Annotated in this window: 49 protein-coding genes (2 of these 49 cut by a window edge); 31 read left to right on the forward strand and 18 right to left on the reverse strand. The window is 68.4% G+C overall.

Going from position 1 to position 57671, the window contains the following annotated elements; all coding sequences use genetic code 11:
• Positions 1-727, forward strand: the 3' portion of a protein-coding gene (locus ACQPYS_RS24180; RefSeq protein WP_433490904.1) for a tyrosine-protein phosphatase. Its footprint begins 32 nt before the window's first position; the window shows 727 of its 759 coding nt (coding positions 33-759); its start codon lies off the left edge, out of view; it ends in the stop codon at positions 725-727.
• 3 nt (positions 728-730) lie between these two features.
• On the opposite strand, the gene ACQPYS_RS24185 is transcribed toward ACQPYS_RS24180, so the two are convergent.
• Positions 731-2080: a class I adenylate-forming enzyme family protein gene (locus tag ACQPYS_RS24185; protein ID WP_433490905.1), complete on the reverse strand. Its 1350-nt coding sequence runs from the start codon at positions 2078-2080 to the stop codon at positions 731-733.
• Between the two features lie 117 nt (positions 2081-2197).
• Complete coding sequence (locus tag ACQPYS_RS24190; protein WP_063039350.1) at positions 2198-2992, reverse strand: enoyl-CoA hydratase/isomerase family protein; 795 nt, start codon at positions 2990-2992, stop codon at positions 2198-2200.
• 112 nt (positions 2993-3104) lie between these two features.
• On the opposite strand from ACQPYS_RS24190, the gene ACQPYS_RS24195 reads away from it, so the two are divergent.
• From ACQPYS_RS24195 to ACQPYS_RS24230, 8 genes are all read left to right on the forward strand, one after another.
• Positions 3105-4145, forward strand: a complete 1041-nt coding sequence (locus ACQPYS_RS24195) for a glutathione S-transferase family protein (protein WP_433490906.1) — start codon at positions 3105-3107, stop codon at positions 4143-4145.
• Positions 4146-4451: 306 nt separating this feature from the next.
• Positions 4452-5228 (forward strand): hypothetical protein, encoded by a 777-nt coding sequence (locus tag ACQPYS_RS24200; RefSeq protein ID WP_245664696.1) that lies wholly within the window; start codon positions 4452-4454, stop codon positions 5226-5228.
• Positions 5225-6178 carry an ATP-binding cassette domain-containing protein gene (locus tag ACQPYS_RS24205; protein ID WP_063039355.1) on the forward strand — a complete coding sequence of 318 codons (954 nt, stop codon included), beginning with the start codon at positions 5225-5227 and terminating at the stop codon, positions 6176-6178. Before ACQPYS_RS24200 ends, ACQPYS_RS24205 begins: the two co-directional genes overlap by 4 nt.
• Complete coding sequence (locus tag ACQPYS_RS24210; RefSeq protein WP_063039357.1) at positions 6175-6957, forward strand: ABC transporter permease; 783 nt, start codon at positions 6175-6177, stop codon at positions 6955-6957. Before ACQPYS_RS24205 ends, ACQPYS_RS24210 begins: the two co-directional genes overlap by 4 nt.
• Before the next feature lie 93 nt (positions 6958-7050).
• A complete protein-coding gene (locus ACQPYS_RS24215) occupies positions 7051-10695 on the forward strand; it encodes an ABC transporter ATP-binding protein (RefSeq protein WP_433490907.1) in 3645 nt (1214 codons plus the stop codon).
• Between the two features lie 176 nt (positions 10696-10871).
• Positions 10872-14621, forward strand: coding sequence for a multifunctional oxoglutarate decarboxylase/oxoglutarate dehydrogenase thiamine pyrophosphate-binding subunit/dihydrolipoyllysine-residue succinyltransferase subunit (locus ACQPYS_RS24220; RefSeq protein ID WP_431941361.1), 3750 nt, complete (start codon positions 10872-10874; stop codon positions 14619-14621).
• Positions 14622-14959: 338 nt separating this feature from the next.
• The gene (locus ACQPYS_RS24225) at positions 14960-16237 is read left to right on the forward strand and encodes a wax ester/triacylglycerol synthase domain-containing protein (RefSeq protein WP_433490908.1); all 1278 of its coding nucleotides are present in this window, start codon (positions 14960-14962) and stop codon (positions 16235-16237) included.
• 405 nt (positions 16238-16642) lie between these two features.
• Positions 16643-17110, forward strand: coding sequence for a YybH family protein (locus ACQPYS_RS24230; protein ID WP_433490909.1), 468 nt, complete (start codon positions 16643-16645; stop codon positions 17108-17110).
• A gap of 161 nt (positions 17111-17271) precedes the next feature.
• Here ACQPYS_RS24230 and ACQPYS_RS24235 read toward each other — a convergent pair whose 3' ends face one another.
• From ACQPYS_RS24235 to ACQPYS_RS24245, 3 genes are all read right to left on the reverse strand, one after another.
• Complete coding sequence (locus ACQPYS_RS24235) at positions 17272-18243, reverse strand: EamA family transporter (protein ID WP_433490910.1); 972 nt, start codon at positions 18241-18243, stop codon at positions 17272-17274.
• A 203-nt stretch (positions 18244-18446) separates the two neighbouring features.
• Entirely contained in the window at positions 18447-19091 is a 645-nt protein-coding gene (locus tag ACQPYS_RS24240) for a formylglycine-generating enzyme family protein (RefSeq protein ID WP_433493120.1), read from the reverse strand.
• Positions 19092-19305: 214 nt separating this feature from the next.
• The gene (locus ACQPYS_RS24245; RefSeq protein ID WP_433490911.1) at positions 19306-19917 is read right to left on the reverse strand and encodes a TetR/AcrR family transcriptional regulator; all 612 of its coding nucleotides are present in this window, start codon (positions 19915-19917) and stop codon (positions 19306-19308) included.
• A 378-nt stretch (positions 19918-20295) separates the two neighbouring features.
• Between ACQPYS_RS24245 and ACQPYS_RS24250 the strand changes: the two genes are divergently transcribed.
• The 5 genes from ACQPYS_RS24250 (at position 20296) to ACQPYS_RS24270 (ending at position 23581) form a co-directional block, all read left to right on the forward strand.
• Entirely contained in the window at positions 20296-21297 is a 1002-nt protein-coding gene (locus ACQPYS_RS24250) for a TIGR03617 family F420-dependent LLM class oxidoreductase (RefSeq protein ID WP_433490912.1), read from the forward strand.
• A gap of 97 nt (positions 21298-21394) precedes the next feature.
• Entirely contained in the window at positions 21395-21742 is a 348-nt protein-coding gene (locus ACQPYS_RS24255) for a DUF1330 domain-containing protein (protein WP_063039371.1), read from the forward strand.
• Between the two features lie 143 nt (positions 21743-21885).
• A complete protein-coding gene (locus tag ACQPYS_RS24260; protein ID WP_433490913.1) occupies positions 21886-22767 on the forward strand; it encodes a helix-turn-helix domain-containing protein in 882 nt (293 codons plus the stop codon).
• A complete protein-coding gene (locus tag ACQPYS_RS24265) occupies positions 22764-22970 on the forward strand; it encodes a DUF397 domain-containing protein (protein ID WP_063039375.1) in 207 nt (68 codons plus the stop codon). The genes ACQPYS_RS24260 and ACQPYS_RS24265 overlap by 4 nt, the downstream gene beginning before the upstream one ends.
• 89 nt (positions 22971-23059) lie before the next feature.
• The gene (locus tag ACQPYS_RS24270; protein WP_433490914.1) at positions 23060-23581 is read left to right on the forward strand and encodes an AAA family ATPase; all 522 of its coding nucleotides are present in this window, start codon (positions 23060-23062) and stop codon (positions 23579-23581) included.
• A gap of 144 nt (positions 23582-23725) precedes the next feature.
• Here ACQPYS_RS24270 and ACQPYS_RS24275 read toward each other — a convergent pair whose 3' ends face one another.
• Positions 23726-27244, reverse strand: a complete 3519-nt coding sequence (locus ACQPYS_RS24275) for a DNA-directed RNA polymerase subunit beta (RefSeq protein ID WP_433493121.1) — start codon at positions 27242-27244, stop codon at positions 23726-23728.
• A 771-nt stretch (positions 27245-28015) separates the two neighbouring features.
• Here ACQPYS_RS24275 and ACQPYS_RS24280 point away from each other — a divergent pair.
• Positions 28016-29269 carry an MFS transporter gene (locus ACQPYS_RS24280; protein WP_433490915.1) on the forward strand — a complete coding sequence of 418 codons (1254 nt, stop codon included), beginning with the start codon at positions 28016-28018 and terminating at the stop codon, positions 29267-29269.
• A 3-nt stretch (positions 29270-29272) separates the two neighbouring features.
• Here ACQPYS_RS24280 and ACQPYS_RS24285 read toward each other — a convergent pair whose 3' ends face one another.
• Positions 29273-29905 (reverse strand): TetR/AcrR family transcriptional regulator, encoded by a 633-nt coding sequence (locus ACQPYS_RS24285; protein ID WP_063037465.1) that lies wholly within the window; start codon positions 29903-29905, stop codon positions 29273-29275.
• Between the two features lie 67 nt (positions 29906-29972).
• Here ACQPYS_RS24285 and ACQPYS_RS24290 point away from each other — a divergent pair, with 67 nt between their 5' ends.
• The 4 genes from ACQPYS_RS24290 to ACQPYS_RS24305 all read left to right on the forward strand — a co-directional run bounded on the left by ACQPYS_RS24290 (position 29973) and on the right by ACQPYS_RS24305 (position 35265).
• Positions 29973-31517 (forward strand): flavin-containing monooxygenase, encoded by a 1545-nt coding sequence (locus ACQPYS_RS24290; RefSeq protein WP_433490916.1) that lies wholly within the window; start codon positions 29973-29975, stop codon positions 31515-31517.
• On the forward strand, positions 31514-32398 hold the full coding sequence (locus ACQPYS_RS24295) for an SDR family NAD(P)-dependent oxidoreductase (RefSeq protein ID WP_431941029.1): 885 nt from the start codon (positions 31514-31516) through the stop codon (positions 32396-32398). The genes ACQPYS_RS24290 and ACQPYS_RS24295 overlap by 4 nt, the downstream gene beginning before the upstream one ends.
• A 22-nt stretch (positions 32399-32420) precedes the next feature.
• Positions 32421-33344, forward strand: coding sequence for an alpha/beta hydrolase (locus tag ACQPYS_RS24300; RefSeq protein ID WP_063037459.1), 924 nt, complete (start codon positions 32421-32423; stop codon positions 33342-33344).
• A gap of 127 nt (positions 33345-33471) precedes the next feature.
• Positions 33472-35265, forward strand: a complete 1794-nt coding sequence (locus ACQPYS_RS24305; RefSeq protein WP_063037576.1) for an AMP-dependent synthetase/ligase — start codon at positions 33472-33474, stop codon at positions 35263-35265.
• 69 nt (positions 35266-35334) lie between these two features.
• Here the strand turns inward: ACQPYS_RS24305 and ACQPYS_RS24310 are convergent, their stop codons facing one another.
• The 5 genes from ACQPYS_RS24310 to ACQPYS_RS24330 form a co-directional block, all read right to left on the reverse strand.
• On the reverse strand, positions 35335-36819 hold the full coding sequence (locus ACQPYS_RS24310; RefSeq protein ID WP_063037457.1) for a DHA2 family efflux MFS transporter permease subunit: 1485 nt from the start codon (positions 36817-36819) through the stop codon (positions 35335-35337).
• A gap of 211 nt (positions 36820-37030) precedes the next feature.
• Complete coding sequence (locus ACQPYS_RS24315; protein WP_245664613.1) at positions 37031-37903, reverse strand: glycine betaine ABC transporter substrate-binding protein; 873 nt, start codon at positions 37901-37903, stop codon at positions 37031-37033.
• A 331-nt stretch (positions 37904-38234) separates the two neighbouring features.
• A complete protein-coding gene (locus ACQPYS_RS24320; RefSeq protein WP_063037453.1) occupies positions 38235-39440 on the reverse strand; it encodes an NAD(P)-dependent malic enzyme in 1206 nt (401 codons plus the stop codon).
• Between the two features lie 526 nt (positions 39441-39966).
• On the reverse strand, positions 39967-40233 hold the full coding sequence (locus ACQPYS_RS24325; protein ID WP_063037451.1) for a hypothetical protein: 267 nt from the start codon (positions 40231-40233) through the stop codon (positions 39967-39969).
• Entirely contained in the window at positions 40230-41084 is an 855-nt protein-coding gene (locus ACQPYS_RS24330; protein WP_063037449.1) for a PHP domain-containing protein, read from the reverse strand. Before ACQPYS_RS24330 ends, ACQPYS_RS24325 begins: the two co-directional genes overlap by 4 nt.
• A 142-nt stretch (positions 41085-41226) precedes the next feature.
• Between ACQPYS_RS24330 and ACQPYS_RS24335 the strand changes: the two genes are divergently transcribed.
• Complete coding sequence (locus ACQPYS_RS24335) at positions 41227-42300, forward strand: magnesium and cobalt transport protein CorA (protein WP_433490917.1); 1074 nt, start codon at positions 41227-41229, stop codon at positions 42298-42300.
• A 24-nt stretch (positions 42301-42324) separates the two neighbouring features.
• On the opposite strand, the gene ACQPYS_RS24340 is transcribed toward ACQPYS_RS24335, so the two are convergent.
• From ACQPYS_RS24340 to ACQPYS_RS24350, 3 genes are all read right to left on the reverse strand, one after another.
• Positions 42325-42906: a suppressor of fused domain protein gene (locus tag ACQPYS_RS24340; protein ID WP_433490918.1), complete on the reverse strand. Its 582-nt coding sequence runs from the start codon at positions 42904-42906 to the stop codon at positions 42325-42327.
• A gap of 3 nt (positions 42907-42909) precedes the next feature.
• Positions 42910-43401 carry a general stress protein gene (locus ACQPYS_RS24345; protein WP_063037445.1) on the reverse strand — a complete coding sequence of 164 codons (492 nt, stop codon included), beginning with the start codon at positions 43399-43401 and terminating at the stop codon, positions 42910-42912.
• Between the two features lie 368 nt (positions 43402-43769).
• Positions 43770-44714 carry an HpcH/HpaI aldolase/citrate lyase family protein gene (locus tag ACQPYS_RS24350; RefSeq protein WP_433490919.1) on the reverse strand — a complete coding sequence of 315 codons (945 nt, stop codon included), beginning with the start codon at positions 44712-44714 and terminating at the stop codon, positions 43770-43772.
• A 53-nt stretch (positions 44715-44767) separates the two neighbouring features.
• Here ACQPYS_RS24350 and ACQPYS_RS24355 point away from each other — a divergent pair, with 53 nt between their 5' ends.
• The 10 genes from ACQPYS_RS24355 (at position 44768) to ACQPYS_RS24400 (ending at position 53077) form a co-directional block, all read left to right on the forward strand.
• Positions 44768-46048 (forward strand): magnesium transporter MgtE N-terminal domain-containing protein, encoded by a 1281-nt coding sequence (locus ACQPYS_RS24355; protein WP_063037441.1) that lies wholly within the window; start codon positions 44768-44770, stop codon positions 46046-46048.
• The gene (locus ACQPYS_RS24360) at positions 46045-46653 is read left to right on the forward strand and encodes a DUF1003 domain-containing protein (RefSeq protein ID WP_433490920.1); all 609 of its coding nucleotides are present in this window, start codon (positions 46045-46047) and stop codon (positions 46651-46653) included. Before ACQPYS_RS24355 ends, ACQPYS_RS24360 begins: the two co-directional genes overlap by 4 nt.
• Before the next feature lie 144 nt (positions 46654-46797).
• The gene (locus ACQPYS_RS24365; protein ID WP_433490921.1) at positions 46798-48174 is read left to right on the forward strand and encodes a lytic transglycosylase domain-containing protein; all 1377 of its coding nucleotides are present in this window, start codon (positions 46798-46800) and stop codon (positions 48172-48174) included.
• A gap of 277 nt (positions 48175-48451) precedes the next feature.
• Positions 48452-49306, forward strand: coding sequence for a lytic transglycosylase domain-containing protein (locus tag ACQPYS_RS24370; RefSeq protein WP_433490922.1), 855 nt, complete (start codon positions 48452-48454; stop codon positions 49304-49306).
• 19 nt (positions 49307-49325) lie between these two features.
• A complete protein-coding gene (locus ACQPYS_RS24375) occupies positions 49326-50462 on the forward strand; it encodes an Mrp/NBP35 family ATP-binding protein (protein ID WP_063037433.1) in 1137 nt (378 codons plus the stop codon).
• Between the two features lie 19 nt (positions 50463-50481).
• The gene (locus ACQPYS_RS24380; RefSeq protein WP_063037431.1) at positions 50482-50802 is read left to right on the forward strand and encodes a DivIVA domain-containing protein; all 321 of its coding nucleotides are present in this window, start codon (positions 50482-50484) and stop codon (positions 50800-50802) included.
• The gene (locus tag ACQPYS_RS24385; RefSeq protein WP_063037429.1) at positions 50799-51380 is read left to right on the forward strand and encodes a DNA-3-methyladenine glycosylase I; all 582 of its coding nucleotides are present in this window, start codon (positions 50799-50801) and stop codon (positions 51378-51380) included. The genes ACQPYS_RS24380 and ACQPYS_RS24385 overlap by 4 nt, the downstream gene beginning before the upstream one ends.
• Before the next feature lie 158 nt (positions 51381-51538).
• On the forward strand, positions 51539-51706 hold the full coding sequence (locus ACQPYS_RS24390) for a DUF3117 domain-containing protein (protein WP_064484472.1): 168 nt from the start codon (positions 51539-51541) through the stop codon (positions 51704-51706).
• On the forward strand, positions 51693-52553 hold the full coding sequence (locus tag ACQPYS_RS24395; protein WP_433490923.1) for a putative RNA methyltransferase: 861 nt from the start codon (positions 51693-51695) through the stop codon (positions 52551-52553). Before ACQPYS_RS24390 ends, ACQPYS_RS24395 begins: the two co-directional genes overlap by 14 nt.
• A 116-nt stretch (positions 52554-52669) precedes the next feature.
• On the forward strand, positions 52670-53077 hold the full coding sequence (locus ACQPYS_RS24400; RefSeq protein WP_063037425.1) for a group I truncated hemoglobin: 408 nt from the start codon (positions 52670-52672) through the stop codon (positions 53075-53077).
• Between the two features lie 15 nt (positions 53078-53092).
• On the opposite strand, the gene glgA is transcribed toward ACQPYS_RS24400, so the two are convergent.
• Entirely contained in the window at positions 53093-54250 is a 1158-nt protein-coding gene (glgA, locus tag ACQPYS_RS24405; protein ID WP_063037572.1) for a glycogen synthase, read from the reverse strand.
• A 123-nt stretch (positions 54251-54373) separates the two neighbouring features.
• On the opposite strand from glgA, the gene glgC reads away from it, so the two are divergent.
• Positions 54374-55588, forward strand: coding sequence for a glucose-1-phosphate adenylyltransferase (gene glgC, locus ACQPYS_RS24410; protein ID WP_431941017.1), 1215 nt, complete (start codon positions 54374-54376; stop codon positions 55586-55588).
• Positions 55589-55642: 54 nt separating this feature from the next.
• Here glgC and ACQPYS_RS24415 read toward each other — a convergent pair whose 3' ends face one another.
• Together ACQPYS_RS24415 and ACQPYS_RS24420 are read right to left on the reverse strand one after the other, a co-directional pair.
• Positions 55643-57298, reverse strand: coding sequence for an ABC transporter permease (locus ACQPYS_RS24415; RefSeq protein ID WP_433490924.1), 1656 nt, complete (start codon positions 57296-57298; stop codon positions 55643-55645).
• Positions 57295-57671 carry the end of an ABC transporter ATP-binding protein gene (locus tag ACQPYS_RS24420; protein WP_063037419.1) on the reverse strand. The gene runs 544 nt beyond the window's last position, so the window shows 377 of its 921 coding nt (coding positions 545-921); the start codon falls outside the window, past its right edge — the gene reads right to left on this strand; the stop codon is at positions 57295-57297. The genes ACQPYS_RS24415 and ACQPYS_RS24420 overlap by 4 nt, the downstream gene beginning before the upstream one ends.

Genomic DNA, 57671 nt, shown 5'->3' on the forward strand with positions numbered 1-57671 from the left:
GATCAGCGGCACCTTCAACTTTCGAGATCTCGGCGGATTGCGCCTGCGCGACGGCGGGACGACACGCCCCGGAGTCCTGCTCCGGTCGGCTCAGCTCAGCCGGCTCGACGACGCCGGCCACACCACCCTCCGGGAACTGGGCGTCGCGGCGGTCCACGATCTGCGCGGTCATCTCGAGATCGAACGTGCCGGCGCCGACCACCTGCCCCCGGAGATCCGGCTGAACATCACCCCCTTCGACGACGGTACGGTCACCGCGCCCCCGCACGAGGCGGGCGCGGGCCGGGAAGACGCGCCCGGCGCCGCCCTCGCCTACATGATGGACGTGTACCGCAATTTCCCGGCCCGGCCCGAGGCGCACGCCGCCATCACGGCCCTGGCCGAGGCGATCGTCGCCGACCGCGGGGCCGTCCTGGTGCATTGCGCCGCCGGTAAGGATCGCACCGGCTGGACCATCGCCACGCTGCTGCGCGCCGTCGGGGTCGCCGAGTCCGAGATCTTCGCCGACTACCTGCTGAGCAATCAGGCGGTCGCCGAACTGCGCACCTCGCTGAAGGACGAGTTCGGCGCGGAGCTGCCGCAGGCCGTGCTCGAGGTGCGGGAGGAATACCTGCGCGCGGGTCTGGAATCCGGTCTCGAACTGCACGGTGATTTCGATGCGTATCTGAGCGCCGCCGGACTCACCCCCGACCTGCGGGAGCGGCTGCGGGAACGCCTCGTCGCCTGACGCTCAGGCGCTGCGCCGGACCAGTCCGTCGGTGCCGATGCGCACATGATCGCCGGTATGGAACCAGCTACCGGTGAAACGGTCGGCCGTGCGCTGCGGGTCGTTCCAGTAGCGCCTGGTCACATTGGGGCCGCGGCACAGCAGCTCGCCGCGCCCCGACGCGGCCTCCGGTCCGCACAGCGCCAGCTCGGTACCGCCGAACGGGAACCCGAGCACCGTACCGTCGGCGTCGGAGGCCAGACCGGCGGTCGGCCCCAGCGCAAGGCCGATACCGCTGGTCTCGGTCGCACCCCAAACCGCCCACTGCCGGGCCGCGGGGAAGACCGCACCCAGATCACCGGCGGGCGTCGACCCGGGCTCCCCGGTTTCGGCGCGACGACCGGCCGTGCTGATCCGGATCACCCGTTCGGTGCACAATCCACCGGCCCGCCCCGCGGCCAGCTCGGGCAGCAGGCCGCCGAGAACACGGGCACTGGCGGCGAGCGTATCCACACCTTCCTCGGCGATCGCCGCCGCCACCGCGCCGGTGCCCTGGGCCAGGACCACGGTGCCGCCCACCGCGAAGGTGGGCAGCAACTGGTCGACACAGCCGCTGGCGTGGGCCAGCGGCTGTAGCACGAGGTTGCGCATCCCGTCGGTGGGCAGATCGAGGGCGGCGACCATCGAGCGGATCGCGGAGAGCAGATTCTCGTTGGTCAGTTCCACCCCCGTCGACACTCCGCCGGCCCCGGCACCGCTGGTGTAACAGAGCAGCGCCAGATCGCCGAGCGACGCACCGTCATCGATGAACGCGGCGCCGGCGGGCAGATCGGCGGCCCACCGGCTGTCGCTGCGAGTGGCGCCACAACCCCGGTCGGGCGGGCCCAGGACGAAATCGGCATCGCTGTCGGCGATGACCTCGTCGGCCGCCTCCTGCGGCAGCCCGTGATAGACCAGAACCGGTACCGCCCCGCTGAGCAGCGCTCCGAGGAACGCCTGCACCCAGCGCACCCCGGGGGGCATATGCACCGCGACCCGGTCCCCGTAGCCGATCCCGTGCTCCTGCAGCCCACCGGCCACCCGGGAGGCCGAATGCCACAGCTCCCGGTAGGTCAGCCGGCCGCCGCCGACCTCGACCACGGCCTCCCGGTTGGAGAACGCGTGCACCTGGAGATCGAGGAGCTCGGTGAGGGCGGGACCGAGATTGCCGTAGCGCAGGACACCGTCCGCGCCGCGCGACAGCGGCGCGGCGGCGCCGGCGTCGACGATATGGAACTCCACCGGCTCCGGCCGGCGGCCGGAGCCGGTGGACTGCCGTGCCGAGCCCGACGGACCGGCCGCGGGCCCGATGGTCGTGGTCGTACTGCCTTGCATCGGACCTCCGCACAGTCGAACAGCCTGACACTTGTGACTATATGATGCAGATCACAAATTCGGGTGCGGAGTCGGCGAATCGCCCGGGCCGATGACGAAATCGTCACCCGGTGTGTGTCAGCGCCCCCGGTAGGTGGCCTTCCCGGGTCCCAGTTCCAAGAAGCTGCGCACCGCCCGCGGCAGGTCCTCGGTGGCGAACAGGTCACCGGACACCTGCGGGGTCACCGAATCCGCGTGCGCCACCCCACCCGACCGCCACGCCTCGATGATCCGTTTGGTGGCGGCATGCGCACGGGTGGGCCCCTCGGCCAGCCGGTGGGTCAGCGCGACCGCCGCAGTGTCGAGATCCTCGTGGATCTGGTTCACCACACCCCATTCGCGCATGGTCTCCGCGTCGTACAGGTCACCGGTCATCACCAATTCGCGGGCCCGGCCCGACCCGGCCCGTTCGGCCAGCCGCTGCGGCCCGCCCATCGACGGCGTCAACCCGACCACGATCTCCACCAGCCCGAACTTCGCCTTCGGCGCGGCCAGGATCAGATCGCAGGCCAGCGCGATCTCGAACGCCGCGGTGAGGGTGAGCCCGTGCGCGGCGAACAGCACCGGGCAGGGCAGTGCCTCGATCGGATGGCCGATCCGGGCGAAGAGGTCCTGCCACAGCTGGGCCCCCTGCGCGGCGGTGAGACCGTCGAAGGTGTGCACATCCACCCCACCCGAGACCACTTTGCCCTCGGCCCGGATCAGCAACGCGCGCGGCGGCCGTGCCGACAGCTCGGCGAGATCCGCGACCAGGGCGTCGAACATGGCCTGATCGAACAGGTTCAGCGGGGGGCTCGCCAGCGTCAATGTGGCGACTTCGGCACCGCCGGCGGTGACCGTGCGTTCCAGCCGGGTGGGTTCGGTAGCGCTCATACCGTGATTATCAAGTATGAGCGGGGCCCTCCGTGGCTACGCTCCGCTACCGCCTCCGGGCCTGACCCGCTCATACCGTCGGCTCATGGGCCCACCCTGCGAGACTGGTCCCATGACCGACTCGGAAACCGAACAGGGCGCCTACGTCGAACCGGGCGAATTCACACGCGACACCAACTACATCACCACCCGGATCACCGCCGACGGCCGCGACGGCTACCCGGTCGAACCGGACCGGTACCGGCTGATCGCCGCTCGCGCCTGCCCGTGGGCCAACCGCACGCTGATCGCGCGCCGCCTGCTGGGCCTGGAATCGGTGATCTCGCTGGGCCTGTGCGGACCGACCCACGACAAGCTCAGCTGGACCTTCGATCTGGACCCGGGCGGGGTGGACCCGGTGCTGAAGATCCCGCGCCTGCGCGACGCCTACCTGGCCCGCTTCCCCGGCTATCCGCGCGGCATCACGGTGCCGGCGATCGTCGATATACCGACCGGCCAGGTCGTCACCAACGACTACGCGCAGATCACCCTCGACTTCTCCCTCGAATGGACCGAGTACCACCGCGACGGCGCGCCGCAGCTCTATCCGGAAGCGTCGCGCGCCGAGATCGACGAGGTGAACGCCCGGGTGTTCCGCGAGGTGAACAACGGCGTGTACCGCTGTGGTTTCGCCGGCGCCCAGGATGCCTACGACGCCGCCTACGACCGGCTCTTCACCGCCCTGGACTGGCTGTCGGACCGACTGACCGGGCAGCGCTATCTGGTCGGCGACACCATCACCGAAGCCGATATCCGACTGTTCACCACCCTGGCCCGGTTCGACCCCGTCTACCACGGCCATTTCAAATGCAACCGCAGCAAACTCAGCGAGATGCCGGTCCTGTGGGCCTACGCCCGAGACCTGTTCCAAACCCCCGGTTTCGGCGACACCATCGATTTCACCCAGATCAAGGACCACTACTACAAGGTCCACACCGACATCAACCCGACCCGGATCGTCCCCAAGGGACCGAACCTCGCCAACTGGCTCACCCCCCACGGCCGCGAATCACTCGGCGGCCGCCCCTTCGGCGACGGCACACCCCCACCACCCCCGGTCCCGGCCGAAGTGGTCCCGGCGGACCACGGGGCCCGGGAGACGGGAACGCCGTAGGTGCGACGGGGCGCGAACTGTGGACAGTCCGGCGGGTCAGTGGACCAGGAATCGATGCGTATGGCCGCCGAGCAGTGGGCTAGTGGGCTCGCTCCCTGAAGAGTGGACCTGCTCGCAAAGGTGAGCGGGCGGGCTTGCACGCGAAGGTGCTGTGTTTTTTGGCGCCGCCTGCGGCGCCGCCAATAAACACAGCGTCGGAACCCGGGAAAGGGGTAGTCCGTTACCAGTCAGAGCGAACGTCCGGCCGCCGTGCCCTACAGTGCACAGAGGCCGTAGAGGAGGGATGACGCCGTGCGTAACGGGGCATTGGAAAAGGCCGTGGTCGAGGCGCTGGATCACGGTTCCCGGCTACAAGCACCCGCCGTCGCCAAGTATGTCGCGCGTTTGCGGCGCGCACATCCCGACGAGTCGCCCGCGCAGCTCGTCGAGCGGCTGGAACGCCAGTATCTGTTGGCGGTGACCGGTAGCGGTAGCGCGGTCGGGGCGTCGGCCGCGATTCCCGGAGTGGGGACCATCGCCGCGTTGGCGGCGGTGAGCGCGGAGACCACGTTCTTCATGGAGGCGTCGGCGTTGTTCACGCTGGCGGTGGCCTCGGTGCACGGGGTGCGGCCGGAGAACACCGAGCAGCGGCGGGCGCTGGTGCTCGCGGTGGTGCTCGGTGACACCGGGATGGAGATCGTGCAGAAGAGTGTCGGGACCTCGGCCAAGAACTGGGGCACCGTATTCGCGAACAAGATCCCAGGTCTGTCCGGGATGAACGATTCGCTGCTCAAGCGGTTCATCGTCCGCTTCATCACCAAGCGTGCCGCGCTGATGGCGGGCAAGGTGGTGCCCGCCGGGATCGGCGCGGTGATCGGCGGGGTCGGTAACCGGGCGCTGGGCAAGGCGACCGTCAACAACGCGCGCAAGGCGTTCGGCCCGGCACCGGCGTATTTCCCGGACGAGATGGTGATCGACGCCCAGGTGCCGACCGTGCTGGAGCAGCCGAAGAAGTCGCTGCCGCAGGGCGCGCCGAGCGAGCCGGCGCGCGATGAGGTCGGTGTGCGTGAGCGACGGACCCAGCCACCGGCCGGGCCGCGGTGACGCCCTCGGCGCGCCCGGCGATCACGGTCCGGGGTCTGACCAAGCGGTACGAGGATTTCAGCATCGGCGCCCAGGACATCTCCTTCGATGTCGCGGCGGGTACCTGCGCGGCGCTGGTGGGTCCGCCCGGTTCCGGGAAGTCGACGGTGGCCGGGATCCTGCTGGGGCTGCTCCCACCGACGGCCGGGTCGGCCACGGTGACCGGCGGCGGCCGCAGTTCGGTGGTGGGTGCCGTCCTCGCGCCGCGTGGTCTGCATCCACGCCGGACGGTCCGCGATCATCTGCGGGTCTACGCCGCCGCGGCCGGCTGCCCGGACCGGCGGGTGCGCACCGTTCTGGAGATCACCGGTCTCACCGAGCGCGCCCGCGCCGTCCCCGACGATCTGTCCCCCGGCGAGGAGACCCGCGCGGCGCTGGCGACGGCCCTGCTGCCCGACCCGCGACTGCTGGTGCTCGATGATCCCGCCGCCGGTATGCAGCTGGGCGAACTGTCCTGGTTGCAGGGCTTCCTGCGGAGTCACACGCGACGCGGCGGTACCGTGCTGTTCACCACGCCCAGCCTGGTGACGGCCCTGCCGATCGCGGACCATCTGGTGGTGCTGAGCGGCGGGTCGGTGGTCTATCAGGGCAGCCCGGCCCGGCTGCGGCGCCGTAACCCGGATCGTCTGGTGGTGGCGTCGTCCTCGTCCATCGCCGTCGCCACCGCCCTGGCCGCCCGGGGTTTCACCGACGCGGTGATCCGGCCCGACGATCAATTGGCCGTGGCGGACGCGACCGAGGACGATATCGTGGCCGCCGCCCGCGCCGCCGATGTCCGGCTGGACCACATAGTCGCCGATCGGATCCATCCCGACCGGGTGCTCGCCTCCCTGACCCATGCGGCCGCGCCGCAGCCGGTCGGGCCCGGTATGCCGCCGCCCACCTCTCTGCCGTACGGGGTTGCCCGATGATCGATATCGTCCCCGCGGAACTGATTCCGCCGGTCCTGTCCGAGTACCGCAAAGCGGTGACCCTGCGCTACACCCGGGTGCTGGCCGGAGCACTGGTCGCGATATCGATCGTGACCGCTTCGGTGACCGCGATCATGGCCGGGCCGCGTGACCCGGACAGCGATCCGGTGACCGGTACCGCGACCATCGGGCTGTATCTGGCGCTGTTCGCGGTCGTGCTGGCGGCGGGTGTTTTCGGGGCCGCGGGCGCGGCGGGCGAGCACCAGCACAACACGCTGGTGACCACCGCGCTGTTCACGATGGACCGGGATCGGCTGGCCGGGTCGAAATATCTGGTGACCGCCGCCGCCGCGGTCGTGGCCGCGCTGGCGGTCGAGGTCGCGGCGATGGTGTGCCTGCTGCTGTTCGGCCGCGGCAAATTCGAGATCACGGCCGCCTTGTTCGGGGTGCTCGGTGGCGGTCTGCTGGCCGCGGCGTGCTGGGCGGTGATCGGCACCGGGCTCGGGCTGCTGCTGCGCTCGCCGGCCCTGGCGGGCGGCGCGGTGCTGGGGTGGCTCCTGCTCGCCGAACCACTGCTGTGGGTGGTGACCGCCGGGATCGGGCTGCCGGGCGCGGCGACGCTGCTGCCGGGCGCGGCGACGCTGAGTACCGTCCTGGTCGGCTCGTTCGCCGACAGCGATCTGCTGGCCCCCACACCGGCCGCCATCGTGGTGCTGCTGTTGTGGTCCGTCGGAGTCGGCGCGGCCGGCTGGTGGGCGCTGCGCCGGGCCGAACTGTGATCCGCTGAGCCTGTCCCGGCGGGAGCGCCGGGAACAAGACCTTGTCGCCGGGTGTCGTTATGGTCGATGACTGGTCCAGGCGAAGGGGGGCTCATGGGTAGCGGTGCACGGCCGGGATGGCTTCGCAGGCTGTGGTCGGAGTGCCGGCGCTACGGGAGCACGCTGGCCGGTATCGCCGTGGCCCTGGTGGCCGGCGCGGCGGCCGAGATCGTCGCACCGCTGCTCACCAAATGGGCCGTGGATTCGGCCACCAGCGGCGCCACCCGGGTGATCGGGATCGTCGCGGCACTGCTGGCCCTGCTGGCGGCGGGCCGGTTCGCCGCGTCCTTCGGGCGGCGGATGCTGGCCGGCAAATTGTCATTGGACGTCCAGCACGGGCTACGGGTGCAGTTGCTCGGTTCGTTGCAGCGGCTGGACGGCGCCGGTCAGGACGCGCTGCGCACCGGCCAGGTGGTTTCCCGCTCGATCACCGATCTTCAGCTGGTGCAGTCGCTGCTGGCGATGGCCCCGCTCTCGGGCATGTCTTTTCTGCAGTTCGTGCTCGCCGCGGCGGTGATGCTGTGGCTGTCGCCGCCGCTGGCGGCGGTCGCGCTGCTCATGGTGCCGCTGGTGATCGTGGTGGTGTACCGGATGCGGCCCCGGCTGCACGCCGCGACCTGGTCGGCCCAGCAGCGGGCGGCCGAACTCGCCCAGCATGTGGAGGAGACGGTCACCGGGGTACGGGTGGTGAAGGGGTTCGGCCAGGAAGCCCGCATGGTCGATGTGCTCGAACAGCACGGCCGCAGGTTGTTCGCCGAGCGGATGCGCGCGGCCCGGATCAACGCCCGCTTCTCCCCCACCCTGGCGGCGATCCCGCAGGCGGGCCTGGTGGTGGTGATCGCCGTCGGCGGCTGGCTCGCGCTGCACGGCCAGATCGGTCTCGGCACCTTTCTCGCGTTCAGCGCCTATGTCACCACCATGACCACCACCGCCCGCACCATGGCGTCGGTGCTCATCCTGGCCCAGCTCACCCGGGCCGCGGCCGAACGGGTGTATCAGGTGATCGACGCGGGTCCGGCGGTGGCCGACCCGCCGCGGCCGGTCGCCGTGCCGGAGGGCCCTCTGGGGATCGAACTCGACGGGGTGAGCTTCGGCTTCGACACCGCCCAACCGGTGTTGCGCGACCTGGACCTGCGGGTCCGGCCGGGCGAGACGGTGGCGATCATCGGACCGGCGGGGTCTGGCAAGACCACGCTGTCGCTACTGCTGCCCCGGTTCTACGCGCCCGATGCCGGCCGGATCCGGCTGCTGGGCACCGGTACCGCGGAACCGGTGGATATCGCCGAGGTGTCCGCCGCGCAGTTGCGGGCCGCAGTGGGCGTGGTCTTCGACGATCCGTTCCTGTTCAGTTCCAGCGTGGCCGCCAATATCGCTCTCGGCAGGCCCGACGCCACACCGGAGGAGATCCGGGCGGCCGCACGACAGGCCGCCGCCGACGAGTTCATCGAACAGCTGCCGGACGGCTACGACACCGTCGTCGGGGAACGCGGGCTCACCCTCTCCGGTGGGCAGCGGCAGCGCATCGCCCTGGCCCGGGCATTGCTGGCCCGGCCGCGCATCCTGGTCCTCGACGACGCCACCTCCGCGGTGGACGCGGTGACCGAGGCCGCCATTTTCGGTGCACTGCCCGATCAGGGCGCCCGCACCACCATCATCCTGGCCCATCGCGAGTCGACCCTCGCCCATGCCGACCGGGTGATCCGCCTGCCCGAACCGGACACGGTGCCGGTCGCCGGCCCGGTCTACCAGCCCGACCGGCTGCCCGCGCCCGCGTCCGCCGACCGCTTCGGCCCCACCCCCGACCTCAGCGCGACCCCCGAACTGCGCCGCGCCATCGACGCGCTCCCCGCCGCCACCGAACGGCCGGGTCTGGACGAATCCCGCCTGCGTGAACCGGATCCGGGGTTCCGGCTGGGCCGGCTGCTGTGGCCGGTGCGGACCCTGGTGCTGGCCTCGGTGGCCCTGCTGGCACTGGACGCGCTGATCGGGGTCGGCTTCCCGCCGCTGGTCCGTCATGCGATCGATGCCGGGGTCACCGAGGGGCAGCCGGGCGCCCTCACCTGGTCGGCCGCACTCGGTACCGGGCTGGTGCTGGCGGGCTGGGTGGTGGCCGCCGCGACCACCCTGCTCACCTCCCGCACCGGCGAACGGGTGCTCTACGGACTACGCGTCCGCAGTTACGCCCACCTGCAACGGCTCGGTCTGGACTACTACGAACGCGAACTGTCCGGCCGGATCATGACCCGGATGACCACCGATGTGGACGCCCTGTCCACCTTCCTACAGACCGGGGTGTCCACCGCGCTGGTGAGCGTGCTGTCGCTGGGCGGTATCGCGGTCGCCCTGGTGGTGATCGATCTACGGCTCGCGCTGGTGGTCCTGCTCGGGGTGCTGCCGCCGCTGATCATCGCCACGGCGGTCTTCCGCCGGGTCGCCTCGGTGGCCTACACGGTCTCCCGGGAACGGGTCTCCACGGTCAACGCGGATTTCCAGGAGAACATCGCGGGGCTGCGAGCGGTACAGGCCAATCGGCACGAACGACTCGCGGCGCACCGGTTCGCCGAGTACTCCACGAAGTACCGGCGCAGCCGGATGCGGGCCCAGCGCGCCATCGCGTTGTACTTCGCGTTCGTGGCGGCGTGGACCGATCTGGCGCTGGCCCTGGTGGTTTTCAGCGGGGCGCACGCGGTGGCCGCCGGCACCACCAGCACCGGCACCCTGGTCGCCTTCGTGCTGTATCTGGAACTGCTGTTCGGTCCGGTCCAGCAGCTGTCGCAGGTGTTCGACGGATACCAGCAGGCGCGCGTGGGCCTGCGCCGCATCGGCGACCTGTTGCGGACCCCGTCCTCCATCCGTGCCGATCCGCCCGGTGCCGATCCCATCACCGCGGGCTTGCGGGGTGATCTTGCTCTCGACGCGGTACGGTTCCGCTATCCGGGCACCGAGCGTTTCGCTCTCGACGATGTGGATCTGGCGGTCGCGCCCGGACAGTCGCTGGCGCTGGTGGGCGCGACCGGCGCCGGGAAATCCACCATCGTCAAACTGCTCGCCCGCCTCTACGATCTCTCCGGCACCGATACCGGGGCCATCCGGGTGGACGGCGTCGATATCCGCGAATACCGGCTGGACCGCTACCGTGCCCGGCTCGGGATGGTCCCGCAGGAAGCTCACCTGTTCACCGGCGATATCGCGAGCAATATCGCCTTCGGGAAACCTTCCGCGACCGAGGCGGAGATCGAGGCGGCCGCCCGCGCGGTCGGTGCGCGGGAGATGATCGCGGGCCTGCCGGGCGGATTCCGGCGGCCGGTGGGCGAGCGCGGGCGCGGGCTCTCGGCGGGGCAGCGTCAGCTCATCGCGCTGGCCCGGGCCCAGCTGGTGGACCCCGATTTGTTGCTGCTCGACGAGGCGACCGCCACCCTCGACCCCGATACCGAGGAGAAAGTGCTGGCCGCGACCGGATCGCTGGCTCGTCACCGCACCACTGTGGTGGTCGCGCACCGGCTGGCCACGGCCGCGCGGGCCGATCGGATCGCTGTGGTGGAGCACGGCCGGATCGTCGAAGTGGGCACTCATACCGAGCTCGTGGCGGCCGGTGGGCACTATGCCCGCCTCTGGACAGCGGCCGGAAGCGGCGAAGGAATATTCTCGGTCGAGGACGAGTCGTCAACAATGAGGTCGGGATTGTCCGGTGGTCGGTGACCGAGTGGATGTGCGCGGGGGCATATCCTCGTCTGCAGGGCGTATCGGTACCCATCCACCGAGGCCCGTGCCGGGCACGTCACAAACGTCGCAGCGCGAAGAACGAAATGAGGCGAACACCTGCTGTGAGCAGCTCAAAATCCCAGTTCGGTCAGAACCAGTGGCTGGTCGACGAGATGTATCAGAAGTTCAAACAGGATCCATCCTCGGTCGACGCCAGCTGGCACGAGTTCCTCGCCGACTACACCCCCGAGACCTCCGGTGATTCCGGTAACACCCAGTCCGCTCCGGCACCCGCGGCTCCGACCTCGGCGGTGAAATCCGCCCCTGCCGCCGTGCCCGCCGAAAATTCTTCGGTCCAGTCCCGGGCCACCGCCCCGACCGCGCCGGCCACCACGTCCGCTCCGGCGGCCGCGCCGAAGTCCGCCCCGGCCGCCACGACCGCCGCCCGGACCACCGCGGCCGCCCAGCAGCGGGCCCCGCAGACGACCCCGGCCCCGACGTCGAACGCCGCCGCCACCTCGGGTGCGCCCAAGCCGGCGCCGGCCGCGGACGAGAAGAAGGTGCTGCGTGGTGCCGCCGCCGCGGTCGCCAAGAACATGTCGGCGTCGCTGAGCATCCCGACCGCCACCAGCGTGCGGGCCGTGCCGGCCAAGCTGATGATCGACAACCGGCTGGTCATCAACAACCATCTCGCCCGCACCCGGGGCGGCAAGATCTCCTTCACCCATCTGCTCGGCTACGCGATCGTGCAGGCGGTGAAGGCGTTCCCGAACATGAACCGGCATTTCGCCGAGGTCGACGGTAAGCCGAACGCGGTCACCCCCGCGCACACCAACCTCGGTCTGGCCATCGACCTGCCCGGTAAGGACGGCAGCCGGTCGCTGGTCGTCGCCGCCATCAAGGGCACCGAGGACATGACCTTCGGTCAGTTCCACACCGCCTACGAGGACATCGTCCGCCGCGCCCGCGACGGCAAACTCACTGCCGAGGACTTCAGCGGGGTCACCATCTCGCTGACCAACCCGGGCACCATCGGCACCGTGCATTCCGTCCCGCGGCTGATGCAGGGCCAGGGCGCGATCATCGGCGCGGGTGCCATGGAGTACCCGGCGGAGTTCCAGGGCATGAGCGACGAGCGGATCGCCGAAATCGGTATCGGCAAGCTCATGACGTTGACCTCCACCTACGATCACCGCATCATCCAGGGCGCGGAATCCGGTGATTTCCTGCGCACCATCCACAAGCTGCTCATCGCGGACGAGTTCTACGACGAGATCTTCCACGGTCTGGGCGTGCCGTACGAGCCGATCCGCTGGCGCAAGGACGTCAAGGAGCGCGGCGTCGACAAGAGCACCCGGGTGCTCGAGATGATCGCCGCCTACCGCAACCGCGGTCACCTGATGGCCGACACCGATCCGCTGCGGCTGGTCAAGGACAAGTTCCGCAGCCACCCCGACCTCGACGTCACCCAGCACGGCCTCACCCTGTGGGACCTGGACCGCGAGTTCAATGTCGGCGGCTTCCACGGCGAAGAGCGGATGAAGCTGCGCGATGTGCTGTCGGTGCTGCGCGATTCCTACTGCCGCCACGTCGGTGTGGAGTACACCCACATCCTCGAGGAAGACCAGCTGGCGTGGATGCAGGACCGGGTCGAGCAGAGGCATGTCAAGCCGACCGTCGCCCAGCAGAAGTACATCCTGAACCGGCTCAACGCGGCCGAGGCGTTCGAAACCTTCCTGCAGACCAAGTACGTCGGCCAGAAGCGTTTCTCGCTGGAGGGCGCCGAAGCCGTTATCCCCATGATGGACGCGGTGATCGACCAGTGCGCCGAGTACGCGCTCGACGAGGTCGTCATCGGTATGCCGCACCGCGGCCGCCTCAATGTGCTGGCCAATATCGTGGGCAAGCCGTACTCGAAGATCTTCACCGAGTTCGAGGGCAATATGAACCCGGCCGCCACCCACGGCTCGGGCGATGTGAAGTACCACCTCGGTGCGCGCGGCAACTACCTGCAGATGTTCGGTGACAACGAGATCGAGGTCTCGCTGACCGCCAACCCGTCGCATCTGGAAGCGGTCGATCCGGTGCTCGAGGGTCTGGTCCGCGCCAAGCAGGATCTGCTGGACAAGGGCGACGGCCCCGAGGGCTTCTCGGTCGTGCCGCTGATGCTGCACGGCGACGCCGCGTTCGCGGGTCAGGGCGTGGTCGCCGAGACCTTGAACCTGTCAGGTCTGCGCGGCTACCGCGTGGGCGGCACCATCCACATCGTGGTGAACAACCAGATCGGTTTCACCACGGCACCGGAGAACAGCCGTTCCACCGAGTACTCCACCGATATCGCCAAGTTCATCGGCGCCCCGATCTTCCACGTCAACGGCGATGACCCGGAGGCCTGCGACTGGGTGGCCCGCCTGGCGGTCGATTTCCGGCAGAAGTTCCGCAAGGACGTGGTCATCGACCTGATCTGCTATCGCCGTCGCGGCCACAACGAGGGCGACGACCCCTCGATGACCCAGCCGTACATGTACGACGTCATCGACACCAAACGCAGCGTCCGCAAGAGTTACACCGAGAGCCTGATCGGCCGTGGCGATATCTCGCTGAAGGAAGCCGAAGACGCTCTGCGTGACTACCAGGGTCAGTTGGAGCGGGTCTTCAACGAGGTCCGGGAGCTGGAGAAATACCCGCCGGGACCGAGCGAATCGGTGGAGGACGATCAGCAGGTCCCGTCCACCGTGCTCACCGCGGTCGACAAATCGGTGCTGCAGCGGATCGGCGACGCGTTCCTGAACGTGCCCGACGGTTTCAGCGTGCACCCGCGCGTGCAGCCGGTGCTGGAGAAGCGCCGCGAGATGGCCTACGAGGGCAAGGTCGACTGGGCGTTCGCCGAGTTGCTCGCCTTCGGCACCCTGATCGACGAGGGCCGGGCGGTCCGCCTGACCGGTCAGGATTCCCGGCGCGGCACCTTCACCCAGCGGCATTCGGTGATCATCGACCGGAAGACCGCGGCCGAGTACACCCCGCTGCACAACCTCAACAGCGCCAACCCGGGCTGGTTCGCGGTGCACGATTCGGCGCTGAGCGAATTCGCCGCTGTCGGCTTCGAGTACGGCTATTCGCTGGGTAACCCGGACGCGCTGGTGCTGTGGGAGGCCCAGTTCGGTGATTTCGTCAACGGCGCCCAGTCGATCATCGACGAGTTCATCTCCTCCGGTGAGGCCAAATGGGGCCAGCTGTCGGAGGTCGTGCTGCTGCTGCCGCACGGCCACGAGGGTCAAGGCCCGGACCACACCTCCGGGCGTATCGAACGCTTCCTGCAGTTGTGCGCGGAGGGTTCGATGACGGTGGCGGTGCCGTCCACCCCGGCGAACTACTTCCACCTGCTGCGCCGGCACGCGCTGGACGGTATCCGGCGTCCGCTGATCGTCTTCACCCCGAAGTCGATGCTGCGCAACAAGGCCGTGGTCAGCGATCTCAAGGATTTCACCGAGTCCAAGTTCCGCTCGGTGTTCGACGAGCCCACCTACGAGCAGGGCATCGGCGACCGCGCCGCGGTCAAGCGCATCCTGCTGACCAGCGGCAAGCTCTACTACGAGCTGGCCGCCGCGAAGGCCAAGCGCAAGCGTGACGATGTCGCCATCGTGCGGGTCGAGCAGCTCTACCCGCTGCCCAAGTTCCGGTTGAACGAGGCGCTGGAGCGGTACTCGAACGCCACCGAGATCGCCTGGGTCCAGGAGGAGCCGGCGAACCAGGGCGCGTGGCCGTTCTTCGGCCTGAACCTGCCGGAGCTGCTGCCGCAGCGGCTGGGCCGTCTGCGCCGTATCTCGCGTCGTGCCATGTCGGCCCCGTCCTCGGGTTCGAGCAAGGTGCACGCGGTGGAGCAGGCCGAGATCATCGAGGAGGCGTTCGCGCCGACCGACTGATCACCGATACACCGATACGGCCGACGCCGGGTGCGATCCACTCTCGATGTGGTGCACACCCGGCGTCGGCCGTTTCCGGACATCGGCGGGCACGCCGGCGCCACCTGATCCGTCCCGGCGACCGCACTGATGCCGGTGCCGCAGCAGATGCACTGGAACTCGCGCGGCCGGCCGACGGGCGAATCGGTTCCGGGCTGGGAATGCTCGACCGGCAACCGCACGGCATTCGTGCAATCCTCTGGGCACTCCATACCGAGACGGTGGGAGACAACTGAACCGGCGTGTGCCGAACCCTCAGCACACCGGTGGCGACCGGCCGGTGCAAACGAGGGAAACGGATGACCCAGGAACTCCAGCAGAGCGGCAGCGCGGACCCGGCGATTACCGGCCTCCAACAGCGGCCATCCCCCCTGGACGCGCTCATTTACGAACAGGCCGGCCTGGTCGTCGGTGCGGTTCTGCACCTGACCGGTGCACCCGCGCGGCGAGACGAACTGTGTGCGCACATAACAGGGCGATTGGCTGCGCTGCCTTCCCTGTCAGCGGTCATGGCCGGCGAAGGTCTTGCCGCATGCTGGGTTCAGCGGCGACCGGACGTAGAACAGCACATCCGCGAGCACAAGGTGGTCGAGGGTGGCTCGGTGGAGGAGGCGACGCGTGAGTTGAGCCGGGCAGCGTTCCCCGCTGACGGTCCCCGGTGGGATCTCACCGTCATCCACGGATACGCCGCCGACCGTTATGCCATCTTCTACCGGGTCCATCACGGGTTGCAGGACGGAGGCGCCGTGGCGCACACCGTCGAGACCCTTTTCAGCGTCGATCCGATCCCGAAGGAGCAGTCCTCCGGTGTGGCTCAGTCACTGATAGATCCGCCCGCGCCTTCATTGCGGGACAAGCTGGGGGCCTTGCAGTTTTTGGCTCGCACGACGGCCACAACCGATTTGTGGCCTCATCCCACCTACGCCTATTCGCAGGAGCGCGCCCTGAACTGGTCCGCGGTGCCGACGGAAGTGCTGCGTTCGGCAGCTCGCCGGTACGGAGGCACTGCGAACGACGCATACGTAACGTCAGTGGCCCGCACCTTCGCGAGCTGGACAGCAGTGCATGCCACACACGCCTCCCGGTCGTTGCCGTTGAGCATCGCTCTCAATATCCGGCGACCGGTCGATATCGATACGCCCGGTAACCAGACGCTCGCGGGGCGCATCATCGTTGCCGACCCAGGCAGGCCGCTTCCCTCGGTACTACCGGCCACTATCGAGGCCAACCGCCTCCTGAAGTCTGCCACGCACCGCGAGGCCCTCCGCCGGTTGACCCAGGGTGCACCGCGCAGGTTGGTGAACATGTCTATGTCAGCGCTCCTCGCACCCGAACGCGGAGCCGTCTTCTGCTCTAATGTCGCCTTCCGGCATCCCCTGCAGTGGCAAGGAACTGCCGTAACCGCCATCGACCCACTGGTCCTGCTTCCGCTCGGGGCTCCTGCCGCAGCGCTGCATTACAGCTATGAAGGCCGTTCATCGACGCTGTTCGTAACCGATCCCGCTCTGCCGGGGATGGACGACCTGCACAACGTATGGCAGCACGAAGCACACCAACTCGCGGAGCCGAACATATGACCTGACCACACCGGTACCTGCTGTGCACCCGGGGTCGGGCCCGGCCCTCGTACACCGAGACGATGGTGTCGTCGAGCGTGGCAACCAGGCCGGGCCGACCGTCCACCATGCGCTCCATCGGAGTTCCCCGCAGGGCCGCGGGCGGCGATTTCCATTCAGGCGTGTGGGCTCTCGGCACGCGTCCGATCCGTCTTCACCAGGGCACAGGGCCGTACTCGCCGAACATGCCCGCGGTCGGCCCGTCGGCGCCGAGGGTGGCCAGGCGCACTACACCACGTTCACACCGCGAGACCAGCACGCCGCTGCCCTGGGGCAGGGCTGCTGGATCAGGTTCTCGCCCCGGAGCACCGCCCTGGCGCCGCTACGCCGGCGATACCCCGGGAATCGACTCGGAAGGAACCGATCATGACGACCCCGCACGACTTTCGGTCACCCGCTGACCGCCACGCGGCCGACGAGGCCGCGCTCCGCCGGCTGCTCGACACGGTGATCGACGGACTCCGGGCCGCGGATCTCGAGGCGCTGCGGCAGCTGTACACCTCCGACGTCGTGTCCTTCGATATCGAGCCGCCGCTCCAGCACGTCGGGACGGCGGCGAAGATGGCGAACTGGGCGAAGGTGTTCCAGCTCCTCGACCACGTGACTTACGAGATTCGCGATGCGGCCTTCACCATCGGCGACGATGTCGCGTTCGGGCATGCCTTCGCTCGGCTCGGCGGCACTCTGAAGAACGGGGCGGCGATGAGCGGCATGTGGGTGCGGGTCACCTTCGGGCTGCGGAAGATCGACGGTACCTGGTTGATCGCGCACGACCAGGTGTCGGTCCCATTCGATATCGCCGACGGCAGGGGCGTGGTCGACCTCGAGCCCTGAGGGGTTGTCCGGTCGAGGGCCGGCCCTGGGCCCACAACCGGGTACGAGCCGGGTCGTGACGGCCGGGCGAGCGGCGGCCGATCCGTAGTGGAGGCCGGTGGTGGCGGAATCACCGCCTGGGGTGCGGGCCGGCGGGAACTACGTATTCGAGCGGGCCCGCGTCATGGCCGGCGCCCACTCCGCGGGCCCCGGCCTGCGGCAACGTTCTCCGGCCCGGCCAGTTGTACCAGTACCGCGCCGGTGAGCACGATTACCGCCCCGGCCAGCTGAGCCGGTCCGAGCGCTTGACCCAGCAGCAGCCAGGCCAGCGCGGCGGCGACCACCGGTTCCAGCAGTGCCAGCACACCGGCCAGGGCGACGGGGAGATCGCGCAGCGCCCGCAGACCCGCCAGGTAGGGCAGCACGGTTCCGATCACGGCCAGCGCGAGCAGCACCGGCCACACCGGAACCCGCGCACCGCCCAAGACCGCGACAGCGGTGAGCGATCCCGGCGGCAGCGTCCACGGCGGGGCGAGCACCGCCACCGGCACCGCGCCGATCACCAGCCCGGCCGCGGTGAACCCCGCCGGGTCGTGCCGGCGCGCACCGTGCTCGCCGAGCAGGAAGTACCCGGCCGAACAGAGCGCCGCCCCCAACCCGGCGGCCACCCCCAGCAGATCCAACCCGGTGCCCTGCCAGACCTGGGCGACCAACACCGATCCCACCGAGGCCAGCGCGATCCCCGCCCACACCAGCCGAGGCAGCCGGGTGCCCCGCACCACCCGCACCCACAGCGCGACCAGCGCCGGAGCCACGTTGACCAGCACCATCGCCACACCGACCGGAATCCGGGCCACCGCCACGAAGAACAGCAGCTGCACCCCGCCGACACCGAGCAGACCGTAGCCGAGCAGCAGTCGGAGATCGGCGCGGCCGAAGCGCAACGACCCCGGCCGCAACACCGCGACCACCGGCACCAGCAGTGCCGCGGCCGACGCGAGCCGTACCGAGGTCACCGCCGCCGGCGACCAGCCCGCCGCCATCACCGCCGCGGCCAGCGAACCCGAACTCGCGAACAGCACCCAGGAGAGTGCACTCAGTGCGGTCACCCGGCCCCGGCCCGGCGCCCGCCCCGCCTTCTCCGTCAAGGCCACGCCGACAGTGTGCCGGAGCGGTCGCCGCCCCGACTACCGGTTTTCCGGCCGCACGCACCCGGGTCCCGGAAGCGCGGACGGATTCGGCGAAGGACCGCCGGCCGCCATGACAGCCGACCTGGATTCCGCACTCCGAACCGCTGTGACCGAATCGCGGTTCGACCGGCCGGGCTTCGGTGTCGTACGGACCGCTCGGCAGTTCGTCACGATGCCGACCGCGCGACGCGGAACCCGATATCGTCGAGCCGGACCGTGGGATGACTGCGCCGGCGGACCGAGGCGCGGCAGCTCCAGTGTTCGTCGAACCACCCGCCCCCGCGAAGCACCCGGTAGCTGCCGTAGACCTCCGGGTCGTAGAGGTCCCAGCACCATTCCCAGACCGTGCCGAGCATGTCGTAGAGCCCCCACGCGTTGGGCCGCCGAGTCCGCACCTCGGGCAGTCGGTCGTCGGAATTCTCGCGGTACCTGGCGATATCGTCGAGCCGGCCGTAGCGCGGGCCGGTGGTGCCCGCGCGGCACGCGTGTTCCCACTCCGCCTCGGTCGGCAGCCGATATCCGCCGGCCGACGCGACCCGGGTGACCTCGCCGTCGGCGCCGACGCGGTACGCCGGTGTCAGGCCGTCGTGTTCGGACAGCGCATTGCAGAAGAGAACTGCCTCGTTCCAGGAGATGCTGTCGGCGGGCAGCCGGTCTCCCGGACTCCCGTCCGGCCGGCAGCCGGTGACCTGCGCGTACTGCGATCGCGTGACCGGCACGGCCCCCAGCCGGTACGGACCGACTTCCACCGACCAACTGCGTTGTGTCCGCCGATCCGACAACGTCGCCCGTCCCGGCGGGATATCGACCAGGTCGATCCCTGCCACGTACGCATTCACCCGGTCGAACCTACCTGGACGAAAGCACCCAAGCCAGGGCACCGCAGCGAGTGACGGTGCCCGGACCCGCGGTGCGGTCATCGACGGCGAGCAGCGGCGCGCACCCCGAGGTCCTCCGTCGTCACCCGTACCACTCGATCGGCGGCGCTGGTCGCGGTGATCGCCTTCGCTCACCGCGTCGCGCATTTCACCCTCGGGAAGAACCGGGAATGCCGTGTTTCATCAGCGGCACGATGGTTGTGCGGACGAAAGCCCGGGCCTGCTCGGTATCGGTGAAATCGGTGCCGCCGCCGTTGCCCGGGGTGAGCATCAGCGAATGGGCCAGACGGGCGACCAGTTCGGCGACCGGCCGGGGGTCGTAGCGGTCGATCAGTCCGGCGTTCTGGGCATAGGTGAGCATGCCGGAGATGTAGTCGATACCGAGACCGACCAGGTGCTCGCCCTGCACGGTGTAGAAGCTCAGCGCTTCGTCCGGGGCGACCCGCAGCAAGTGGGTGACCAATCGGTGGATGCGGGTCTGCAGCAGGACGTGCAGCGTGGTCTCCTCGATCTGCGCGTCCACGCCGTCGGCGGCATCGGCGATCGCGGTCACCTCGTCCAGCATGCGCCGGGTCTCGCGTTCGATGACGGCCTCGACCAGTTTGTCCTTCCCTGCGAATCTGCGGTGGATGGTGATCCGGTTGATCCCGGCACGGCGCGCGATGTCCTCCAGGCTGGAGCGGCGGATCCCGAGTTGCAGGATCCGTTCCAGCGCGGCGTCCATGATCTTCTCGTCGACCTCGTCGTAGCCGTCCGTCACGTAACGAGACTACGAATGCCGTTTCACAGCGTCCAACCGTGTCGTAGGTCCGGCGCGGTAGCACGGCGAAACGTCCAGCGGGGCTGCTCGCGCCGGTGGCTCTCCGCCTCCGGCGCACCATCGAGAATCGCCGCGCGAGCCGCGGCGACCAGCGCCCGATCGGCCGGCCGCGGCCGCGGGTTCGGATACCCGGCGGCGAGCGCGACGAGCACCCCGGGGTGGGCGAACTCGCGGCCGAAGGTACGGACCGGCCGGGCGGGTGCCGGCGCGCCGGGGTGGAGAGACGCCCGGGTCCGTCCCACCCCGGCCCCCATACCGATTCGGCCCGGCCGGGCCGAACCCCTGTTCGAGACCGCCCGGGTGTACTTGGATGAACTGATGCTGCTCGATCTCCAGTTGGACGCCCGCCCGGACCGCAGCGCCGAACGCGCCCGGACCCTCGTCGACGCCGGCGCGGCGGGGCTTTTCACTTTCGAAGGCCCCCACGATGTCATGCTCCCCCTGGCCGCCGTGGCCGGCCGGGTGAACGCCGACCTGATGACCAATGTCGCGATCGCCATGCCGCGCAGCCCGATACACCTCGCGCATGCCGCGTGGGACCTGCACTTGATGTCGGGTGGGCGGTTCCGGCTCGGACTCGGTTCGCAGATCCGTCCCCATATCGAGAAGCGTTACGGTGCCACCTGGTCCGCGCCGGCGGCCCGGATGCGCGAGATAGTGCTGGCGGTGCGGACGATCCTGCAGGCCTGGCAGGACGGCTCGCCGTTGGATTTCCGCGGCGAGTACACCCGGCACACTCTCATGCCGAGCACTTTCGTTCCCGGCCCGAACCCGTACGGACCCCCACCCGTACTGCTCGGCGCGCTCGGCCCACTGATGACCCGGACCGCGGCGGAGGTCGCGGACGGGCTGCTGGTGATGCCTTTCCACAGCCATCGGCATTTCCGGGAGCGCACGCTGCCCGCCGTGGCGGAGGGTATGAAGCAGGCGGGCCGCACCGAATTCCCTCTCTATCCGCAGGTGATCGTGGCGATGGGCCGGTCGGCGGAAGAACTCGCGGCAGCCTCGACCGGCGTACGCGGGCTGCTGGCGTTCTACGGTTCGACCCCGGCGTACCGGCCGGTGCTCGAGGTCGAGGGCTGGGAACAGCTGCAACCGGAACTCAACGCCCTCTCCAAGACCGGCAACATCATGACCATGTCCGACCGGATCTCCGACCATATGGTCGATACCCTCGCGGTCCGCGGCACTCCACAGGACTGTGCCGCCGAGATCATCCGCCGTTTCGGCGATTTCACCGACCGGGTGTGCTGCTACTTCCCCGGATACGACCCGCCCGCCGAGCAGATCGCCGCCCTCGCCGCCGGATTGGGCCGATAACCCCGCGGGTAGCCGATCCGTTTACCTCCGAGGTAATCGTGCGGCGGTCCGCTCGCCGTCATGATCGGTATATCGAACCGATCGAGAGGACGACACCATGCCCGCCTACGTTATCGCCCATCTGCAGCCGGCCGATCCGCATCCCGAGATCGCCGAGTACATCGAGCGCATCCCCGCCACCTTCGAGCCTTTCGGTGGCCGCTTCCTCGTCCACGTCGCCCAGCACGAGGTCAAGGAAGGCCGCTGGCCCGGTTCCGTCGTAATGATCGGTTTTCCCGGCATGGAGGAGGCCCGGGCCTGGTGGGACTCCCCCGCGTATCGGGAGATCGCGCCGCTGCGCACGCGGCATATCGACGGCGACCTGATCTTGGTCGACGGCGTCGCCCCCGGCTACGACCCCGCCACCACCGCCGCGGCCATGCGGGAGTCCATAGCCGCCGGGTGAGCGCGATACGCCGCACCCGTCCGCCCCGCGACGCCCCGAGGACCCGACCCACGAGATCACCGAAAACCGGCGTGCCGCTGCCGGACTGCGAGTATGTATATCTCGCGATTCGGAGCTCTCATCCAGCCAAAAAGGGGACGGTTTTGACTGATAGGGACAGCAGTATCACGAGACGGCAACTCGGCCGATATCTGCGCGAGGCACGTGAAGCGATCGGCCTGACCATGGCCGAAGCGGCGGCGCTCATGGAGTGGGGCAAGAGCAGCCTGCAACGCATCGAGACGGGGCAGAACCAGCGGATCCGCATTCGCGATCTGGACGGGTTGATCGAGATCTACGAGATCGACGAGGAGAAAGCGGCGGGGTTGCGGGGCCTGGCCCGCGAAACAGGCGCAAAGTCCTGGTGGCACGAATTCGGCAGTGTGATTCCGGCCAACTTCAGTGTGTACATGGGACTGGAATCCGCGGCCCGGGTCTTGACGACCTATCAACCCGACCTCGTACCGGGTCTGTTGCAGACCCAGGACTACGCACGCGCGTTGGCCCGGGTCGCGAGTCCCGACGACACCGTAGAGGAGCGCGAGCAGCGTGTCCGGCTCAAGATGCGGCGGCAGGCGCTGATCACCCGGAATGCCCGGCCGGCCCGGCTCAACGTCATCTTGGCCGAGACGGTGCTGCGCAGGACGATCGGCGGGCCTCGGGTCATGGCAACGCAATTGCGGCATCTGGCCGATGCCGGCACTCTCCCGAACGTGCGACTGCGCGTCCTGCCCTTCTCCGCCGGAATGCCCGTCGGTGAGCAGATCGGCCCTTTCGTGATCATGGAGTTCGACGCGGACGGCCCGGGCAGACCCGCCGAGCCGACGATCGTCTACGCCGAGAATTACACCGGCGACATGTACAGCGAGAAGGTCGGTATTGTGCAGCGATACGTAGAGGCGTGCGATCTCGTTCAACGCGCCGCGCTGGATGAGGTCGGCAGCAGGAATCTGCTGCGCACGGCAGCAAGGGAGCACCAACGGTGAACGTCGACCTATCCGAAGCGAAATGGTTCAAGAGCAGTCGCAGTGGCGGAACCAAGGAGTGTGTGGAGGTCGCGTTCCTCGACGGCGGGCATGTCGGCGTCCGTGACTCCAAGAACCCCACCGGCCCGGCGCTCGTTTTCACCGCCGCCGAGTGGGACGTCTTCACCGGTGGCACCCCGGATGGGCGTGCCGATGGCGGCTAACTCGATCGGCACGGCGGCAGCTGTGCAGACGGTCCGGTATGTGCGCCCGTCCGGACCGCTGCTCGGATGCGCCCCCTAGGATCGGTCGTATGGCAGCCGGGTCTCCTCGTCTGGTGGTGTTCGCCGGTCTCCCGGGATGCGGAAAGACCACCCTGGCACGGGCTCTCGCGGACGAACTCGGTGCGACGTTCCTGCGTATCGATACCTTCGAGGCAGCGATCGTTTCGACATTGGCGCCGTTCGAGAACAATCCGGTCGGTTACGTCGCGGCAGCCTGGGTGGCCGAGGACCAGTTACTGGGCGGGCGGCCCGTGGTCGTCGACGCGTGCAACAACCTCCGGAAGGCCAGAACGATGTGGGGCGATCTTGCGCTCGGATCGAAGGTTCCGCTGCACTGGGTGGAGGTGATCTGCTCGGACGCCGCCGAACATCGCCGCCGGGTGGAGTCCCGCACACCCGATCGGCCAGGACAGGGCAACCCGACCTGGGCTCAGGTGCGATCCCGGCGCTGGGAGCCGTTCACCGAACCGCGCATCCTGATCGACAACACGGGAAGCGCGGCAGCGCATGTGGCCACGATCCGCGCCGCACTTCCCGGTGAAGGACCGTAGCCGCGGGCCGATACGACGACGGAGCGGCGCATACCGACCTCGCTCCGACGTCTACTGCTGAGCGCCGGCGCGGATGCGCGTTATTTCCGTCGGAGCCACCGTGCAGCCGCGCACTGTGCACCGGCGCGCGGCTGCCCGAGGCTCTCAGCTCGTGATCTCGTCGATCGAAGGTGATTCGTCCCTGGACAGCGTGATTCCGAGGTTTGTCGCCCTGCGCTCGAGTTCGTCGTCGTCCCCGTGCCCCAGATCGATGGCCGCGCCGTCGGCCGACAGCACCTCGACATTGAGGCACAGGGACTGGAGTTCCTTGAGCAGAACCTTGAACGATTCCGGGATGCCTGGTTCCGGAATGTTCTCGCCCTTGACGATCGCCTCGTAGACCTTCACCCGGCCCACCACATCGTCGGACTTGATGGTCAGCAGTTCCTGCAGCGTGTAGGCCGCGCCGTAGGCCTGCATGGCCCAGCACTCCATCTCACCGAAGCGCTGACCACCGAACTGCGCCTTACCACCGAGCGGCTGCTGGGTGATCATCGAGTACGGGCCGGTCGAGCGGGCGTGGATCTTGTCGTCGACCAGGTGGTGCAGCTTCAGGATGTACATGTAGCCGACCGCTACCGGGTACGGGAACGGCTCACCCGAGCGGCCGTCGAACAGGGTCGCTTTTCCGTCCGCCCCGACCATGACCTCGCCGTCCCGATTCGGCCGCGTGGCGGCCAATAGTCCGGCGAGTTCTTCCTCGCGTGCCCCGTCGAACGCCGGTGTCGCCAGATTCGTATCCGGCGCCGCCGAGAGCAGCTCGTCGGGCAGGCGTTGCGCCCACTCGGGTCGGTCACCGCCGGGGAGCGGCACCTCCCAGCCGGTCTTACCGATCCAGCCGAGGTGGGTTTCCAGGATCTGCCCGATATTCATACGACGCGGCACACCATGGGTGTTCAAAATAATGTCCACCGGCGTGCCATCGGGCATGAACGGCATATCCTCGGTCGGCAAAATCTTGCCGATCACACCCTTGTTCCCGTGCCGGCCCGCGAGCTTGTCACCGTCCTGGATCTTGCGCTTCTGCGCCACATACACCCGGACCAGCTCGTTCACACCCGGAGGCAGATCATCGTCATCCTCACGCGAGAACACGCGGATACCGATCACCTTGCCCGACTCACCATGGGGCACCTTCAGCGAAGTATCACGCACCTCACGCGCCTTCTCACCGAAAATCGCCCGCAACAACCGCTCTTCCGGCGTCAGCTCGGTTTCACCCTTCGGAGTGACCTTCCCGACCAGAATGTCACCATCACGCACCTCGGCACCGATCCGCACGATCCCACGCTCGTCGAGATCAGCCAAAACCTCATCGGAAACATTCGGGATATCGCGAGTGATCTCCTCGGCACCCAACTTCGTATCCCGAGCGTCGATCTCGTGCTCCTCGATATGAATCGAGGTCAACACATCATCTTCCACCAGACGCTGGGACAGGATGATCGCGTCTTCGTAGTTGTGACCTTCCCACGGCATGATCGCCACCAGCAGGTTCTTACCGAGCGCCATTTCACCGTTCTCGGTGCAGGGGCCGTCGGCGAGGACCTGACCGCGCTCGACGCGCTGGCCTTCGTCCACGATGGGACGCTGGTTGGCACACGTGCCCTGATTCGAGCGGGCGAACTTCCGCATCCGGTAGGACTTGCGGGTCCCGTCATCGGCCATGACCGTGACGTAATCCGCCGACACTTCCTCGACCACACCGGCCTTGTCGTTGACCACGACATCACCGGCATCCACCGCGGCCCGCAACTCCATACCGGTACCCACCACAGGAGCCTCGGAACGAATCAACGGCACGGCCTGACGCTGCATATTCGCACCCATCAGAGCACGGTTGGCGTCATCATGCTCCAGGAACGGAATCATCGCCGTCGCCACCGACACCATCTGCCGCGGCGACACATCCATGTAATCGACCTGTCCACTATCGACGAACTCGACCTCGGAATACTTGCGCCGCACCGCGATCCGCGATTCGACGAAGCACCCCTGGGCATCGAGCGGTTCGTTCGCCTGCGCGACGACGTGCCGGTCCTCCTCGTCGGCGGTGAGGTAGACGATCTCATCGGTCACCGTGCCGTCGATCACCTTCCGATACGGCGTTTCGAGGAACCCGAACGGATTCACCCGCGCGTACACCGACAGGTACCCCATCAGCCCGATATTCGGACCCTCAGGGGTCTCGATCGGGCACATCCGGCCGTAATGGCTGTAGTGCACATCGCGCACCTCGAGGCCGGCGCGCTCCCGGGACAGGCCGCCCGGTCCGAGCGCGGACAGGCGACGTTTGTTGGTGAGGCTCGCGAGCGGGTTGCGTTCGTCCATGAACTGGGAGAACTGGGAGGTCCCGAAGAACTCCTTGAGCGCCGCCACGACCGGCCGGATGTTCATCAGCGACTGCGGGGTGATGGCTTCGACGTCCTGGGTGGTCATCCGTTCCCGGACCACCCGCTCCATCCGGGAGAGCCCCACCCGGAACTGATTCTGGATCAGTTCCCCCACGGTGCGTACGCGGCGATTACCGAAATGGTCGATATCGTCCACCTCGACCGGCACCTCGATACCGTCGGGCCCGGTCATCGTCTGCTCCCCCGCGTGCAGCCGCAGCAGGTATTCGACAACGGTGACCAGGTCCATTTCGGTGAGCACCCGGGGGCCGCCGGGCGCGTCCCGCCGGACACCGAACTTCTTGTCCATCTTGTAGCGGCCCACACGCGCCAGGTCGTAGCGCTTCTCGGCGAAGAACAGGTTCTCCAGCAGGGTCTGCGCGGACTCCTTGGTGGGCGGTTCGCCGGGCCGGAGCTTGCGGTGGATGTCGAGCAGCGCTTCATCGGTGCTCGCGGTGTTGTCCTTCTCCAGCGACGACATCAGCACCCCGGAGAAGCCGAACCGCTCGGTGATCTGCTCGGTGGTCCAGCCGAGGGCTTTGAGCAGCACGGTCACCGGCTGACGCCGTTTGCGGTCGATACGTACACCGACGGTGTCCCGTTTGTCGATATCGAATTCCAGCCACGCGCCACGGCTCGGGATGACCCGCACGCTGTGCAGGTCCTTCTCGGTGCTCTTGTCGACGGAGTGATCGAAGTAGACGCCCGGCGAACGCACCAGTTGTGAGATGACCACGCGCTCGGTGCCGTTGATGATGAAGGTGCCCTTGTCGGTCATCATCGGGAAATCACCCATGAAGACCGTCTGGCTCTTGATCTCGCCGGTGTTGTTGTTGATGAACTCCGCGGTGACGAACAACGGCGCCGCGTAGGTCATGTCCGTGTCCTTGCACTCGTCGATCGAGGCCTTGACCTCCTCGAAGCGGGGTTCGGACAGGGTCAGCGACATGGTCCCCGCGTAATCCTCGATCGGGCCGATCTCCGCGAGTACCTCCGCCAGCCCGCCCGTGCGGAAATCACCGCGGGCGGCGGCCCGCTCCCGCTGGGCGGCCGCGCCGATCAACCAGCCGAACGATTCGGTTTGGATCTCCAGCAACCCGGGAACCTCCAGGAGCTCGAGGACTCTGGCGAACGAGAGCCGCTCGGGGCTTCCGGGAATTCGGCTCCCGGCGGATACCGCGGTAGCGATCTCGTTCTGATCAGGGAGTGCCAAGATGCGTCCTTCCAGCACCGCACGCCGCCCATACCTGCGCGGTATGGTCGTCACGTATCTGCTTGTCCAGTGGGCGTTATTCGGATCGCGTACCGCGGGCGGAAGCCGTCCGGATAGGACTCGACGACAACCCGTGGCAGCGATACACGGAATGCGGCGCTTCCACGGTGGTTTCGTATTTCGAGAGTCGGACAGCACGCACCCCGGCGCGAAGCCCTAAATTACACACGAAATCGTCGAATGTCGAGAGACATAAAAAATAAAGCATCCGATTTCCGATGCTTTACATTTTGATAATGACACTCCGATCCGCACGGCGTCAAGCCGGATGGCGGAAAACCGCCGAAATCGGCCGTCGCGGCTTCGGCGGCGCGAGATCGCGGCAGAGCGGGGCCATCCACCGCTGCTCACATCCGCCGGGCCCGAGCAGCCATCCTTCGATCCTCTTCTGCTCCGGGGACGCTCGCCGAGACCGACCCCGGGAGAGTTTCCCCGAATCTCGCGGCGCACGACCGGACCCGATCCGAGGAACGAACCGGACACCGCGCCGAGTGAGAAATAAATTCGTGCCGTACCCCACCCCGAATTCAATTCCCGACCTTCCCACTCGAATGTATCGCCCCGGGAATTGCGGCACACACCCGGGGTCCATCGCCGCCGGTGAACCATCCGTGGAATACAACGAACGGTTGTGCCCGGATACTGCCGCGGTTGTTTGATCGCGGCCCGTGCTTTCTGCTTTGCTCGCCCGGGTCATCGCGAGGACGAACAAGCGAGAGGTGCGCCGGAATGGCGAAGGGGCGGACCCTGGGGCGACAGTTCGGTTGGCTGTGGGCCGCCTACGCGGTGAGCCGGTTCGGTACCGCGCTGGCATTCAACGCCTTCGGGCTCGTCGCCGTTCTCGTCCTGCACGCCGGCCCCGCCGAGATCTCGCTACTGGCGGCGGCCGGCCTCGCGGTCGGCGCCCTGGTGGCGAATCCGCTGGGCCCCTGGTTGGAGTTCCGCCGCAAGGGGCCGGTCCTGATCGCCATGGACCTGGTCCGGTGCGCGGCGCTGCTGAGCATTCCGATCGCTTTCGCGTGCGGCGCACTCGGCTTCGCGCAGTTGCTCGTGGTCGCGATCGTCGCCGCTACCGCCGATATCGGTTTCACCGCCGCGTCCGGCGCCTATCTCGGAAGCCTGGTGGCACCGGATGACCTGCTGGTGGCCAATGCCCGGTTCGAATCCACGAACTGGACTGCCATCGTGCTCGGGCCGCCGCTGGGTGGCGCCGCGATCGGCCTGCTGGGCCCGATGGCCACCCTGGTCGCGGACGGCCTGAGCTATCTGGCCTCGGCGGCGGGCCTGCGCGCGATCGGTGATGACCGCGAACCACGTCCGGTCCGCCCCGACGCACCACACCCGGGTGCGCAGTTCGAGGGCTGGCGTTACGTACTGAACCATCCCGGGCTTCGCCCGCTGCTCTGCAACGACACCCTCGTCGGCGCGCTGATCATGGCGACGCAGCCGCTGATGTCGGTGCTCATGCTCGGGCAGCTCGGCTTCACGCCCTGGGAGTTCGGGCTCGCGTTCGCATTGCCGTGCCTGGGCGGGTTGCTCGGGGCGCGGCTCACGCCCCGGCTCGTCGCCCGGTACGGACGCGGGCGCGTGCTGCGGATATCCGGGATTCTGCGGGTGTGCTGGCCCGTCGCGCTGGGCGCCGTCACCGCCGGCGCCGGCGGATTGGTCCTCGTTCTGGCCGTACAGACCGCCGTGATCGTCTGCATGGCCGTGTTCAACCCGGTCTTCGCCACCTATCGGCTGGAGCAATTACCGGCCGACCGGGCGACCCGCGCGCTGGCGGCCTGGGCGGTGAGTAAGAAGATCACCATCGCGGCGGTCACGGCGTTATGGGGCCTGCTCGCCGCGTGGATCGGAATCCGCGCGGCGATCACCCTCGCCGGAATACTGCTGTTGATGACACCGCTGCTGCTGGCCCGCATCGACCGGGCGACCGAACACCCCGAGGCATTGCCGGCCGACTCGGCACAGCCGGCGCCGTGAACCTCAGGCGCGCAACGCGGCGGCCAGGGCCGGGTTCACGGCCATGGACAGGGCCACCAGCGACTCCACCAGCAGTTCGATCAGTTCGTCGCGGGAGAGGTGTTCGTCGCGCAGCCACGACAGGGTGGTTTCTTCGGTGAAGGCCACCCAGCCGCGAACCACGAGTACCAGCCGGGGCTGCGCACGCTCCTCCGGCGACAGCGGGACCTGGGCGAGGATGATGTCGACGATCACGTGCCGGGTCTGCTCGACCATGGCGGCCAACTCCGGACTGGAGCTGGTGGGGCCGCGCAGCAGGGCCAGGTACGACGTACGGTTCTCGCTGACGTAGTCGATATAGCGGCCCACCGAGTCGCGCAGCATATCGAACAGGCTCAGCGTGGGGTCGGGGACGACCCGGGCCAGCAGTTCGGCGTTGGCGTGCCGGACCACTTCGAGCTGAAAATCCTGTTTGGTCGGGAAGTAGTGGAACAGCAGTCCCCGCGAGATCCCCGCCTGGGCCGCGATCTCGCTGACCGATATGTCCTCGATCGCCCGTTCGCCGAGCATTTTCACGCCGAGCGTGATCAGCTGCGTCTTCCGTTCGTCCGGGCTCAATCGGATGCGTTTGACGGGTGCTTCCGGGCTCGTACTCACCTGTTCATCCTACTGAATGCCGTTCAATACTGTTGACTGCGGCTCAATAAGCCCTTACGCTCATTATATGAGTCGCAAGGTTACAGACAAAGCTGTCGCCAACCAGCCCGCCCGTCATCTGCGGACGATCATCATCGGCAGTGGTTTCGCCGGCCTCGGCCTCGCCATCCGGCTGACCCAGCAGGGCCGCGAGGATTTCCTCGTACTGGAACGCGGTAGCGATGTCGGTGGGACCTGGCGTGACAACACCTATCCCGGTGCCGCGTGCGATGTGCCCTCGCACCTGTACTCGTATTCCTTCGCCCTGAATCCGGACTGGTCGCGGTCGTTCTCCCGGCAGGGCGAGATCCAGGCCTATATCCAGGGCGTGGCCGATAAGTACAACGTGCGCGACAAGCACCTGTTCGACTGCGATGTCACCGGCGCCCGCTGGAACCCCGAGACCGCGCAATGGGAGATCACCACCACCAGGGGCGATTTCACCGCCGATACCGTGGTCTCGGCGGTCGGCGCGCTGTGCGAGCCCAACCTGCCCGATATCAAAGGCATCAACAGCTTCGAGGGCGAGATCTTCCACTCGGCCCGCTGGAACCACGATTCCGACCTGGCCGGTAAGCGCGTCGCGGTCATCGGCACCGGCGCCTCGGCCATCCAGATCGTCCCGGCCATCGCCGGCAGCGTCGCTCATCTCGACGTCTACCAGCGCACCGCTCCCTGGCTGCTGCCCCGGCTGGACCGCCCCTACCTGCTACCCGAGCGACTGGCGTTCAAGCACATTCCGGGCGTACAGCGCCTGTCCCGGGCCGCGATCTACGCCGCCCGGGAGACCCAGGTGGTCGGCCTGGCGAAGTTCCCGCCGTTGATGCGCGGGTTCGAGGCCCTGGCCAAGGCCAAACTGGCCATGGAGATCCGCGACCCGGAACTGCGCGCAAAGGTCACCCCGAACTTCCGCATCGGCTGCAAACGCATGCTGATCTCCAACGAGTACTACCCGGCCCTGGACCGCGACAATGTCGACGTGGTCACCGACGGGATCGCCGAAATCCGCGCGAACTCGATCGTCACCGCCGACGGCACCGAACGCGAGGTCGACGCGATCGTGGTCGCCACCGGCTTCCACGTCACCGATTCCCCCACCTACGAGACCATCCACGGTCGCGACGGCCGCAGCCTGACCGAGGTGTTCGACGATATCGGCCAGCAGGGTTACAAGGGTTCGGCGATCGCGAACTTCCCGAATATGTTCTTCCTGCTCGGCCCCAATGTCGGCCTGGGCCATACCTCGATCGTGTACATGATCGAATCCCAGATCAACTACATCGCCGACGCGCTGGCCACCTTCGAACGCCAGGGTCTGCGCACCGTCGAGGTGCGCCGTTCGGCGCAGGACTCCTACAACTCCGCCCTGCAGAAGAAGCTCACCAAGAGCGTCTGGAGCACCGGCGGCTGCGCCAGCTGGTACCTGGACAAGCACGGAAACAATACGACCCTCTGGCCGGACTTCACCTTCGAATTCCGCCGGATCACAAGGAAATTCGACATGGCCGCCTACGATACGACGACGGCAGCCGATGCCCCCGCTCGACCCGATCTGAAGGTAGTGACCGCATGAATGCAGCATCACGTAGTGATTCCCCGAGCGGCGGGGGCCGGGCGACGGGCGGGCGCAATGATTCATACTTCCGCGACAAAGTCTGTGTGATCACCGGGGCCGGTTCCGGGATCGGGCGGGCGCTGGCGGTCAACCTCGCCCGGCGCGGCGCGAAACTCGCCCTCTCCGATATCGATACCGAAGGCCTGGCCGAGACCACCCGCCGCTGCGCAGAGCTCGGCGCGGAGGTGAAATCCGACCGGCTCAACGTGGCCGAACGCGAGGCCGTACTGCTGTACGCCGACGCGGTGAAACAGCATTTCGGCGTCGTGCACCAGATCTACAACAACGCCGGGATCGCCCACCACGGCGATGTCGCCAAGACCGAGTTCAAAGACATCGAACGCATCATGGATGTCGACTTCTGGGGTGTGGTGAACGGGACCAAGGCGTTCCTGCCGTTCCTCCTCGAATCCGGTGACGGCCATGTGGTGAACGTGTCCAGCCTCTTCGGCCTGATCGCGGTACCCGGGCAGGCCGCGTACAACTCGGCCAAGTTCGCGGTCCGCGGTTTCACCGAGGCGCTGCGACAGGAAATGCTGGTGGACCGCGCGCCGGTCAAGGTCACCTGCGTGCACCCCGGCGGGATCAAGACCGCCGTCGCCCGCAACGCCACCTACAGCGACGATATCGACGGCGCGAACGCCAGCTCGATGTTCGACAAGTACCTCGCCATCCACAGTCCCGAAATGGCCGCACAGACCATCGTCGACGGTGTCCGCAAGGGCCGCGGCCGGGTGCTGATCGGCTGGGAGGCCAAACTGCTGGACCTGTTCGTCCGCACCGCCGCCGCCGGTTACCAGCGCATCGCGGTCGGCGTCGAACGACGTTTCCTGCCCTGACCGGTACCGGAGAAGGATCGACATGCGAGATATCGCGCTGCCATTGCCGCTGGCGCGGGCCGTCCTGGGCTCGATGTACCGGGTGGCGCTGCACTCCCGGCTTCCCTGGCGGGCCCAGCGGGCCCTGATCGACGCCGGTTCGGCCTTGCAGCCCGTCCCGCGGGGCGTCGGCGTCGAGGCGATCCGCCTGGGCGGCCGCCCGGCCGAACGACTCGCACCGGCCGGCCCGGCCCCGGCCGAACCCGCCGCCGTGCTGTACCTGCACGGCGGCGGATACGCCGTGGGCTCGCTGGCCACCCACCGTTCGCTCAACGGCCGGCTCGCCGCCGGAACCGGGCTACCGGTCTACGCCCTCGACTACCGGCTGGCGCCGGAACACGCCTACCCGGCGGCACTGGACGACGCCGAGGCCGCATTCCTCGCGCTGGTCGCCGAGCACGACTACCGGCCGGAACGGATCGCGATCGCCGGGGATTCGGCCGGCGGCGGACTGTCGCTGGCGCTGGCCCAGCGGCTCATCGCCCGGCACGACCACACCCCCGCCGCGCTCGGTCTGATCGCCCCGTGGGTCGATCCGAACCAGCTCGCCGAACGCCCCCGCGATCTGGTGGTCAACGGGCCCTGGTCGCGGGCCTGCGCCGCGGCCTACCTCGGGACCGGCGATCCCGCCGATACCGGGTACGCCCCGCTGCACGGTGTCCTCGCCGGGCTGCCCCCGGTGTACGTCCAGGCCGATATCGACGAACTACTGCACCCGCAGTGCGTCGACCTCACCGCGGCGCTGCGCGCGGCCGGGGTCGACGTCGCGTTCACCGAGAGTCGCGGCCTCTGGCATGTCGCCCAGCTACAGGCCGCCCTGGTGGGCCCAGCTGCTGCGGCTCTGACCGAAATGGCCGATTTCCTCCGGCAAGCCGTCGATCAGCTACCGCTGCGCGACCTAGGATGAAGGCCTGATCGGGACGCAGTTCACCCTGGTTTCAGGGTGAGATCCAGGGCGTTTACCGGTGGCCCGCGCCCCGTCCGATTCCGGTGGCGTAAATTACCGACGAGTTGGCAAACAGGGAAAGGCAATGATGCGCGAGTTCGAAGCCCCGGCTTCCTACACCATCCCCGAGGACGCGAACAATTCCGACAACGTGTTCCGCTACGCGAAAGAATCCCCCGCCGCGGTGATGTTCAACGTCCCCGACGGCACGGGCGGCTGGCGCGATGTGCGGGCCGCGGAGTTCGCGAAGGCGGTCACCGATGTGGCCAAGGGCCTCATCGCCTCGGGTATCGAACTGGGCGACCGGGTCGCCATCATGGCCGCCACCCGTTACGAGTGGACTCTGCTCGATTTCGCCATCTGGGCGGCCGGCGGCTGCACCGTGGCCATCTACGACAGTTCCTCGGCCGAACAGGCCCGCTGGATCCTGCAGGATTCGGCCACCGCGCTGCTGGTCGTCGAGAACGACAAGCATCGCGGCGTCATCGACGATATCGATCCGGCCGAACTGACCGCGCTGCGGGAAACCCTGCAGATCGACAAGGACGCGATCGACGAACTCGTCCGGCGCGGTGCCGAACTCGACGAGCAACTCGTTCACGACCGGCGTGCCCAGGTGAGCGCGGCCTCCCCGGCCACCCTGATCTACACCTCCGGCACCACCGGCCGGCCCAAGGGCGTCATGCTCAGCCACGCCAACCTCTGGGCCGAATCCCGGGCCGACCGGATCGCGCTGGCCGCGTTCCTGACCCCAGGCAAGAAGACGCTCATGTTCCTGCCGCTGGCGCACGTCTTCGCCCGCGCGGTGAGCCTGGCCGCCTTCGACGCCAAGGTCACCCTGGCGCACACCTCCGACTGGAGCACGCTGGTCCAGCAGTTCGCCGAGCACCGGCCCGATTTCGTGCTGTCGGTACCGCGCGTATTCGAGAAGGTGTTCAACGCCGCCAAACAGAAGGCTCACGACGAGGGCAAGGGCAAGATCTTCGACGCCGCCGCGGCCACGGCGATCGCCTACAGCGAGGCCCTGGGCACCGGGAAGCCCGGCCTGATACTGAGCGCCAAGCACGCGCTGTTCGACAAACTCGTCTACGGCAAACTGCGGGCCGCTCTCGGCGGCAACTGTCAGGCCGCGGTCTCCGGCGGCGGCCCGCTGGGCGCCCGGCTCGGGCACTTCTTCCGCGGTGTCGGCGTCACCATCTTCGAGGGCTACGGCCTCACCGAGACCAGCGCCGCCATATCGGTCAACACCCCAGACCACATCCGGGTCGGGTCGGTCGGCCACCCACTCGAAGGTCACGCCGCCAAGATCGCGGAGGATGGCGAACTGCTACTGCGCGGTCCCGTGGTGTTCGCGGGCTATTGGGGTAACGAGCAGGCGACCGCCGACGCGTTCGTGGACGGCTGGTTCAAGACCGGCGACCTGGGTGCCATCGACGCCGACGGTTTCATCACCATCACCGGCCGCAAGAAGGAAATCCTGGTTACCGCGGGCGGGAAGAACGTCTCCCCGGCACCCATGGAGGACGAACTGCGGGCGCATCCGCTGATCGGCCAGGTGATGGTGGTCGGCGACGGGAAACCGTTCATCGGCGCGCTCATCACGCTGGACCCGGAGGCACTGCCGGGGTGGAAGGAACGCAACGGTATCGCCGCCGAGGTGGAGATCGCCGAATTGGTCGAGAACCCGGCTCTGGTCGCCGAGGTGGAGGCCGCGGTCGCCGAGACCAACAAGAAGGTCTCCAAGGCCGAGCAGATCAAGAAGATCAATATCCTGGCCTCGGACTGGACCCAGGAAACCGGCGAACTGACCCCGAAGATGTCGCTCAAGCGCGCGGTCGTCATGAAGCAGTACGCCACCGAGGTGGACAAGATCTACAGCTGATCCCGCCACGCCCACGGCCCGATGCGCCATCCGCTCACCGGGCCGTGGGCATTCGGCCCCGAGAACGGGCTAACCGGTGAGCGAGTCCGCCTTATCCAGATCCAGGGCACTCCGGTCCGGCGCGTCACCGGCCTGGAAGCGAATGAACAGGGCCGAGGCGACCACCCCGACCAGCAGCAACGCGGCCGGCAGCAGGGTGGCCTGGCTCAGCGCGGTACTGAACGCCTCCTTCACCGGCTCGGGCACCTGACCGGTACCCATCCCCTCTCCGGCGGGGGCGCCGCCCAGACCCGCCGCGCTCATCCGCGCGGCGATCAGGGCACTGATCGCCGCGCTACCGAGCACCGACCCGACCTGACGGGTCGTGTTGTAGACACCCGCGCCCGCGCCGGCCTGGGAAATGGGCAGATTGTGGGTGGCGGTGGTCGCCAGCGGTGCCCAGATACAGGCGTTCGAGGCACCGGCCACCGCGCCCGCCACGACCATCCAGGTGATATTCGCGTGCGGATCCCGCATGACCAGGGCGAACCAGAAAATGGAGAGCGCGAACGCCAGGAATCCGACGGTCGGGATGATCCGCGGATGCATCCGGTCGGAGATCCGGCCGATCACCGGGGCGGCGAACCCGGTCACAATGGCCATCGGAGCCAGCACCAGCGCCGAGCGGGTCGGCGACATACCGTGCACGGCCTGCAGATAGAAGTAGATCGGCACCATCACCGCGGTGACGGCCGCACCCATACTGGCGATGGCCAGATTCGACAGCGAGAAATTGCGGTCCCGGAACAGCGGCAGCGGCAACAGCGGCTCACCCGAAGCGCGGGCCTGCGTGGCCACGAAAACGGCCAGCACCACGATCCCCGCCACGATCATCGCCCAGATCTTCGCCGACCAGTCGCTGGTATTGCCCTCCTGGATACCGAACACCAGCAGGAACATGCCCACCGCGCTCAGCACCACGCCGACCAGGTCGAATTTATGCTGGTGCGTCGGCAGTGCCGGCACCAGCCAGACGGCGAGCGCGAAGGCCACCACCCCGACCGGCACATTGACGATGAAGATCCACGCCCAGCCGAGACCGTCGACCAGCACACCACCGAGGATCGGGCCCACCAGCGTCGCCAGCCCGGCGACCGCGCCCCACATACCCATGGCGGCGCCCCGCCGGTCCGGCGGGAAGGTGCGGGTGATCACCGCCATTGTCTGCGGGGTCATCAGCGCCGCACCCAGCCCCTGCACGGCCCGAGCGGCGATCAGGGTCTCGATATCACCGGCCAGCCCGCACGCCAGCGACGACAGCGTGAACACCGCGAGCCCGAACAGGTAGATGTTCTTGGGCCCGAACCGGTCGCCCAGCCGCCCGGTGATCAACAGTGGCACGGCGTAGGTGAGCAGATAGGCGCTCGTCACCCAGATGACCTGCGAGATATCCGCGTGCAGATCGGTCATGATCGCCGGATTGGCGACGGCCACGATGGTCACGTCGAGCAGGATCATGAAGAATCCGACAACCAGCGCACCTAATGCGAGCCACGGATTGCGTTGAGTGGACATAGCTTCCGTTCCTGTCGAGCGACGCCCGATGCGCCGTTTCGTGGATCTGTCGCGGCGCGTCACACGGACGCATCACCTGGGACTACCGGCTCACCGTACGGACGGGGCACGACAGCCGCGGCCTGCTCATGCCGTGGTCACTCCGGACTCCAGGTACGACGCCGGGCGCCGCGCCAACATTCCGGGCATATCGGACCGATCTTAGTCCTGGTCAGAGACCATGCGCGTCGAGCCAGGTGCGGGCCAGCTCCCCCGGGTCCGCGGATTCGTCCCGGACCCGCAGCACCAGGGTCGCCAGCTCATCGGTGGTGAGTTCCCCGGCCACGTAGTTCAGCTTCTCCAGCTGCCGATCGTCCAATGCTCCCTTGCGCACCAGCGCCAGCGGATTCTCCGGCCGGATCGCGTCCTCCGGGTCGGCGAGGACCTTCAGCCCCTCGGTACCGCCCGGCAGGAATTCGGCCGGACCGGCCAGCACCGCGGCCTGGACCCGGCCCTCCAGCAACGCGCGCCGCAGTCCCCCGGGCTCGGGGAACACCTCGGTCGAGGCGAACACGCAGTCCGAGATCTTCCCGGCGACCTCCGGTAGCTCGTACAACCCCGGAACAGCGGCGACACCGGCGACCATCGACGGGCACTGCGCACCCAACTGTTCCACCGAATCGATCCCGCGCTGCTCGGCGACGGCGGTGGTGACCAGGACCCGCGGTTCGAAATCCGCGCCGTCGGCCGCATCGGAGGTGATCGTCCCCTGCGGCAGCGACCCGTTCAGTTCTTCCGTCACTTTCTCGGTGGTGGTCGCCTCGGCCCCGGTGTTCAACTCCGCCAGCAGAGCGCCGTTGTGGTCACCGGCGACCGCCACGGTCCCCGCGTCCAACGCCGCGAACACCTCCGCGCGATCATCCAAACCCGACTCCACCCGCACCGCGGCCCCGGTCCGCGCCAGCGCCTGCGCGTAGATCTCCGCCAGCACGCGTGACTCGGCGGACCCCTGCGCCCCCACCACCAGCGGCTCGGCCCCGTCGGCACCACAGGATACGGCCAGCCCGGCGAGCACCGGCACCAGCATCCGAGCAACGACACGCATCGACGCCGCCAATACCATCGCGCGAGACACCCACTTCCGTAACCAGCCCGCCGCACCCTATCCGGGCGCCCCCGCCAACCCTCAGGAATCTACAGGGTCCCCGCGGCCGGATCACCGGGGCTCCGCGGGAGTACCTGGGGCGCAGGGGAGATGGAGACGAACCAGACCCGGACACGAATGCACGCTCACCGGGCTCGGACGTAACCGGACCGCGAAGGTGGCAGATATCGGCCTACTCGCGAAGGCGCCGCAAAAAACTACAGCACCCGGCCCAGGGTGGCGGCCGAGTGCTGTAGTTGCGGTTACCGCCCGGGTAAGGCGGAACGATCTATCAGGCGACGCCCTCCGCGCGGGCGGCGGCGGCGACCGCGTCGGCCACCGCGGGGGCCACGCGCGGGTCGAGCGGGCTGGGCACGATCTTGTCGACGGCGAGTTCGTCGGCGACGACGCCGAGGATGGCGTTGGCGGCCGCGATCTTCATACCTTCGGTGATGCGCCGGGCGCCCGCGTCGAGCGCACCCTTGAACACGCCGGGGAAGGCGAGCACATTGTTGATCTGGTTCGGGAAGTCGCTGCGGCCGGTGGCGACGATGGCGGCGTACTTCTTGGCCACGTCGGGGTGGATTTCCGGGTCCGGGTTGGACATGGCGAACACGATGGACTCCGGGGCCATCGAGGCGATGAGCTCTTCGGCGATGGTGCCCGCGGACAGGCCGAGGAACACGTCGGCGCCGGCGAGGGCGTCGGCGGCGGTGCCGGTGAGGCCACGCGGGTTGGTGCGCTCGGCCAGGTCGGCCTTGACCGCATTGAGGTCATCACGGTCGCGGCCGACGATGCCCTTGGAGTCGAGCACGGTCACATCGGCGACGCCCGCGGCGAGCAGGATGTTGGTGCAGGCGACACCGGCGGCGCCGGCGCCCGACACGACCACTTTGAGTCCGGAGGTGGCCCGACCCTGCACGGCGGCGGCACCATTGAGGGCGGCCAGCACCACGATGGCGGTGCCGTGCTGGTCGTCGTGCATGACGGGGCAGTCGAGGGCTTCCACGACCCGCTTCTCGATTTCGAAGCAGCGGGGGGCGGAGATGTCCTCCAGGTTCACGGCGCCGAAGCTGGGGCGCAGACGGATCAGGGTTTCGACGATTTCGTCGACATCCTTGGTGTCCAGCACGATCGGGATGGAGTCGAGTCCGGCGAACTTCTTGAACAGCGCCGATTTGCCCTCCATGACCGGGAGGGAGGCGCGCGGGCCGATATCGCCGAGGCCGAGCACCGCCGAACCGTCGCTGACCACGACCACCAGGCGGTCGGTCCAGGTGTAGCGCTTGGCCAGGCTCTCGTCCTCGGCGATGGCGCGGCTCACCTGTGCCACTCCGGGGGTGTAGGCGATCGATAGGTCGCGCTGGGTGGCCAGCGGCGAGCTGAGCTCGACCGAGAGCTTGCCGCCGAGGTGACCCGCGAAGATCTCCTCGTGAGTGATCGCCGACAGATCTTGGACCTCTTCTTTGCTGGCGGTGGCGTTCGGTGCGTCAGTCACAGAGGACACGATTTCACTCCTGCTGGTTGCGGTCGTAACCGGTGGACGGTTACCGCCGGGTATTTGGTGTTATCTGCGTCATATCGTTCATCGGCGGCGCGACCAGGATGTTTCCTGGCGCAACCGGTACCCGGAAGACCCCCGGGAGCCCGCACACAGGGCAGTGGACGGTGGCACCGATTTCGGGCAGCGAAGGTCCGGGTGAATTTCGGACGGGTTGGTCCGAGCGAACTCGACCGGTGCCCGTTTCCCGTCGCGACGGTGCGTCGCGGAGCGGCGGGCGCCTGATATCCCCGACCCGGCGGTGGCAACGATCGGGAATCCGCCACATTCTGCCAGGTCCCGGATCGTTCGCCAAACCGGGCCCGGCGGTTGCGTGTTTCGGACACCACGGGGCCAGCGTAGGCCGCGAGCATTACCTTCCCGTGAGCGGAAACTCGCGAGTGGCGCCAGGGACCGGTGAGACCACCCCAAAGGTTCCGGAAAGCCCGGTGAACCCGGCGACCGCGATGTGCTGCGCGGCCGGTCAGCCCCACCACTGGGTCCACAGCAGGATCGCGCCGGAACCCAGCACCACCACCGCCGCGCCGAGGCTAGCCGCGCCCCGCACCCGGTCCGAATACACCTGTGCCACAACGGCGATCGCCGCGACCACAATATGCCAGGCCACCGATTCGGCACCGGGCCCGGGGAAACCGCGCCGCTCGCCGATGATCTCCGCACCGACGACGACCGACGCCAGCAACACCAACCCGGCCGCTGCCACGCCGCTGAGGCCGCGCACGAGTCTCATGAGGCCAGCACCGGTACACCGGTGGCTCTGCCAGCCAGTTTCTCGAACTGCGCCGGCTCGGTGGTGCATTCGCCCAGGCCGATGGTCTTGTTGGCGCCGTGGTAGTCCGAAGACCCCGTCGCCAGCAGTCCGCATTCGCCGGCCAGTTCACGCAGTACCGCCCGGTCCCGGGGACTGTGGTCGGGGTGATCGACTTCCAGACCGCCGAGTCCGTGCGGCGCCAGATCGCGCACCTCCTGCAGGTCCAGCAACCGGCCCCGGCTGCGGGCCCGCCCGTGGGCGAGCACGCTGACGCCGCCGGCGCGTGCGATCATCTCCACCGCCCGGCGCAGCGGGGTATCGGCTTTCTCCACGTAATAGGGGCCGGCCGAGGCGAGTAGATCGGCGAAGGCGGCATCCACCGAGGGCACCACACCCGCCTCCACCAGGGCACGGGCCAGGTGGGGGCGGCCCGCGGCGGGACCGGCGGCGGCCAGCACCGCGTCCGGGTCGATCGGTAGGCCGTCGGCGGCCATCCGTTCGGCCATGGCGCGTAGTCGCTCGACCCGTTCGGCACGCAGCCGTTCCCGCTCGGTCGCGAAACCGCTGTCGGCGGGATCGAACAGATAGGCCAGCAGATGCACCGACACCGGATAGCCGTCGACACCGCGGCCCACACACGACATTTCCATGCCCCGGACCAGGGTCAGCCCGGCCGGGCGGGCGGCCTCGGCCTCGGCCCAGCCGGCAGTGGTGTCGTGATCGGTGAGCGCGACGACATCCAGCCCGGCCTCGGCCGCTCGGCGCACCAGATCGGCCGGGCTGTCGGTGCCGTCGGAGGCGGTGGAGTGGGTATGCAGATCGATGCGCACCCGTCCAGTCTTGCAGTGCCCATCCGGGGCACCCTCGGTGCGGGGCGGCAAGCGCGGGCGCGGCGGCGGCCCCGGGTCGCGGTGACCGGGAGCTGTCCGCGGAGGTCCCGGCCCGGGAGCGGCAGCGACGTAGCATCGACGCGTGCCTTCGATCCCGCTGCCGTTCCATGGTCCGGGGCGGACGCGGCGCGCCGCCGCGGCACCACATATCCGGGTGCCCACCGCACGTGCGGTCGTCGACTGCGCGGTCTATGTGGACGGCAGACGTCTCCCGGGCCGGTTCACCCACGAGAAGGCGCTCGCCGCCGCCAGGGAACGCGGCGGTTTCGTCTGGCTCGGCCTGCACGACCCCGACACCGAGCAGATGGGTGAGGTGGCCGAGACCTTCGGACTGCACGCCCTCGCCGTCGAGGACGCGGTCCAGGCCCATCAGCGGCCCAAACTGGAACGTTACGACGACACCCTGGTCATGGTCATGCGCACGGTCGCCTATCGGGAGCACGAACTGCACACGGTCAGCGAGATCGTCGAAACGGGCGAGCTGCTGATCTTCACCGCACCCGATTTCGTCATCGCCGTCCGGCACGGCGAACATTCGCCGCTGGCGACCGTGCGCCGCGGTCTCGAAGCCGACCCCGCCCGATTACGACTGGGCACCGGCTCGGTGCTGCACGCCATCGCCGACCACGTGGTCGACTCCTATATCGACGTCGTGCAGGCGGTGGAATTCGATATCGACGCAATGGAAGAAGAGGTGTTCACCCCGCGCAGCAGAATCACCGTCGAGGCGATCTATCAGCTCAAACGCGAAATGGTGGAGCTACGACGCGCGGTCAACCCGCTGGCGCTGCCACTGCAACTGCTGGTCCACAAGGAGGAGTTGCCGATCGACCCGGAGATCCGGCGCTATCTGCGCGATGTCGCCGACCACCACACCGGCGTCGCCGAACGCATCACCGATTTCGACGATTCGCTCAGCGCCCTCATCAGTGCCGCGCTCACCAAGATCACCGTCCAGCAGAACACCGATATGCGCAAGATCTCGGCGTGGGTCGCCATCGCCGCGGTACCGACCATGATCGCCGGTATCTACGGGATGAACTTCGAGCATATGCCGGAACTGCGGATCAGCTGGGGTTATCCGGTGGTGCTCGCGGCCATCCTCGGAATCTGCCTGACCCTACTCGCCCTCTTCCACCGCAACGACTGGCTCTGACCGGGCCGCCCACCGGCACCGGCACTACAGCGAAGCCGCGCCCCGGCCGGGGTCCAGCACATCGATCCCGGCCTCGGCCCAGGCATCCCGCAGCGCCTGCGCCCCACGCACCCGCACCCAGGCCGCCTCGGTCGCCGTCACCGGCGTCACCGTGAAATACCGCACCGGCTCCGCCGGATCCGGTAACTCGATCTCCGGCATCTCCCCCGAGCCCAGCAGCACCGCCGTGAACGGCGCGTCCTGCCAGATCGGTTCGCCCAGATCCAGCAGCGCATCGGCCTGCAACACAACGCCTTCGACCGCGGGCGCCGCCGCCAGCACCCCCAGCGTCCGGGCCACCCCCGCCCCGGCACCGGCCGCCGACCGCACCGTGAGCACCAGCTCGGCCCGCGGACCGCGCACCGGATCGGCGTGCAGATCCCCCGGATCACCCATCGGATGCCGCGACCCGCCGACCGTCAGATAGTGCGTCACACCGTCACCCGGGATTCGCAGGATCTCGATCGGCTCCAGACCCAGGAAAGTCATCGAAGCCGTATCCACCCCGGCCGCGTCCACACCGAAGAAATCCGCCACGGCCGTCCGGACGCGCTCGATCACGTCCATCCGCTAGATTGCCAGCTTCGCGAGCAGATCCCGGGCCTGTTCGGCCGTCTTCGGATCACACAGCACGTCGTAACGGCCCGCGACCAACTGCATGGTCGACGCGAAATCCCGCTGACCGCGAGTGGCCGCATACGGGATGGTCGTCGAGATGACCCCGAAAATGATGCCGCCGACCAGGCCCACCACCAGCGGACCGACCATACCGTTGGTGGTGAACAAGCTCAGCAACAGACCCAGGAACAACCCCAGCCACGCACCCGAGACCACACCCCCGCCGATCACCTTGCCCCAGTTCAAGCGGTACAACACCCGCTCGACCTGCATCAGGTCCACGCCGACGATGGTCACGTTCTGCACGGGGAACTGATTGTCCGCCAGATGATCCACCGCACGCTGCGCCTCGGCATAGGTCGGATACGAACCGACCGGCCACCCGGAAGGGGGCGTGGGCAGACCCTGCCTACCGCGATTCGAGCCTCCAAGAGGGTTCGTCATAAGTCCATTCTGTCTTATTTGGCGCCGCCTGCGGCGGCGCGGGGTTGAGGCCCCCTTGGTCTCGCCGTTTCGGCCTCGAGACTCGCGCCTGCGGCGCATGCGCTTCGAGGCCGAAACGGCGAGACGGGCCTCAACCCTTGAGGTGTCTCGTAAGACTCGACGCATGGGGGTCGCGTCGGCATTCGATGGTCGGATCGGATGCGAAGTTTGCTGGAGGTACATGAAGTGCGGAACCGGCGGAGCGGTGGTGAACCCACGGCAGACAACAGATACCGGCTCAGACGCGGGGGGCAGCGGGCACCGCGGACGCTCCCTCGATCACCGCGATTCGGGTCGCGGTCCGGCCGAGGTACCGCCGGACGAACTTCTCATTCCGGTGGTGTGAAGGTGGTTGTCCGCTGCATCCCCGCCGCCCGCCCCTTTTCCGCGATGACCACCGCCATTTTCGCGCTGGCCTCGTCGATCATCTCGTCGCCGAGCATTACCGCGCCGCGGGCGCCGCCGGCGGTGGAGGTGTGGTAGGCGTAGGCCTCGAGGATGAGTTCGGCGTGGTCGTAGTCCGCCTGCCGGGGGCTGAAGATCTCGTTGGCGGCGTCGACCTGGCTCGGGTGCAGTACCCATTTCCCGTCGAAGCCCAGGGCGGCGGTGCGGCCGGCGGCGCGCCGGAAGCCGTCGATATCGCGGATCTGCAGGTAGGGGCCGTCGATGGCCTGCAGGCCGTGGGCGCGGGCGGTGAGCAGGATGGTCATCAGGATGTGGTGGTAGGCGTCACCGGTGTCGTAGCCCTCGGGCTGCTCACCGACCACGAGGGTGCGCATATTGATGCTGGCCATGAAGTCGGCGGGGCCGAAGACCAGGGTCTGCACCCGCGGGCTGGCGGTGGCGATCTCGTCGATATTGCGCAGGCCCAGCGCGTTCTCGATCTGCGGTTCGATACCGATGCGGCCGGGTTCGATCCCGTTGGCCCGTTCCAGCTGGCTCAGCAGCAGATCCAGCGCGCGCACCTGACCGCCGTCGGTGACCTTGGGCAGCAGGATCCCATCGAGTGCGGTACCGGCCCCGTCGACCACCGAGATCACATCCGCGTAGGTCCACTGCGTGGTCCAGTCGTTGACCCGCACCACCCGCAGCTGCCCACCCCAGCCGGAGTCGTTGAGGGCGGCCACGATATTCGCGCGGGCCGCGGCCTTGGCCTCGGGGGCGACCGCGTCTTCGAGGTCGAGAAAGACCTCGTCGACCGGTAGGCCCTTGGCCTTGGCGATCATCTTGGGATTGCTGCCCGGCACGGCGAGCACGGAACGGCGCGGCTTCATCAACTCTCCTGGGGGTCGGCCCGGTCCGGCCCGGGAACATCTAGCCTGACACCATGGCAGCTACCAGGGTGTATATCGCCAGGCTGACCGGCCTGGCGGTGCTGGGGCCGGACGGCGAGTCTATCGGCCGTGTTCGCGACGTGGTGGTCGCCGTCCGGTACGACCGGCAAGAACCGCGTGTCCACGGCCTGGTGGTGGAGTTGCCGACCCGGCGCCGGATCTTCGTTCCGATGCTGCGCGTCACCGCTGTCGAACCCGGTTCGGTGAACCTGAACACCGGCAATGTGAGCCTGCGGCGTTTCGCGCAACGTCCCGGTGAGGTGCTGGCCATGGCGCAGATCGTCGACTCGGCGGTACGCGTGGACGATCCCGATCTGCCCGATCTGGCGGGGGTCGATGTGTATGTGGTGGATCTGGGGATGACGCTCACCCGCACCCGGGACTGGCGGGTGTCGCGGGTGGCGGTGCGCGGGCACCGCAGGCTGGGGCGGCGACGCACCGTGCATGTGGTCGACTGGGCCCGGGTGGAGGGACTCACACCGTACGAGCTGGGGCGGCCGGGTCAGGATGTGAGCACATTGCTCGAGCAGTTCGAGGGCCAGCGCGCCGCCGATGTCGCGCATCTGCTGCGCGAACTGCCGGAGAAGCGGCGGCTGGAGGTCGCGGTGGCGCTCGACGACGAGCGGCTCGCCGATGTGGTCCAGGAGTTGTCCGGCGACGATCAACTGGAATTGCTGGGCAAGCTCGAAATCGGGCGCGCGGCCGATGTCCTCGATGCCATGGATCCCGACGATGCCGCCGACCTGCTGGGCGGGCTGCCGGAGAACGAGGCCGAATCGCTGTTGACGCTGATGGATCCGGAGGAATCGGAGCCGGTGCGCCGGCTGCTCGAACACTCCCCGGATACCGCCGGTGGGCTCATGACGCCGGAGCCGGTGGTCCTGACGCCGTCGACGACCGTCGCGGAGGCGCTGGCCCGCGTCCGCGACCCCGATCTGACGCCCGCGCTGGCCTCGATGGTTTTCGTGGTGCGGCCGCCGACGGCGACGCCGACCGGGCGATACCTGGGCTGCGCGCACCTGCAACAGTTGCTGCGGGAACCGCCCGCGCATCTGGTGGGTGGGCTCCTGGACACCGATCTGACCACCCTCCGACCGGAGGCTCCGCTCACCGCGGTGGCCCGCTTTTTCGCCAGTTACAACCTGGTGTGTGCGCCGGTGGTCGACGAGCAGAATCATCTGCTGGGTGCGGTGAGTGTGGACGATGTACTGGATCATCTGCTGCCGCGTGATTGGCGTGAGGACGAGCAACTGTTCGAGGGTGTACGACAGTGACCGACAAGAGCGCCGCGAGCCGGGCGGCGGCGGCCGCCCGGCAGCGGCTGGAGACACCGGTCGAATCCCGGTTCCGATTCGATTGGGACGCCGAGGCGTTGGCGCGCGGCAGCGAACGCATCGCCCGGTTCCTGGGCACCGGACGCTATCTCGCGTTGCAGACGGTGGTGGTGATCGTCTGGATCGCGTTGAACATCTCCGTCATCACGTTGCGCTGGGACCCCTACCCGTTCATCCTGCTGAATCTGGCCTTCTCCACCCAGGCCGCCTACGCCGCGCCGCTGATCCTGCTGGCGCAGAACCGCCAGGACAATCGCGACCGGGTATCGCTGGAGGAGGACCGGTTACGGGCAGCGCAGACCAAGGCCGATACCGAATTCCTGGCGCGCGAACTGGCCGCCCTGCGGCTGGCGGTGGGCGAGGTGGCCACCCGTGACTATCTGAGGCGGGAACTGGACGAGATCCGCGACTCGCTCGATCGCCTCGAGTCGGCGGCGGGCGTGGGTCCGACGCGCCCGGAAAAGTCTCTCAAGCCGAAACGCAAGAAAACCTCCGGTCACAAGCCGGTTACGGGCGCGGTTTCGTCGCCTGTCGCGGATGAATGACCGGAAATCCGCAATATGCTCCTGACCGGTAGGTAACCTGGATCACGTTGTCCCGAGCACGCCGTCCGGGAATGTCCGGGACGGTTGCTCACCTGTGACATAGAGGAACGGTGGAGCCGAATGCGGATACCTACCCCTGTGGCAATGTCGGCTCTGGTCATGGCGGGCCTGGTAGCGAGCGGTTCGGCCGCACACACCACCTTCTCGTCGACTCCCCCGGAGGCTCCCGGGGCCCGGCTCGCCGCCGATACCGATCGACTGGAAGACCCGGCCGTGACCACCGACGCGCCACTGCCCCAGACACTTGGAATGTTGCCGGTCGAGCGTTCCACGCCCCGGAAACTCCGCGCGCTCAGCCCCACTCCCGCCGACGGGATCCCGCCCTTCGGTGGCATCGTCCCGCTGCAGACCATCGATCTGCCCCGGGGCGGCGGTGCGCTGGGTATTCCGGAGATCGTGCTCGCGGCCTATCGCAATGCCGAACTGGCCCTGCAGTCCTCGACACCCGGTTGCGGTGTCACCTGGAACCTGCTGGCCGGGATCGGCCGGATCGAATCCGGCCACGCGAGCAACGGCCGCACGGATGCCGCCGGCACCACCAACCCGCCCATTTTCGGTCCCGCACTGGATGGCTCGCTGCCCGGCAACGAAGTCATCCGCGCGGCCGACGGAGGCTATGTCCGGGCGCTGGGACCCATGCAGTTCCTGCCGAGCACCTGGGCGCGCTACGCCGCGGACGGCAATGCCGACGGGCGTGCCGATCCACACAATGTCTTCGATGCCGCCCTCGGCGCCGGGAAGTATCTGTGCTCGGGCGGTCTGAATCTGCGTGACCCGCAACAGGAATTACGGGCGGTGCTGCGGTACAACAACTCGATGTCGTACGCGGCCAATGTGCTGAGCTGGTCGGCGGCCTATCGGACCGGCGGCCGGCCGGCCCCGGTCACTGTTGCGCCCGATCCGGTCCCGCCGGGCAGTTACCCGGCCGATTTCCCGCCCGGCCCCACGGATCTGCTGGCCGCGCAGACCGAGAACCAGGTCCCACCACCCCCGCCCTCGCTACCCACGCAGACGCCGCGACCCGCGCCGATGATCCGGATCCCGGGTCTGCCGCCGATTCCCTGCGGGCTGCTGTGCCCGCCGGCTCCGGGCGCCCCGAAGGTGGGCGAGGCCCTGCCCGATCCGGCGCCGGTCGTCCCGGACCGGCCCGCGGACCGTACCGGCCCGGCAGCTCCGGCCCCCACACCCGGCGCCCCGGCGGCTCCCGCACCCGGCGACCGGTCCGCACCGGCACCGGACGAATCAGCGCCGGCCGCACCGCCGCCCGCCGAAAATCGGAATCCGCCGGCACCTGCACCTGCACCGCCGGCACCGCCGTCGATCACGCTCCCCGGCGGGATCGTCATCCCACTGCCGATCGGGCTCCCCCCGGTGCCGGTGGTGGCCCCGCCCGCACCGGTGGACACCATCCCGGCGGCACCCGAGCCCGCGGCACCGGCGGCACCCGCCCCACCCGCCTGAGCTGGCGATTCCACCGGACACGCAGCAGCCGTACCGCACCCGGGGGGACGGGCCCGGTCACCGGCCGGGCCCGTCGGCCGATGCGCACACCCGGGCGGGCGCAGACCGAGTTCCGAAGCAGCGCCGCCGCTTCCCATTCCCATTCGCGCTGAAATAATGGTCACGGAGGAGTAACAAACAGATCTCGGATGCGGTATTGTCGACACAACAGGTCACGGAGCGGCAACGAATCAACTCGTGACCGCAGGCTGTGCGTTGAGATGAAGGGCTTGAGTACGTGGGGCGTCACCGTAAACAGCAACCTGCCACCGTTTCTCGCAGCTCGGTGCTCGCACTCACCGGGCTGGTTCCGGCCGGAGTGGTGGCCACCAATGCCGCCGCGGCGGTGGTCACCGATCCGACCGCGGCCTCGGTGGCCATGCAGGTCTCGGCACTCGGCGCCGCCCCCGCGCAGGCCGCGGCCCCCGTCGCCGTCGACCCCACCGTGCTGCACGCCATGGCCAAGCAATCACCGGAGGCGCCCGTCGAGGTGAGATCGGTGGCGCTGGATCCGAACCGTCCCCGCAACGATCTCCCCGTGGCAGCCTCGGGCATCCCCGGGATCGCCGAGGCCGCCTATATCGGCGCCGCGCAGATCCTGGCCGACGAGAATCCGGACTGCAATATGCCGTGGACCATGCTCGCCGGTATCGGCCGGGTCGAGTCCACCCATATGAACGACGGCCGGGCCGATGCCGACGGTAACGCCCTCGCCCCGGTATTCGGTCCCGTTCTGGACGGCAGCCTGTCGGGCAACAATGTCATCCACGATTCCGACGGCGGCGCGCTGGACGGGTACAGCGGCTACGACCGCGCCGTCGGCCCCATGCAGTTCCTGCCGGAGACCTGGACCAGTTTCGCCGCCGACGGCAATCGCGACGGCATCTCCGATCCGCAGAACTACTACGACGCCACGCTGACGGCCGGTAAGTACCTGTGCTCCGGCGGCCTGGACATGCGCGATCCCGCCCAGCAGACCAGGGCCATCCTGCGCTACAACAACTCGATGGCCTACGTCGCGAACGTGATGGCCTGGGAGCAGTCGTACCAGACGGGTATCGCACCGCGGCCCGCGGAACTCCCCAAGATCTGACCGCACTACCATCGGCAGCATGCCAGTGGTAACGGAAGCGGAGGTGCGGGGCGCCCTCGCGAAGGTCGACGACCCCGAGATCCGGAAGCCGATCACCGAACTGGGCATGGTGAAGAGCATCCGGATCGAGCCGGACGGCAATGTGCACATCGAGGTCTACCTGACCACCGCCGGCTGCCCGTTACGCACCGAGATCACGCAGCGGGTCAGTACCGCGGTCGCCGACGTCCCGGGCGTAGGCGCGGTCTCGGTCGATCTCGATGTGATGAGCGACGAGCAGCGCACCGAACTGCGCAAACAATTACGCGGTGATTCCGCGGAGCCGGTCATCCCCTTCGCCCAGCCCGGTTCGATGACCCGCGTGTACGCGGTGGCCTCCGGAAAGGGCGGCGTCGGCAAATCCAGCGTGACGGTCAACCTGGCGGCGGCACTCGCCGACCGCGGCCTGTCCGTCGGAGTGCTCGACGCCGATATCTACGGCCACTCCATCCCCCGGATGCTCGGTACCGACGCCCGGCCCACCCAGGTGGAGCGGATGATCATGCCGCCGGTCGCGCACGACGTGAAGATGATCTCGATCGCGCAGTTCACCAAGGGCAACACCCCGGTGGTGTGGCGCGGCCCCATGCTGCACCGAGCCCTGCAGCAGTTCCTGGCGGACGTGTTCTGGGGCGACTTGGACGTCCTGCTGCTGGATCTGCCGCCCGGCACCGGTGATGTGGCGATCTCCATCGCCCAGCTGATCCCGAATGCCGAGATCCTGGTCGTCACCACCCCGCAGATCGCGGCCGCCGAAGTCGCCGAGCGCGCCGGCGCCATCGCACTGCAGACCCGGCAGCGGATCGCCGGTGTGGTGGAGAACATGTCCTGGCTGGATCTACCCGACGGCACCCGGATGGATCTGTACGGGTCCGGCGGCGGGCAGGCGGTGGCCGACCGTCTCACCCGGGCGGTGGGCGCGGAGGTACCGCTGCTGGGTCAGATCCCGATCGAGCAGGCGCTGCGCGAAGCCGGTGACGAGGGCACACCCATCGTGCTGAAGGATCCGGAGAACCCGTCGGCCGTGGCCCTGCGCGCGGTGGCGGACAAGCTCGCGGTCCGCCGGCGCGGCCTGGCCGGTATGTCACTGGGTATCGACACCACCCGTCATCTCTGAGCGCACATAGACTCGATCCATGCTCACCCTGCTGCTGTACGTCGTGATCGTCGGTTTGGTGGCCGCAGTCCTGTTTCTCCTGGCCAGCGCCCTGTTCGGGCGGTCGGAGGAGCTGGGTCCGCTTCCCGAGGGCACCACGGCGACGGTGCTACCGGTAGAGGGCATCGACGGCGCGGATGTCCGGGCGCTGCGCTTCCAGCAGGTCGTCCGCGGGTACAAGGCCGGTGAGGTCGACTGGGCGCTGGCCCGGCTGGCCGCCCGGATCGACGAGTTGCAGGGTCAACTCGCCGAGGCCCGCGCGACCGGTGCCGCCCCGCGGCAGGGTCCGGAGCAGCCGTGACCGGCTCCGGGGCGACCGACACGCTGATCCGCTGCCCGTGGTCGGTGGATTCCCCGCTCTACCGGGATTACCACGACCAGGAATGGGGCCGGCCACTGCATGGTGACGACGCTCTGTTCGAGCGGCTGTGTCTGGAGGCTTTTCAGTCCGGCCTGGCGTGGATCACGATTCTGCGCAAACGGCCCGCGTTCCGGGCGGCGTTCGCCGGATTCGCCATCGACCGGGTCGCGGAGTTCGGCGACACCGATCGCGAACGGCTGCTCACCGATGCCGGCATTGTGCGCAATCGCGCGAAAATAGACGCGTGTATCGCCAACGCGAAAGTCGCGCGCCAACTCGATATCGGACTCGACGAATTGCTGTGGTCCTTCGCCCCGCCGTCACGACCGCGTCCGCGGGCATTGCGCGATATTCCGGCGACGACCCCCGAATCCGTCGCACTGGCAAAAGAATTGAAGCGGCGCGGTTTCCGTTTCGTCGGGCCGACCACCGCGTACGCTCTCATGCAGGCCACCGGGATGGTCGACGATCACTTGGCGGAATGCTGGGTCGATACCCGGCACACCACGATCGGCTGACCGATCACATTTGGACGTCGAGTGTCCGTCATCTCATGCGATAGGGAAGAATGGACCGAGTGCGGTCCGTCGTCTCAACCGACGGACCGCCCGGTTGGCGACAACCGGAGTTCCGAGCAAGTGCGCAGCATACAGCGCAGATCTGGAGGGAGCAGAGGATGGCGGCCATGAAGCCCCGTACCGGGGACGGTCCCCTCGAGGCAACCAAGGAAGGCCGTGGGATCGTCATGCGGGTCCCACTCGAGGGTGGCGGGCGTCTGGTCGTAGAACTCACGCCGGACGAAGCCGCGGCACTCGGTGACGAATTGAAGAGTGTCACCGGCTAGACAGGTAGCCGAACAATCGGCGCTCGCCGCGGTCGCCGAGGTACTGAGCTGCCCCGAATGCGACCGCGGCCTGTCGTCCGCGCCGGGCACACTACGCTGCTCTCGCGGGCACAGTTTCGATATCGCCCGGCAGGGCTATATCAGTCTGCTCACCGGTGCCGCCACCAAACTGACCGGTGACACCGCCGCCATGCTCGACGCGCGGGCGGCTTTCCAGAACACCGGAAATTTCGCTCCGATCGCCGACGCCGTCGCGGCGGCCACGGGTGATACCGGCACCCGCGGGTTCATCGCGGATATCGGTGCGGGTACCGGCTACTATCTGGCGCGCGTTCTCGACGCGGTCCCGGCGGCCCGCGGGATCGCCTTGGATATCGCCAAACCGGCCGGCCGGCGGTGCGCCCGCGCCCATCCACGCGCGGCCGCGGTGGTGGCCGACGCCTGGCGGGGCCTGCCGATCCGCGACCACACGCTCACCACCGCGCTGTCGGTGTTCGCGCCGCGCAATCCGGATGCCGTGGCCCGGGCTCTCGGACCCGCCGGCCGCTATATCGTCGTCACACCCACGGACCGGCATCTGGCCGAACTCATCGAACCGGTCGGCATGGTCACCGTCGATCCGGCGAAGGACCGCCGCCTCGCCGAGGCCATGACCGGCCGTTTCACCCGGACCGAACACCGCACGGTCGACTACGCCATGACTCTCGCCCACGCCGATATCGCGAATCTGGTGGCAATGGGCCCGTCCGCGCACCATGCCGACGACGCGACGGCCCGGATCGCCCGCCTGCCCGATCCCTTCGAGGTCACCGCGTCGGTCACCGTGGGCACCTACATTCCGGTGTGATCTCACCGCCCCCTCGCCGTCATGGTGAGCAGGGGGCAATCACACTGGCACAGAGAGCAATCCACTCGCGACATCGGCCTGATCGCCGAGTAACACGATCCTGATGTCCTTGTTCTATGCGGATACCGACATTCGGCAAACGGAAAGACACCGGCACCACCACCATCTACGAGCAGATCGGCGGCCACGAAGCGCTCGAAGTAGTCGTCGCCGATTTCTACACGAGGGTCCTCGCCGACGAGGAACTGGCCGGCTTCTTCACCGGGACGAACATGTCCCGGCTGCGGGGCAAGCAGGTCGAATTCTTCGCGGCGGCGTTGGGCGGGCCCGAACCCTACTCGGGCGCGCCGATGAAACAGGTGCATCAGGGGCGCGGGATCACCATGCACCATTTCGGTCTGGTGGCCGATCACCTGACCGATTCACTGACGGCGGCCGGCGTCGGCGAGGAGACCGTGGCCCAGATCATCGCGGCCATCGCCCCCCTGGCCGAGGACATCACCTCCGGGTCCTCCTCGGCCTGACGGCCGGCGCGGAACTCACCGTTTGCAGACGGTCCGGTACACGGCCAGGGTCTGCTCGGCGATCCGGTGCCAGTCGAATTCTGCCCGCGCGCGGCGACGGCCGGCCGCGCCCAGTTCGGCCGCGCGCGCCCGGTCCGGCGCCAGTTCGTTGACAGCGGCCGCCAGCGCACGCTCGTAGTCACCGGTCGCCCCGGCCTCGAAATGCACCAGCCGGCCGGTCCGCCCATCGGCCACGACCTCGGGGATTCCGCCCACATCCGAGGCGATCACGGCGGTCGAACAGGCCATGGCCTCCAGATTCACGATCCCCAGCGGTTCGTAGACCGAGGGGCAGACGAAAACCGTGGCCACCGCCAGCAGCTGCCGGATCTGCTCGGTGGGCAGCATCTCCCGGACCCAGAACACATTCCCGCGGCAATGGTGCAACCCGGACACCGCATTCGCGACCTCGGCCTCCAGTTCCGGCGTGTCCGGCGCGCCCGCGCACAGGACGAGCTGGATCTCCGGATCGATCTCGCGCGCCGCGCCCAGCAGATGCCCGACCCCTTTCTGCCGGGTTATCCGCCCCACGAACACCGCCAGCGGCCGGTCCGCCCGCACCCCGAGCTCGTCGAGAATGCGGCGGCCACCCGGCTCCGGCGGGCCGGGATGCCAGATGTCGGCGTCGATCCCGTTGCGCACGACGTGCACCCGGGTGGGATCCAGCGCGGGGTAGGCGTCGAGTACGTCGCGACGCATCCAGTCGCTCACCGCGATCACCGCGTCGGCGTGTTCGAGCGCATTGCGTTCCGACCAGGACGACAACCGGTAACCACCGCCCAGCTGTTCGGCTTTCCACGGTCGCCGCGGTTCCAGCGAATGGGTGGTGACCACGTGCGGGATCCCGTGGAGGGTGGCGGCCAGATGCCCCGCCAGGCCCGAGTACCAGGTGTGCGAATGGACCACATCCGCCGCGCCGATCGCGTCGGCCATCCGTAACTGTGCCGACATCATCCGGAGGGCGGGATTGGCGCCGTCGAGGGCCGGGTCGGGTCCGTGCACCCGGGCGGTCTCGCGCGGTACGCCCATACAGTGCACGGTCACCGCGCTCAACCGCCGTAACCGGGCCGCCAGTTCGGTCACGTGGACGCCCGCGCCCCCGTAGACCTCGGGTGGAAACTCTCGGGTCAGCATGGCCACCCGTAGCTCGTCGGCCGCAGCCGATTCGGCCGCGCCGCTGGAACCGGAACTCACGAATTCACGGTAGCCGCCGAGCGGTCGATGCCCGGCGACCACCTCGTTCGGTAGTTTGGCACTGTGAGGAGCCAGCCGCACGTCCTGGGAATCGTGCTCGCCGGTGGCGAGGGCAAGCGACTCTTTCCACTGACCGCCGACCGGGCCAAGCCGGCCGTCCCCTTCGGGGGCGCCTACCGCCTCATCGACTTCGTTCTCAGCAATCTCGTCAACGCCGGTTTCCTCCGCATCTGTGTGCTCACCCAGTACAAATCGCATTCGCTGGACCGGCATATCTCGCAGACCTGGCGGCTCTCCGGTTTCGCCGGTGAATACATCACTCCGGTTCCGGCCCAGCAGCGGCTGGGACCGCGCTGGTACACCGGCAGCGCCGACGCCATCATGCAGTCGCTGAATCTCATCTACGACGAGGATCCGGATTACATCGTGGTCTTCGGCGCCGATCACGTCTACCGGATGGACCCGGAACAGATGGTGGCCCACCATATCGATTCCGGGGCCGGGGTCACGGTGGCCGGTATCCGGGTGCCGCGCAGCGAGGCGGGTGCTTTCGGCTGTATCGATTCCGACGAATCCGGCCGCATTATCGGTTTCCTGGAGAAGCCGGCGCATCCGCCCGGTATCCCCGACGATCCGAATTCGACCTTCGCCTCGATGGGCAACTACGTGTTCACCACCAAAGTGCTGGTGGATTCGATCAAGGCCGACGCCGAGGATTCCGATTCCGACCACGATATGGGTGGTGACATCATTCCCAGCCTGGTTTCGGCGAGTCAGGCGGCGGTCTACGATTTCGCCGACAACGAGGTCCCCGGTGCCACCGACCGCGACCGCGGCTACTGGCGCGATGTCGGCACCATCGACGCTTTCTACGAAGCCCATATGGACCTGGTGTCGGTGAACCCGGTGTTCAACCTCTACAACCGGCACTGGCCCATCCGGGGCGCCGCGGAGAATCTGCCGCCGGCGAAATTCGCGCGGGGCGGCCTGGCCCAGGAATCGATCGTCGGGGCGGGCAGCATCCTGTCCGCGGCGACCGTCCGCAATTCGGTGCTCAGCGCGAATGTGATGGTCGACGACGGAGCCACGGTCGAGGGCAGTGTGCTGATGCCCGGGGTACGGATCGGGCGGGGTGCGGTGGTCCGGCGCGCGATCCTGGACAAGAACGTCATGGTGTCCGAGGGGGAGGTCATCGGCGTGGATTCCGAGCGGGATCGCTCCCGCTTCGCGATCAGCAACGGCGGTGTGGTGACCGTCGGCAAGGGCACCTGGGTCTGACCCGGCCCGCGAGGTGCCCCCTCCCTGCGGAGGGGGCACCTCGCGGGCGGCGGCTCAGCGGACGTCGCGTCCCCGTATCCCGGCGAGTCCGGCCGCGAGCAGCACCACGGCGACCACCGTGACCGCTATGACCGGAGTCGCGGTGAACTCCGATCCGGGCACTTTGGGCGCGTGACTGAACGGTTCCAGATCGCGGAACCACTGTGGCGCGCCGGAGAACGAACCGAGCAGGAATACCGCGATCGCGGCGGTGAGCAGCCCCCACGCCACCGGCGTCCAGCGCGGCACCAGCCCGAACAGCGCCAGGGTCACCCCGGCGAAGAACCAGATCGCCGGAAGCTGGACCAGCGCGGCGGCCAGGACGCCGGGCAGTTCCCCGCCGATATCCTGCTTGGCGAGTCCGTAGGCCACGCCACCGAGCAACCCGGCGGTCAGCATGATCACCACCGGCCCACCGAGCGCGAACACCAGATGGCTACCGGCCCAGCGCAGCCGGCCGACGGCACCGCTGAGCACCGATTCGGCCTGGTGGCCGTTCTCCTCGCCGAACAACCGCAGCGTCGCCGAGACGGCGTACGCCGCACCCGCGACCCCGAGCATGGTGAAGGCATAGGAGATGAACGAATCCTCGATCGATTCGGACCCGCCCATTCGGGTGATCAGATCGCGCAGCGTCTCGTTCTGGGCGAAGCTGTCGCCGATACCCGCCACCACGCTGCCGATCACCAGGCCGTAGAGACCGACCCCGATCGTCCAGGCCAGCAGGGTGCCGCGCTGCAGCCGCACCGCCAGGCCGAACGGTCCGGCCAGGCTCGCGCCGGCGGCCGGCGCCCCCAGTCGTTCCGCGATGAGTCCCGCACCGACATCGCGGCGGCGCAGCAGCGCGTAGGCGACGGTCAGCAGCACCACCAGCAGGGCCAGGTGCAGTACCGGCACCCACCAGCGATCACCGGCGTACGGCCGCACCTGCAACGACCAGCCCTGCGGGGACAACCAGGTCAGCGGGCTCACCGGGCCCGCCCCCGCGCGGGCGTCACCGATCGCCCGCAGGGTGAAGGTGACCGCGAGCACCGCGAACGCCAGCCCGCGCGCCAGGCGCGCGCCGGTGCAGACCTGCGCCGTCACCGCGGCCACGGCCGCGAACACCATGCCGGATCCGGCCAGCGCCAGCCCGAAGGCCAGCGATCCGCTCGCCGGGACGTCTGTCGCGGTCAGGCTCACCGCCCCGAGCAGACCGGTGAGCAGTGCGCCGCCCAGCGCCAGGACGAGCGCGGCCGTCAGGTTCGCGTAACGACCGACCGAGGTGGAGGCCAGGATCTCGCTGCGTCCCGTCTCCTCCTCGGCCCTGGTGTGCCGGATGACGGTGAGGATGGTGGCCACCGCGATGAGGGTGTGGAACATTCCGGCCTTCCAGATGCCCACCGCGCCGATCGAGGTGTTGTAGATCGGGCCGTACATCGCCAACTGCGCCGGGCTGGCCAGAATGGTGGCCGCGAACGAGGCACGATCGGCGGCGGTGGGATACACCGATTCGATACTGGCCACATAGACCCCGCCCAACGGGAGAGACAGCAGCAGGATCCACAGCGGCGCCACGATCCGGTCACGACGCAGGTACAGCCGCAGCAGCCGGGCGGTCCCGGTGAATCCGGTGCGGCCGGACCTCGTATGGCGCACGCTGTGGCGTGTTCCGGCGACGGCGGTGGTCATTTCCGCGCCTCTTCCAGTTCGCCGGCCTGCCGGCCGTTGATCGAGTAATGCCGCATGAACAGTTCTTCCAGCGTCGGCGGACGGCTGGTCAGGCTGCTGACACCGGTATCGCCGAGGACACGGATGAGTTCGGCCAGATGTTCGCCGTCGACCTGGCAGCGCAGCGTGTGGTCGTCCATGCTCACATCCGCCACCCCGGGCATGGCCGCGATATCACCGGGATCACCGGTGAGTTCGGCCGTGATGGAGGTGCGGCTGAGATGCCGCATGGACGACAGCGTGCCGCTCTCCACCGTGCGTCCGGACCGGATGATGGTGACCCGCTCGCACAGTGCCTCCACCTCCGAGAGGATGTGGCTGGACAGCAGTACGG

It is taken from the genome of Nocardia grenadensis, from assembly GCF_050942415.1.
GTDB lineage: Bacteria > Actinomycetota > Actinomycetes > Mycobacteriales > Mycobacteriaceae > Nocardia > Nocardia grenadensis.

Coding starts and splice junctions, on each gene's coding strand:
- ACQPYS_RS24290 (WP_433490916.1), top strand. CDS start 29,973: ATGAGTCGCAAGGTTACAGACAAAGCTGTCGCCAACCAGCCCGCCCGT.
- ACQPYS_RS24255 (WP_063039371.1), top strand. CDS start 21,395: ATGCCCGCCTACGTTATCGCCCATCTGCAGCCGGCCGATCCGCATCCC.
- ACQPYS_RS24270 (WP_433490914.1), top strand. CDS start 23,060: ATGGCAGCCGGGTCTCCTCGTCTGGTGGTGTTCGCCGGTCTCCCGGGA.
- glgA (WP_063037572.1), bottom strand. CDS start 54,250: ATGCTGACCCGAGAGTTTCCACCCGAGGTCTACGGGGGCGCGGGCGTC.
- ACQPYS_RS24230 (WP_433490909.1), top strand. CDS start 16,643: ATGACGACCCCGCACGACTTTCGGTCACCCGCTGACCGCCACGCGGCC.
- ACQPYS_RS24355 (WP_063037441.1), top strand. CDS start 44,768: ATGGCAGCTACCAGGGTGTATATCGCCAGGCTGACCGGCCTGGCGGTG.
- ACQPYS_RS24315 (WP_245664613.1), bottom strand. CDS start 37,903: ATGCGTGTCGTTGCTCGGATGCTGGTGCCGGTGCTCGCCGGGCTGGCC.
- ACQPYS_RS24225 (WP_433490908.1), top strand. CDS start 14,960: ATGACCCAGGAACTCCAGCAGAGCGGCAGCGCGGACCCGGCGATTACC.
- ACQPYS_RS24215 (WP_433490907.1), top strand. CDS start 7,051: ATGGGTAGCGGTGCACGGCCGGGATGGCTTCGCAGGCTGTGGTCGGAG.
- ACQPYS_RS24340 (WP_433490918.1), bottom strand. CDS start 42,906: ATGGACGTGATCGAGCGCGTCCGGACGGCCGTGGCGGATTTCTTCGGT.
- ACQPYS_RS24345 (WP_063037445.1), bottom strand. CDS start 43,401: ATGACGAACCCTCTTGGAGGCTCGAATCGCGGTAGGCAGGGTCTGCCC.
- ACQPYS_RS24415 (WP_433490924.1), bottom strand. CDS start 57,298: ATGACCACCGCCGTCGCCGGAACACGCCACAGCGTGCGCCATACGAGG.
- ACQPYS_RS24325 (WP_063037451.1), bottom strand. CDS start 40,233: ATGAGACTCGTGCGCGGCCTCAGCGGCGTGGCAGCGGCCGGGTTGGTG.
- ACQPYS_RS24195 (WP_433490906.1), top strand. CDS start 3,105: ATGACCGACTCGGAAACCGAACAGGGCGCCTACGTCGAACCGGGCGAA.
- ACQPYS_RS24295 (WP_431941029.1), top strand. CDS start 31,514: ATGAATGCAGCATCACGTAGTGATTCCCCGAGCGGCGGGGGCCGGGCG.
- ACQPYS_RS24310 (WP_063037457.1), bottom strand. CDS start 36,819: ATGTCCACTCAACGCAATCCGTGGCTCGCATTAGGTGCGCTGGTTGTC.
- ACQPYS_RS24350 (WP_433490919.1), bottom strand. CDS start 44,714: ATGAAGCCGCGCCGTTCCGTGCTCGCCGTGCCGGGCAGCAATCCCAAG.
- ACQPYS_RS24380 (WP_063037431.1), top strand. CDS start 50,482: ATGCTCACCCTGCTGCTGTACGTCGTGATCGTCGGTTTGGTGGCCGCA.
- ACQPYS_RS24185 (WP_433490905.1), bottom strand. CDS start 2,080: ATGCAAGGCAGTACGACCACGACCATCGGGCCCGCGGCCGGTCCGTCG.
- ACQPYS_RS24210 (WP_063039357.1), top strand. CDS start 6,175: ATGATCGATATCGTCCCCGCGGAACTGATTCCGCCGGTCCTGTCCGAG.
- ACQPYS_RS24365 (WP_433490921.1), top strand. CDS start 46,798: ATGTCGGCTCTGGTCATGGCGGGCCTGGTAGCGAGCGGTTCGGCCGCA.
- ACQPYS_RS24300 (WP_063037459.1), top strand. CDS start 32,421: ATGCGAGATATCGCGCTGCCATTGCCGCTGGCGCGGGCCGTCCTGGGC.
- ACQPYS_RS24250 (WP_433490912.1), top strand. CDS start 20,296: ATGCTGCTCGATCTCCAGTTGGACGCCCGCCCGGACCGCAGCGCCGAA.
- ACQPYS_RS24390 (WP_064484472.1), top strand. CDS start 51,539: ATGGCGGCCATGAAGCCCCGTACCGGGGACGGTCCCCTCGAGGCAACC.
- ACQPYS_RS24190 (WP_063039350.1), bottom strand. CDS start 2,992: ATGAGCGCTACCGAACCCACCCGGCTGGAACGCACGGTCACCGCCGGC.
- ACQPYS_RS24220 (WP_431941361.1), top strand. CDS start 10,872: ATGTATCAGAAGTTCAAACAGGATCCATCCTCGGTCGACGCCAGCTGG.
- ACQPYS_RS24400 (WP_063037425.1), top strand. CDS start 52,670: ATGCGGATACCGACATTCGGCAAACGGAAAGACACCGGCACCACCACC.
- ACQPYS_RS24305 (WP_063037576.1), top strand. CDS start 33,472: ATGCGCGAGTTCGAAGCCCCGGCTTCCTACACCATCCCCGAGGACGCG.
- ACQPYS_RS24375 (WP_063037433.1), top strand. CDS start 49,326: ATGCCAGTGGTAACGGAAGCGGAGGTGCGGGGCGCCCTCGCGAAGGTC.
- ACQPYS_RS24280 (WP_433490915.1), top strand. CDS start 28,016: ATGGCGAAGGGGCGGACCCTGGGGCGACAGTTCGGTTGGCTGTGGGCC.